The following is a 50225-nucleotide window of genomic DNA, read 5'->3' on the forward strand; positions in this document are numbered from 1 at the left end:
CTGTGGCGACGAGCAACGGCTTTGACTGATGTGGAGGTCTTGCAGGCCTCTTTGGCGACCTGCAGTTTGAAACGAGCGTCGTATCTGTGCATGTATTCCTCGGGGTTGGATCTGGCGTCCAACTCCCGGGGGTCACTTCAACTCCGGGTTCATCCCGGCTGCGCCAGCATCGATTCCTCCCGCCCCAGGCCCCGGATGAAAGCGCTGCCCAAGAAGGATTTCCCGGTCGAGCAGGCGCGCCGCTTCCTCGAACCCGGCCCGATCGTGCTGGTCAGTACCGCGTGGCAGGGCCAGCGCAACCTGATGACGATGGGCTGGCACATGGTGATGGGCTTTTCGCCGTCGCTGGTCGCCACCTACCTGTGGAATGAAAACCACAGCCATGCACTGGCCGTCAGTAGTGGCGAGTGCGTGATCAACGTACCCGGCGTGGAGCTGCTCGATACCGTGGTCGACATCGGCAACTGCAGCGGCCGCGAGGTCGACAAGTTCGCCCGGTTCGGGCTCGACGCGTTGCCCGCACGCGAGGTCGGCGCGCCACTGGTCGGGCAATGCCACTCGAACTTCGAATGCCGCTTGTACGACGACAGCCAGGTGGCATCGAGCAACCTGTTCATCTGGGAAATCGTGCGCGCCCACGTCGCGCCCCGGCCGAAGCTGCCGCGCACGGTGCATTACCGCGGCGATGGGCAGTTCATGGTGTCCGGCGCGGAAGTCTCGCGTCGACGGCGGTTCAAGCCCGACATGCTGTAATGCCCGCACTCCCCCACACGCAGGACCGCCCCGCATGACCGAACACCTCACCGACCTGGACGCCGCCGTCGACTGGTTGTTTGCGCGCGTGGACGGGCCGCTGCGGATCGGGGCACCGCTGGCACTGGGCAAGCCGCACCGGCTGCTCAATGCCCTCTACGCACGCGTCGAGCACGACCCTTCGCGGCCGCTGCAGCTGTATACCGCACTGTCGCTGAACCCGCCGAAGGCGCGCGGCAACGGTCTGGAAGCGCGCTTCCTGGCGCCGTTCGCGCAGCGCCATTTCGGCGACGATTTCCCGCGCCTGGCCTATGCCGATGCGATCGCGCGCGACGCGTTGCCGGCACATGTGCAGGTGGAAGAGTTCTACATGCAGTCCGGCGCCCTGCTCGGGTCGCGGCAGGCACAATCCAGCTATACCAGCCTGAACTACACCCATGCCGCCGACGCGGTGGCGCAGCGCGCACCGCAGGTGATCGTGCAGAAGGTGGCGATGCGCCCGAACGACCGCCGGCTTTCCCTGTCGTGCAACAACGACATTACCCAGGACACCCTGGATGCGATGACCGCGCGCGGCCTGCAGCGCCCATTGATGATCGCCGAGATCGATCCGCAGCTGCCCTATCTGGGCGGCTCGGCCACGGTCGATGTGTCGTTCTTCGATCTGGTGATCACCCCGCCACCGCCGTACCCGGCGCTGTTCGGGCTGCCGCGGCAGCCGGTCGGCGACGCCGACTACGCCATCGGCCTGTATGCCAGCACCCTGGTCCGCGATGGCGGCACCCTGCAGATCGGCATCGGCACGCTGGCCGATGCGCTCAGCCATGCGCTGGTGCTGCGCCACACCGACAACGCGCGCTACCGCCGCGTGCTGCACGCGCTGGATCCGCAGCTGGCCAGCCACCCACTGGTGCAGGAAATCGGCGGGCTGGATCCGTTCGAGGTCGGCCTGTACGGCTGCAGCGAAATGCTCAACGAGGGCTTCCGCCGACTGGTGCAGACCGGGGTGATCAAGCGCAAGGTGCACGACGACTTGGCGCTGATGCAGCGCATCGAGAACGGCAGCACGCTGTCCATCGACCACGCCACCCTGGCCGCCGAGGGCGAGTACCTGCACGGCGCGTTCTACCTGGGCTCGCCGGAGTTCTACGAGTGGTTGCGCACGCTGCCGGAAGATGAATGCCGGGCGATCGGCATGCGCCGCATCAGCGAGATCAACCAGCTGTACGGTGGCAACGAGACGCTGGAACGCCTGCAGCGCCGGCACGCGCGCTTCTTCAACTCCTGCATGATGGCCACCGCGCTGGGCGCGGCGGTATCGGATGCGCTGGACGATGGACGCGTGGTGTCCGGCGTGGGCGGCCAGTACAACTTCGTGGCGATGGCACATGCCCTGCCGGAAGCGCGCAGCGTGCTGATGTTCCGCGCCGCGCGCGATGACAAGGGCCGGCGTGAATCCAACGTGCGCTGGAACTACGGCCACACCACCATCCCGCGCCACCTGCGCGACATCTACCTCAACGAGTACGGCATCGCCGATCTGCGCGGGCTGACCGACGAGGACTGCGTGCATGCGATGACCGCGATCACCGAAGCCCCGTTCCAGGGCGATCTGCTGCAGCAGGCACATGCCGCGCGCAAGCTGCTGGCGACCGCGCAACCGCACCCGGTGCGCCTGCAGCGCAATACGCCGCAGGCATTGGCGGCAGCGCTGGCACCGTTCCGCGCCGATGGCAGCCTGCCGGACTATCCGTTGGGCAGCGACTTCAACGAGATCGAGCAGGTGCTGGTGAAAGCGCTGGGTTGGCTGAAGGCCAACACGCAGACCCGCGGCGACAAGCTGCGTACCGTCTGGGCAGCGTTGCGGCAACCGGCCGGCGACGGCGATGCGGTGTACCTGCAGCGCATGGGTCTACAGGCCCCGACGGATTTCGCAGAGCGCCTGGACGCGCGACTGCTGCGCCTGGCGCTGGCACGCACTGCCTGAGAAAGGGGGACGGAGGGGATCAAGTCGTTCATGCACAGACGACTTGATCCCCTCCGTCCCCTTTTTCATCCATGCATGGCGTGGATCTACCGCTCTATCCTCACTGCATCCTCAAGATACAGGCGGGCAATGGGCGGATGCTCTCGATGCTCGACCTGCCACAGGTCATAGGCCGCCTGCATCGCCAGCCACATACGAGCACTGCCGAGGCCCGCAAGTTCAAGACGGTACGCGAGTTCAGCAGAGATGCCGGCGTGCCCGTTGATGATGGTCGACAGCTGTCCACGGGAATAACCAAGGTGCTGCGCCAGCGCACTGATGGACATGCTGATCGCCGGCAGGATGTCTTCGCGCAGCGATTCTCCTGGATGCGGCGGATCATGCAACGGCATCGAGCAGACTCCTAGTGGTAATCAAGGTAATCGACCAGTTCGACGTCGAGCCCACGAAAGCGGAACACCAATCGCCAACTCGCCGAGACATTCACAGCCCAGTAGCCGCTATAGCTTCCGTGCAGGGGATGCAGGCGATTTCCGGGCAGCCCCATGTCTCCAGGCAGCCGGGCTTGATCCAACTGCAGAAGCAAACGCCGCAACCGAGCCACATGATCGGCACGGACTCCGGAAATGTCGCCCCGCTCATAGAGCGCCTTCAGGCCCTTATGCCTGAAGCTGACGATCATGCAGCACCAGTGTAAGGCCACACCTTACACTCCGCAAATCCAGTATAGGTTTCTGCGCCGCGCTTGTTGACCATTTTTACTATTGAGGTTGTCTCGGCAGACTCTCCTTTTCGCAAGGAACGCAGGCCAGATGAAGAGGCCAACGCGACAGCGGCGCCGTCGGGCGGAACACGCCGTCCCCTTTTCTCGTCCACGCATGGCGTGGATCTACCCAGGAAAACGAGAAAGGCCGGCTTGCGCCGGCCTTTCCTGCATCACGCTGCGATGCTGCTTACAGCGACTTGGCCGCTTCCACCACGTGGGCGGTGGTGATGCCGAAGTGCTTGTACAGCTGGTCGGCCGGCGCCGAGGCACCGAAGGTGTCGATACCGACCACCGCGCCGTCCAGGCCGACGAACTGGCGCCAGAAACCGGTCACGCCGGCTTCCACGGCCACGCGCTTGCGAACGGCATTCGGCAGCACCGATTCACGGTAGGCCGCATCCTGGCGCAGGAACACGTCGGTGGACGGCATCGAGACCACGCGGGTCTTGATACCGGCCGCGTCCAGCTGGGCCTTGGCTTCGGTGGCCAGCGAGACTTCCGAGCCCGTGGCGATCAGGATCACGTCCGGGGTACCGGCAGCATCGGCCAGCACATAACCGCCGCGCTCGATCTGGGCGATCTGCTCGGCGCTGCGCGGCTGGTGCGGCAGGTTCTGGCGGCTGAACACCAGGCAGCTCGGGCCGTCCTGGCGGGTGATCGCGGCCTTCCAGCTCACCGCCGACTCGACCGCATCGCACGGACGCCACACGTCGTTGTTCGGGATGTAGCGCAGCGAAGCCAGGTGCTCCACCGGCTGGTGGGTCGGGCCGTCTTCGCCCAGGCCGATCGAGTCGTGGGTATAGACGTGGATGGCGTGGGCCGGGATCAGCGCGCTCATGCGCACGCCGTTGCGAGCGTAGTCGCTGAACACCAGGAAGGTGGCGTCGAACGGAATGAAGCCACCGTGCAGGGCCAGGCCATTGGCAATGGCGGTCATGCCGAACTCGCGCACGCCGTAGTACACGTAGTTGGCGTTGGCGTCGTCGCTGGCAACGGACTTGCTGCCCTTCCACAGGGTCAGGTTGGAGTGCGCCAGGTCGGCCGAGCCGCCGACGATTTCCGGCAGCAGCGGAGCATAGGCTTCAATGGCCAGCTGCGAGGCCTTGCGCGAGGCGATCGTCGGGCCTTCAGCCGCCACCTGGGCGATGTAGGCATCGGCCTTGGCAACGAAGTCGGCCGGCAGTTCGCCGTGCGAACGACGGGTCAGTTCGGCGGCCTCGCCCGGGTACTGGCTGGCGTACTTGTCGAACAGCTGTTCCCACTCGGCCTGGCGCAGGGTGCCGGCGCCATTGGCGCGCCAGCCGTCGTAGATCGCCTGCGGGATCTCGAACGGACCGTATTCCCAGCCCAGCTGCTTGCGGGTGGCTTCCAGTTCGTCCTTGCCCAGCGGTGCGCCGTGGCTGGATTCCTTGCCCGCCTTGTTCGGCGAACCAAAACCAATGGTGGTGCGGCAGCAGATCAGGGTCGGCTTGTCGCTCTGCGACAGCGCGGCCTCGATGCCGGCCTTGATGCTTTCCGGGTCGTGGCCATCGACGTCACGGACCACGTTCCAGCCATAGGCTTCGAAACGCTCCGGGGTGTTGTCGGTGAACCAGCCCTCGACGTTGCCGTCGATGGAGATGTGGTTGTTGTCCCAGAAGCAGACCAGCTTGTGCAGGCCCCAGGTACCGGCCAGCGACGCCGCTTCATGCGACACGCCTTCCATCAGGCAGCCATCGCCCATGAACACCCAGGTGCGGTGGTCGACCACTTCCAGCTCCGGGCGGTTGAAGCGCTGTGCCAGCAGCTTCTCGGCCAGGGCGAAGCCCACGGCGTTGGCGAAACCCTGGCCCAGCGGGCCGGTGGTGGTTTCCACGCCCGGGGTCTCATGGCGCTCCGGGTGGCCGGCGGTGTGGCTGCCCAGCTGGCGGAACAACTTGAGCTGCTCGATCGGCAGGTCGTAACCGCTCAGGTGCAGCAGCGCGTACTGCAGCATCGAACCATGGCCGTTGGACAGCACGAAACGGTCGCGGTTGAACCAGTGCGGGTTGCTCGGGTTATGGCGGAGGTAGTCGTTCCAGAGGACTTCGGCGATGTCGGCCATGCCCATGGGCATGCCGGGGTGGCCGGACTTTGCGGTTTCAACCGCATCGGCGGCAAGGAAGCGGATGGCGTTGGCCAACTGGCGACGGGTAGGCTGCGTCATGGTTCTGTCGGAATCGGGAGGCGGCCGCGGACGTGCGGGCGGCCTATTGTCCCATAGTCGCCGGGCGGGGGGTCGGTTCACCTTGTCCGGTCGTGCCGGCCGCTGGCCGCCAAGTGCGCAGAATTCAATGAAGATCATGAAGTTGCCGGCCAGCGGCCGGCACTACCGCCCCCGGAGTCCGGGGGCTGCGCCCTAGGCGCGGGGGTGTGGAGGCCGGTAAGGTGGGCCTACGATTCGCATCGCGAAACGTGGGAGCAGCAGCGCGCATGCGATGACGCGTACCCGGCCAGCGGCCGGCACTACCCGCCCCCGGAGTCCGGGGGCGGGAATCCGGACTCAGTCCTGCTGCGGGCCCAGCGCCGGGCCATCGTGGCCTTCGCCCTTGGCCACCAGGGTGGTCAGGGCCAGGTCGCCGGTCACGTTCAGTGCGGTACGGCACATGTCCAGGAAGTGGTTCACGCCCAGGATCAGGCCGATGCCCAGCGGGTTCACGCCCACCATGGCGCAGATCATCGCCACCACCGGCAGCGAGCCCGAGGGCACGCCGGCCGTACCGATGCCACCGAGGATGCAGACCGCCATCACCATGATCTGCTGGCCGATGCTCAGGTCCACGCCAAAGAACTGGGCCAGGAAGATCACCGTCACGCCCTCGAACAGCGCAGTGCCGTTCTGGTTGGCGGTGGCGCCCACGGTCAGCACGAAGCGCGACACGCGCTGCGGCAGGCCCATCTGGTCGGCCACGCGCAGCGCGGTCGGCAGGGTGGCGTTGCTGGAGGCGGTGGAGAACGCCATCACCGTCGCTTCCTGGGTATCGCGGAAGAACGACAGCGGCGAACGGCCGGACAGCCACACGGCGGTGCCGTAGGTCACGATCATGTGCAGGCCCAGCGCCAGCACCACCACGCCCACGTAGGCACCGAGGCGGATGATCAGCTCGAAGCCGAACAGTGCGGCCAGGTTGAACATGAAGCAGGCCACCGCGTACGGGGCCAGGCGGATGACCAGGTTGATCAGGGTCATCGAGATTTCAAACACGCCTTCGATGGCACGGCGCAGCGGGGCGACCTTCTCGTCGTCGGTCAACACCATGCCGATGCCGAACATCAGCGCGAAGAACATCAGCGACAGGATCGCGCCGTTGTCGGACGCGGCCTGCAGCACGTTGCTCGGCACGATCGACAACAGCATGTCCATGCCCTTCGGCGTGCCATGGATGCCGGCAACGATTTCCTTGCTGCGCTCGGCGTTCTCCGAAAGCATCATGGCGGCGACCTGCGGATCGACGCCGGCGCCCGGCTTGAGCAGGTTGACCAGCACCAGGCCGATGCCCACGGCAATGCCGGACAACAGCACGGTATAGGCCAGGGTCTTCCAGCCGATGCGGCCAAGGGCGCGGATGTCGCCCATCTCCGACACGCCCATGATCAGCGCCGAGAAGATCAGCGGCACGATCAGCATGAAGATCAGGTTGAGGAACAGGCCCGAAGCCGGGGTGGTGACGTAGTCCATTACCCACTTGGCACCGGCCTGCAGACCTTCGACGCTGCCGCCCAGGGCGTGCACGATCAATCCCAGGATCAGGCCGATCGCAAAGCCGATGCCCATCTTCCAATGCAGGGGCAACTTCTTCTTGTCGGCAGCAGCTGCTGTCATGCGCGGGTTTCCTCGAAAAATGAATGCACTCTAACAAAGCGCGCAAGCGGCGCCGGTTCAGGTTCGCCGCGGCGGATACAGCGGCGCCAGGCCAGTGTCAGCGGTGATCGCCGCCGCCGACCAGTGCGGTCCGTCACGGAAGACCCCGCGCAGGCGCGTGCGCAGCGGCGCCAGATCACCCTGCCCGCCCCAGCGGGCCTGTTGCAGGTCCTGCAGCACCTGGCGCTGGGCCGGGTCATCCAACCGGGCGATGACCTGCTCGATGCGTTCAACGCCGGCCATCGCGCATAGCTGAGCTTCTACCTGATCGAAGCCTTCGCCATCCAGCGCGCGGCGCAGTTCGGCCAGGCCGGCACGTCCAGTCGCCACAGCCGGCACAGCCCCCCTGCCCGCCTCAGGCGGCGCCACGCGCGGGCGACGGCCACGCTGCCAGCCCCACAGCAGGGTCAGCAGCCACAGCAGCGCCAGGCCGATAGCGGCGCCCATCCATGGCCACGGACGCTCGGCCAGGCCGCTGGCGCGCGGATCGGTGGCCGCGATACGGCTGTCCTGGCCATCGCCCCCCGGCAGCGCAGCATCTGTGTCGATCGGCGGCAGCGGCGCAGGTGAAGCACTGCCACCGCCATTACCGGCTGCGACGGCGAGTGTCAGGTCCGGCAGCTTCGCTTCCTGTGGCTTGCCCGCACGAACATCCCACCACGGCAGGCGCGGCCCCGGCACCACCAGCGAACCCGGCTGGCGCGGCACGATCGAATAACGGCGGGTGATCTTCAGGCGCGGCGTGCTGCCGTTGAAGGTCTCTTCGTACTGCGCCGGTTCGGCGAACACCTGTGCGGCGCTGCCGACGTCGGGCACCGGCAGGTCGGTGAACTGCGCGCGGGTGGCACCGTCGGCAATCGCCTCGACCACCACGTTGGCCGCCTCACCGGTACGTGCGCTGGTCGGTGCACTGGTGTAGCGCAGCTGCAGGCCCTGCAGCGGCAGCCACGGCTGCGGCGCCTGTGCCGGCTGTGCCTGAACCTGCAACGTGCGGTCGGCGCCGGTGGCATTCATCCGCCCGTCGCCGCCGCCAAAGAAATCGTCGAAGAAGCCACCGGCACTGCGCCCACTGAAACGCGCACCGGCCAGCCGAAGTGCACCGCTGCGCTCAGGAATCAGCAGGAAGCGCCGCTCGACCACGTTGTAGCGGCGGCCATTGACCTGCCGCACATCGGTGCGGTCATCGCCCACCCGCTGCAACGACGCACCGGCCGGGGTATCCAGCACCAGTTCGCCGGAGGCCAGCTGCGAAGCGAAATACAACCGCACCACCACGCCTACGCTCTGCTGCACATACGGCGTCTCGTCATCGACGACGGTTTCGATGAAGGCCACTGCGTTGCTGTCGGGGCCGGCCACGGCAGCGGCATCCACCTGCAGGGTCAACGGCGCAGTACGTACGCTGCCCACCTGCAGGCCCGGCACCACCAGCGCACCGCTACGCCGCGGCGTGAGTGCCACGCCATACAGAGTGCGCTGCTGCATGCTGCCATTGCTCCACTCCACCTGACGGCTGCTGGTCTGGCCGCTGAGATTGAAGTCGGTACGCAACGACGTGAAGTCCGGCGCGCCCTGGTCGCTCTCGACATTGAGCATGACCGTGTCACCCAACGCGATGCGGTCGCGGTCCAGCCACGCGCGCGGCTGCGCCCAGGCCAGCAGCGGCAGCCACAGCAGCAACGCCGCCAGTACCTGTCGGAGCCAGTGCCTGTGCATGTTGATCGCCCGCGTCATCGCCCCTCCCTCTTCCTGCGTTCGTTTTCCAGCTGGAACTTGGCCCGCAGCAATGCACCCGGATCATCCGGCACGCGTCGCATCCACGCCTCCACCGCCTGTTGCTCCTCGCGCTGGCGCGCAGTGCTGCCGTCGCTTCCGGGCACCGGCTTGCCGTCCTGCTCGCCCTTGCCCTCACGTGCCTGCTGCATTGCCCGCTGCATGCGCTGGCGCTGCTGCTCATCGGCCCGGGCCTGTGCCTTGGCATCCTCCACCTGTGGTGGCGCCTGCTGTCCATCGCGGCCGCGCTCGCCGGGCTGCGGGCTCGACGGGTTCTTGTCGTCACCGGGCTTGGGCTGCCCCTGCTGGCCCGGTTGCGGCTGGCCCTGGCCAGGATCCTGCTGGCCCTGCTGCGGCTGCTGGCCCTGCGGATTCTGCTGCCCCTGGCCGTTCTGCGGTGGCTTCTGCTGCCCGTTCTGCGGTGGCTTCTGCTGATCCTGGCCTTTGCCACCGGACTGCTTGCGCTTGCGCGCGGCATCGACCACGGCGCGGTTGGCGACCGCATCGGCCATGCCGGGATGCAGTGCCAGCGCGCGGTCGTAGGCGGCAATGGCTTCGTCGTAGTGGCCTTGGCGGGCCAGTGCATTGGCCAGGTTGTACCAGCCCGCATCGCTGTCGATGCCCTCGAACTGCTTGCGGGCACTGGCGAAATCGCCATTGCGGTACGCCTGCGCACCTTCGGCCAAGCGCTGGTGCTGCACCTGGTCGGCGCGTTTCCACAGCGTGCCCTGCGCTGGCGGTGCGGCGGGCGCGGCAGGCGCCTGCGCCTGCACGTCGCTCATCCATGGCAGCAGACCCACCGCCAGCACTGCCACCAGCAGCGCGCGGCGGCGGAAGGCCAGCAGCGCCAGCAGCATCACCGGTGGCAGCAGCCAGAACCCTTCATCACGCCATTGCTTGCCCTCCCCGGGCCGCTGCGCCGCAGTACCTTCGCGTGCATCCAGTACACCCAGTGCGCGCAGATCACTGGCATCGGCGGCGATGCGGGCATAGCGGCCACCTCCCGCGGTGGCCACGGCACGCAGGCTGCCTTCGTCCAGCGCAGCCTGGCGGATCTGCCCACTGCCATCCCGGTACGCCGCCCCGGCGGGGGTGCCCAGGCCCAGTACCGACACCTGCAGGCCCAGGCTGCGCGCCTGCGCGGCGGCCAGTGCCGCTTCATCATCCGCCTGATCGCTGACCAGCAGGATCTGCCCCCGCAATGCCCCGATCTGGCGCATCAACCGCGTCGCCCAGTCGATACCGCGGTCGGCACGCTGGCCGTCGCGTGGCATCACATCCGGCGACAACGCGTCCAGATACAGCGCAACGTTGCTGCCGTCGTCGGTCAGTGGCGCCACGGTGTAGGCATCCTCGGCGTAGACCACCAGGCCCACCTGTCCGCCCTGGCGGGCACGCAGCAGCTCACCCACTTTCGCCCGGGCCTGCAGCAGGCGCGACGGCGGCAGGTCGGTGGCATTGATCCGGCTGGACAGATCCAGCACGACCAGCAGCGGTGCGCTGGCCTGGAACATCGGCTGTGCCTGCTGGCGCCAGCTCGGCCCGGCCATGGCCAGCGAGGCCAGCGTCCAGCCCAGCAGCACGGCCCAGGGCAGGCGTACGCGGCGGCGCGTGCCCGCGGCCAGCAGATGCGGCAACAGGTGGGCATCCACCGCTGTTCGCCACACATCGCTGCGCCGCTGCCGGTACAGCGCCAGTGCAAGAATGACCGGCAAAGCCAGCAAGGCCCACAGCCATTCCGGGCGCAGGAAGTGCAGCGCATTCCAATCGGGAAGATTCGAAGCAAGCGCGATCATCGGCGACGCTCCGGCCACAGCCACGCCAGCACGCCCAGCAGCAACGCCACCCCCAATGGCCAGGCATAACGTTCTTCGCGCGGGCGCAGGCTCGGCCCCTTCGCGGCGATCGGCTCCAGCCGGTCCAGTTCAGCGTAGATCCCGGCCAGCTGCGCGGTGTCACGCGCGCGGAAGAACTGGCCACCGGTCATGCTGGCAATCTTCTTCAACGTGGCCTCGTCGACCGGGTCCTGATCGGCGGAGATGGGAATACCGAACAGGCGCATGCTGCCATCGCCACCAAATGCGACGGTGTGGATGCGCACGCCCTCGGCGCGGGCCACCTCCGCCGCGCGCAGCGGTTCCAGCACGCCGGCGTTGCTGACGCCGTCGGTCAGCAGGATCAATACGCGCTGGCCTTCGGGTTGGCTGCGCAGGCGCTTCACCGCCAGGCCGATGGCATCACCGATGGCCGTCTCGCGACCCGCCAGGCCAACCACGCTGTCGCGCAGCTGGTCGCGCACGCTGGCCAGATCGGCCGTCAGCGGCGTAAGCGTGTAGGCGCGGTCGCCGAAGATCAGCAGGCCGATGCGGTCGCCGGCACGACGATCGAGGAAATCGGCCAACACGGCCTTGGCTGCGGTCAGGCGATCCACCGCCTGTCCACCCAGCACCATGTCGCCCTCGCCCATGCTGCCGGACACGTCCATCGCCAGCATCATCTGCCGGCCCTGCTGCGGCGGGGTGACTGCTTCGCCCAGCTGTTGCGGGCGTGCCAGTGCGACGCACAGCGCGCACCAGCCCAGCCACAACAGCAGCGTGCGCAGCCACGACACATCAACGCGGCCGCCACCGGCCAGCGCTTCCAGTTCCGTCGCCGCATAGGGCACACGCAGTGCTGCGCCGGGATCGGCACGACGCTTCCACCAGTGCACCAGCAACGGCAACGGCAGCGCCAGCAGGGCCAGCGGCCATGCCAGCTGCAGGTCCGGCCATGGCCAGTAACTTGCCAGCAGGTTCATCGGCGCCGCTCCAGCAGCATGGCCAGATAGCGCTCGCGCGCCCAGCTGCGCAGCGCCGCCACATCGTTGGCGTCCACGCGTGGGCGATAGGCACCTTCGGCCAGCAGGCTGCGACGCGCCGCGGGCAGCGTGCCTTCCGGATCCACGCGCTGCCACCAGGCATCATCGCGCAGGGATTCACTGCCGGGCTGTGCCTGGCGCGCGGCGCGACGCAGCAGTCCTGCAATCGCCGCCAGTTCTGCAGCCGCATCGGCGGTGGTTGCCAGCTCCTGATCGAACAGCTGCAACCAGCGTTGGCAGCGTCGGCGGCGCTGCCACCACACGAAGGCCATCGCCGCCAGCAACAGCAGCACCCCACCGCCGATCATCAGATAGCCCGGTGCCGGTGGCCACCACGACGGAGGCGGTGGCACTTGGACGTCGCGCAGCGGCAGGTTGGCACTCATGCCGGCACCTCGGTGGGCGATGGTGCCAGCCAGGCATCGCTGGGCGCATCGGTGGACAGCACCTGCACATCGACACGGCGCGCCCCCAGCTGGCGCCGCAGTTCCTGCAATGGTTCGACGAAGTGGGCCTGCCAATGCGCCTGCACCTCGCTGCGCCGCAGGTCCAGGCCGATGCGCTGCTGCAGGGTCTGGAACTGCAGCGCAGCCGATGGAGGCTGCAGTTCCAATGGATCGACCAGCAGCACCAGGCTGAGGTCATGGTGCTGGGCCAGCGCACTCCAGCGCGCAGGCGGAATACGGATGGCCTGCTGCGGGTCGGCCAGCACCAGCACGCGTGCACCCGGGCGCAGGACGCGACCGGCATGGTCCAGCGCGCGCTCCAGGCCAAGGTCATCGGCCGGTGGCTGCGCATACCACCGGGTGAGCGCATCCAGCACGCGCAGCACGCCGCGCGGGCCACCTGCCGGTGCGATCGGTGGTTCACGGTCGCTGCCACGCAGGGCGCCGATGCGATCACCACGACGCTGTGCCGACCACGCGGCGACAGCACCGGCACGTGCGGCCTGCACCGATTTGAAGCGCACGCGGGTGCCGAAGTACAGCGCCGGCGACGTATCGGCCACGATCAGGCTGACCCGCTCGCGTTCGGCCTGGAACAGTTTGGTGTGGGCACGACCGGTGCGTGCGGTCACCCGCCAGTCGATATGGCGCGCATCATCACCGGCCACGTACTCGCGTGACTCGGCATACTCCATGCCACGCCCACGCAGCGGCGACGGCGCCTGCCCCGCGTTGCCGGCGCGGCCACGGCGTGGCGGCGGCGGTCGCTGTGCAAGGCGGCGCAGCGCTACCAGTTCGGCCAGCTGCGGGTGCAGCCCGTCACCGTCGCTGACGGAAGAGGCGTGGTGCAGGGATGGATCGGCCATGCGCAGGCTCAGGGTGCCGGCACCCGGGCCAGCAGCTCCTGCACCAGGCGTTCGCCATCCCAGCCTTCGGCAGTAGCTTCGTAGCTGGGCAGCACGCGATGGCGCAACACGTCAGCAGCGACCGCACGCACATCATCAGGGGTGACGAAATCGCGGCCGGCCAGCCAGGCGCGCGCACGCGCGCAGCGTTCCAGTGCGATGGAACCGCGCGGGCTGGCGCCCCAGGCAATGCGGCGGCCCAGGCCAGCGTCATAGCGCGACGGATCACGCGAGGCCAGCACCAGCTCGATCAGGTAGCGTTCCAGCGCCGGCGCCATGTGCAGGTCCAGCACTTCGCGGCGGGCATCGAACACATCCTGCATCGGCAGCTTTTCCGCCGCCGGTGCGGCTTCGCCCAGCGCGCCACGGGCGCGGTCGCGGGCCAGCCGAAGGATCTCCGATTCGGCGGCCTGGTCCGGGTAGCCGATGCGTACATGCATCAGGAACCGGTCCAGCTGTGCTTCGGGCAGCGGGAAGGTGCCTTCCTGCTCGATCGGGTTCTGCGTGGCCATCACCAGGAACAGCGGCGGCAGCGCGTAGGTGTGGCGGCCAACGGTGACCTGGCGCTCGCCCATCGCTTCCAGCAGCGCCGACTGCACCTTGGCCGGCGCGCGGTTGATTTCATCGGCCAGCAGGATCGGGTGGAAGATCGGGCCGGGTACGAATTCGAAGCGGCCCTCCTGCGGGCGCCAGATCTCGGTGCCGGTCAGGTCGGCCGGCAACAGGTCCGGGGTGAACTGCACGCGGGCGAAATCCGCCTCCAGGCGCGAGGCCAGCGCACGGATCGCCGTGGTCTTGGCCAGGCCCGGAGCGCCTTCCACCAACAGGTGGCCATCGGCCAGCAGCGCGATCAGCAGGCGTTCGACCAGTGCCGCCTGGCCGACGATCTCGGCCGACAGGGCATCGCGCAGCTGGGTGAAGGCGCCATGCAGGCGGGAGGCGGCCGGCGCGGGCGGCGGCGAGACGGTTTCGGGCATCGGCGGTGGCAGGTTCATGGGGGCCTTTGACCGGCGCGGGACGGCACGGGTTCCCGACATCATCGCAGGGTGCCCTGCGATTGGCATCAAGAACGGCTGAACGGCCCATCCACGCATGGCGTGGATCTACTGGGCTATCCACGCATGGCGTGGATCTACGGGTGGAAACGCAGAAGGGCCGCGCATGGCGGCCCTTCTGCGTTGCGCGGGTGGCGCGGGCTCAGTTCTGCTTGGCCACGCGCAGCACCTTCGGCGTGACGAACACCAGCAGCTCGGCCTTGTCCTTGTTGCGGCCGCGCTTCTTGAACAGGTTGCCCAGGAACGGCACGTCGCCCAGGAACGGCACTTTGCTGATGCTGCTGCGGTCGGTGAACTCGTACACGCCACCGATGACCACGGTCTGCCCATCCTCGACCAGTACCGCGGTGTTGACCTCGCGGCGGTTGATCGACGGCACCGTGCCGTAGCCCTGCAGTTCGATCAGGCGGTCGACCTCATCCTTCTTCACCTGCATGTTGAGGAACACGCGGTTGTCGTTGGTGATGGTCGGGGTCACCCGCAGTTCCAGCACCACTTCCTTGAACTGCACGTTCGGGGTGGAGCCGGCGCCACCGGCAGCACCGGTGCCGCTGATGGTGACGTAGCCGATTTCCTTGCCTTGCTTGATCATCGCCTCGCGCTGGTTGGTGGTAACCACGCGCGGGTTGGAGATCACCTCGCCTCGCGACTCTTCCTGCATGGCCGACAGCTCCACGTCCAGCAGGTAGCCTGCGTTGAGGATCGACAGCGCCAGCGAGCCAGGGTTGTTGGCTGCGGCCACCGGCAGGTTCCAGTTCAGGCCGCGCTTGATGGTCGGGCCGCTGGGAATCGGCGCCGGGCCGACGCTGCCGCCGGCCTGCCACTCGCGAATCGCCTTGGCGTTGGCCTGCGCCGTATCGACCTGCGACTTGCGGGTTTCGGCATTGGCATCCAGGCTGCCGCTGAAGTACACGTTGTCGCGGCTGCCGCTGATGCCGAACTTCGCACCCAGCTCGCGGGCGAAGGTATCGGTAGCGATGACGATACGGCTTTCGATCAGCACCTGGTCAACCGGACGGTCGATCACGCCGATCAGCTCACGCATGCGCGCGATCTTCTTCGGGATGTCGCTGATCATCAGCGTGTTGGTGCGCTCGTCGGCCACGATACGGCCGCGCGAGGACAGGAAACCACTGTCTTCCTGCGACGAACCGCCGCCACCGCCATTGCCGCCGCCACCACCGCCGCCGATGCCCTTGGCATCGGTCAGCGCTTTGAAGATCTGCGTGGCGCTGTGGTAGTTGATCTGGACGTAATCGGTGACCAGGTCTTCGCGGTTCTCGATGGCGATGCGCGCGTCTTCCTTCTCCTGCTCGAACTTGGCCAGCTCAGCCTGCGGAGCGACCCAGATCACGCTGCCATCGCGACGCTTGTCCAGGCCCTTGGCGCGCAGCACGATGTCCAGCGCCTGGTCCCACGGCACGTTGACCAGGCGCAGGGTCACATTGCCCTGTACCGAATCGGACGCCACCACGTTGAGATTGGATTCTTCGGCGATCAACTGCAGCACGGTGCGCACCGGCACGTCCTGGAAGTTGAAGGTCACCGGCTTGCCGGTGAAGCCACGCTGCCCCACCGCCTTGGCGGCCTGGGTGACGCTGCCGGCGGTGACCGCGCCCACCGCGGCGGGCGCCTGCCGCGGGCTGATCTCCACCACGTACTCGTTGCCGCTCTGGTAGGCCAGCGACTCCACCGCGCCACCGGTACTGAGCACCAGCTGGGTACCGGCACCGGACGGCTTGGCGTCGATGCGCTGCACCGGCGTGGCGAAGTCGGTGACGTTCATCGGCTTCTGCAGGTTGGCCGGCAGCCGGGCGTTACCGACATCGACCACCACGCTGTTGCCCTGCGTCCGCAGGTCCGGGACCGCGCCCTGGCCGTCGAACTGGACGATCAGGCGCCCGGCGCCATCATCGCCGCGCTTGAAATCGATCTTGGCCACCGACAGGCCCGCCGGCGCTGCCGCCGGTGCCACGGTGGCGCCCACCGGCTTCTCGGCCGGTGCGGCGGCCAGCGCCGGAGCGCAGGCCAGCATCAGCGCGACTCCCAACGCGCTGACACGGTTCAAGGTAGAGCGCCGGATGGGACGCAGCCCCTTGGCTTGGTGAAAGGTCATCGTGCTATCCCCAGTAAACGATCATTGATCTTCAAGCGAGAGCGTTGCCGGCCGTTCCAGCCAGCCGCCCGCGCCATCCGGCACCAGTTCGATCAGCTCCACGTGGTCTTCGAAGACCGCCGTGACCCGCCCGTCGCTCTGCCCCAGGTACCCACCCGGGCGTACCCGGTAGGTCACCTTGTCCGGCCCCATCACCAGCGCCACGGTAGCGGCGCCGGTGCCGATGGTACCGACCATGTCCAGTGCATCCAGCGGGAAGCCTTCCAACGGCTCCTTGCGCCGGTTCGGATCCGGACGCAATCCGCCATTCCCCTGCTGCGGATTGGTCCAGGCATCGGTGAACGGATCGCGCAGGCCCTGTGCGGAGTATTCGAAGGTTTCGAACTGCTGCATCACCGGCAGCGGCTCCAGCGGCTGCGCCGGTCGTGCACGCTCGCCTTCCACCCACTTTTCAAGATTCGGCGCATCACCCGGCGTGCTGGTCACGCCGCGGCCACAGGCGGCCAGCAACAGGACCGCCAACGCCACTGCACTGCGTGCGATGTACGTGCGCATCACTTCTTGCCCCCCTTGCCGTTCTTCTTTTTCGCTTCGGCATCGGCGACAGCCTGCTGCGCCTGCACTTCCGTCTCATCCAGATAGCGATAGGTCTTGACCGTGCCGGACAGCTCCAGCGCACCGCTGCGGGCGTTGCCGCTGGCCTTGTCCTTGGGCTTGAGGTTGATGTCGTGCATGGTCAGGATCACCACCCGCGGCAGCGAGGCCACGCCGCTGACGAACGCACCGAACTGATGGTAACTGCCCACCATGCGCAGCTTGATCGGCTTTTCGGCGTAGAACTCCTTGACCTGCTCCTGCTCCGGCTCGAACAGCTCGTTGGTCAGGCCGCTGGACAACGCGGTCTGCGAAATGTCGATGATCAGGTCCGGCATTTCGGTCTTGCTGGGCAGCTGCCGCAGCATCTGCTGCAGCACCTGTTCCATCTGTGCCAGCTGCTGCTTCAGCGGCGCCAGGTTCACCGCGCGTTCCTGCTGCTTGGTGAACTCGGCACGCAGGTCGACTTCCTTCGATTCCAGGCCGGCCAGTTCCTCGCGCTTGCCACTGATCAGCAGCATCCACGCAACGAACATGATCACCAGCGCCAACAGCGAGCAGAAGACGATCTTGGCCTTCTGCGGCCAGTTGCCGATGTCGTTGAAATCCAGGTTCTTCAGATCGATTTTCTGGCTCATGCGCGATCCCCCTGCAGCGGGGCGTTGAAGGCCTGCGGCGGCTGCGCCAGGCGGCTGCCCTCGGGCTTCGGCGCAGGCTTGGCAGCCGGGGCTGCCGGCGGGTTCGGCGCGGCCGGGGTGGCAGCAGGTGCGTTGGCCGGAGCGGCGGCGGGGGCGGGTGCAGCCGGAGCAGCAGCGGGCTGGCCTGCGGCCGGCGCGGCGGGCGCCGCTGCATCCGGGCCGGCGGCAAGCGGGGCCACTGCGGGCGGCGCCGGCGTTGCCACCGAACCATCGGCGTTGAGGCCTGGCGTAGCGGCCACTTCCTCACTCTGCGCCGGCAGCTTCACCTTGACCACGAACACGTAGGGCAGCGCCTTGATGTCCGCAACCGGGCCGGTCTTGCCGTCCTTGTCCTTCTCGGGGTCACGCGCTTCGATGATCGACAGTTCCGGGTTGGTCATCCAGCCGGACGTTTCCAGGTTGCGCATGTACGCCGAAACACGGGCGTTGGACTGGGTGCGCCCTTCCAGGGTCAGCACGTCGCCTTCCTGCTTCAGCGCGGTCAGCACCAGGCCATCGGGAATCGTGCGCACCAGCGCATCGAACAGGTGCACCATCTGCGAGCGCTTGGCCTGCAGTTCCTCAATGACCTTCTTGCGGGCCAGCAGGCGTTCCTTCTGCGCGTCAAGGCGGTCGATCTCCTTGTTCTGTTCCTTGACCTTCTCGATCTCGGCTTCCAGATAGGCGTTGCGGTCCATCTGGCCGCTCACCTGGCGGTCGTAATAGAACCAGATCACCAGCGACAGCAGCAGGCCACCGATCGCGGCCATGCCCAGCATTGCGTAGAACTCGCGCTGGCGTTGCTTGCGCCGCTCGGCGCGCCAGGGCAATAGATTGATGCGTGCCATCAGTCGAAGCTCCTCAGCGCCAGACCGGTGGCGATCATCAGCGCGGGGGCATCCTGGGCCAGCACATGTGCGTTCACCTTCGGCCCCAGGGTCATCTGCGCCAGCGGGTTGGCGACCACGGTCGGCACGCCCAGCTGTTCCTCGACCATTTCCGGCAGGCCACCGAGCACGGCGCAGCCGCCGGCCAGCACGATGTGATCGACGCGGTTGAACTCGCTGCCTGCGTAGAAGAACTGCAGCAGGCGGCTGATCTGCTGGACCGTGGCTTCCTTGAACGGCTCCAGCACTTCCATCTCGTAGCTTTCCGGCAGCCCACCCTGGCGCTTGGCCAGGCCGGCCTCCTCGTAGCTCAGGCCGTAACGGCGCATGATCTCGTCGGTCAGCTGCTTGCCACCGAACACCTGTTCGCGGCTGTACAGGCTGCGGCCGCCGCGCAGAACGTTGAGGGTGGTCATGGTGGCGCCGATGTCCACCAGCGCGACCACGCCGTCGATGGACACCGGCAGCTCGCTGGCGACCAGGGCGTAGGCGTTCTCGACCGCGAAGGCCTCCACGTCCATCACCTTGGCCTGCAGCCCCCCCAGTTCCAGGGCCGACTGGCGCAGTTCCACGTTCTCCGAACGCGACGCGGCCAGCAGCACCTGGACCATCTCCGGGTTGTTCGGGATCGCCCCGATCACCTCGAAGTCCAGGTTCACTTCCTCGATCGGGTACGGAATGTAGTTGACCGCTTCCAGCTCGATCTGGGCTTCCATGTCGTTCTCGTCGAGCTCGGCCGGCATCGGGATCACCTTGGTGATCACCGCCGAACCGGCAACGGCGGCAGCGGCCAGCTTGGCCTTGCTCCCCGAGCGGTTCATCGCGCGGCGGATGGCCTCACCTACGGCCTCCACTTCGACGATGTTCTTTTCCACCACCGCATTCGGCGGAAGAGGTTCCACAGCGTAATGTTCCACGCGAAAACGGTTGCCACTGCGGGACAGCTGCAAAAGCTTTACCGCAGTCGAACTGATGTCGACGCCTACAAGCGGCGACTGACTTTTTGGGATGAGCCCCACGGTTTCTCCCCTGCCGACGGGCACTTGGACGCAAGACCTGCGCCCGAGCATTAATAACGTATTCTTAGCAAATGGCAACGGCCCTGCTGTGAAGTTCCTCACGGATTCACGATGCAGCCCCTGACTGTTCCCCTTGCGCTCCCCGGTGCCGACCCCAGCCGCCACCTTGCGTAATCTATACTCTGCGACCACGAAATTCGCAATCGGAATCTGAACCCGATGACTCGACTCCGCCGCTGGCTGCGCTGGATCTTCCTGATTGTCCTGGTCCTGGCGCTGATCGGCGCGGCCGCCGTGGGCGGTCTGTACTACGCCGTGTCCTCCAAGCTTCCCGACGTGCAGACCCTGCGCGACGTGGAAATGCAGGAGCCGATGTACGTCTATGCCGCCGACGGCAAGCTGATGGCGGTGTTCGGCGAGACCCGGCGTACCCCGATCACCATGAAGGACGTGCCGGAGAAGCTGAAGCAGGCCTTCCTGGCAACCGAGGACGCCCGCTTCTACGAGCATGGCGGTGTGGACTACAAGGGCATCGGCCGCGCGGTCTGGCTGCTGGCCACCACCAACGACAAGCGCGTGCCCGGTGGTTCCACCATCACCCAGCAGGTGGCCCGCCAGTTCTTCCTCAGCTCCGAGTACAGCTATACCCGCAAGCTGGCCGAGATCCTGCTGGCGCGGAAGATCGAGTCCGAACTGAGCAAGGACGAGATCTTCGAGCTGTACCTGAACAAGAGTTTCTTCGGCAACCGCGCCTACGGCGTGGCCGCCGCCGCCGAGTTCTACTACGGCAAGAAGCTCAACGAGCTGGACCTGGACGAGATGGCCTCGCTGGCCGGCATCCCCAAGTTCCCGTCCTCGGGCAACCCGATCTCCAACCCGGAGCGCGCCCGCCAGCGTCGTGACAACTATGTGCTGCAGCGCATGGCCGACCTGAAGTTCGTCAGCCAGGCCGAAGCCGACGCGGCCAAGGCCGTGCCGATGCACGCCACCGCGCATGAGCCGCCGGTGCAGGTCGACGCGCCCTACGTGGCCGAGCTGGTGCGCCAGGAGATGATCGCCCGCTTCGGCGGCGATGTGGTCAACAAGGGTTACCACGTCACCACCACCATCGACTCCACCCTGCAGACCGCCGCCAACCTGGCCGTCCGTGATGGCCTGCTGCTCTACGACCACCGCCACGGCTGGCACGGCGTGGAGAAGCAGGTGCAGGTGGGTGCCGGTGAAGACGCCGCCGCCCTGGCCGAACACCTGCGTGGCCTGTACGGCCAGGCCGGCCTGCTGCCGGCCATCGTTGCCAGCACCGGTGCCGATGGCAGCGCCACGGTGGTGCTGGCCAACCGGACCGAGATCGTGCTGCCGGCCGGTGCCGCCAAGTGGACCAACAAGACCCCGGGCAAGCTGGTGCAGCGCGGTGACATCGTGCGCGTGCGTGCCGGTGCCAAGGAAGGGGAGTGGCTGCTGGATCAGCTCCCGCGCGGCCAGTCCGCGCTGGTCTCGCTGGATGCCCACAGCGGTGCACTGAAGGCGCTGGTTGGCGGTTTCAGCTTCTCCGGCAACAAGTTCAACCGTGCCACCCAGGCCCGCCGCCAGCCGGGTTCGAGCTTCAAGCCCTTCATCTACGCCGCGGCCTTCGACAAGGGCTACAACCCGGCCTCGATCGTGCTCGACGCCCCGGTCGTGTTCCGCGACCGCCGCGGCAAGACCTGGGCCCCGCAGAACGACGGCGGCGGTTTCCGCGGCCCGATGCGCCTGCGCGAAGCGCTGGTGCAGTCGCGCAACCTGGTCTCGGTGCGCCTGCTCGATGGCATGGGCGTGGACTATGCGCGCAAGTACATCAGCGAATTTGGCTTCGCCGAATCGGAGCTTCCGCCGAACCTGTCGATGTCGCTGGGTACTGCCTCGCTCACCCCGCTGTCGGTGGCGCGTGGCTACGCGGTGTTCGCCAACGGCGGCTCGCGCGTGGATACCTGGCTGATCGACCAGGTGAACGACCGCGACGGCAACCTGGTGTTCAAGGAAAACCCGGCGATGGCCTGCCGCGACTGCGCCGGCAGCAGCGACCAGCCGGTCAACCAGGTGGTGGACGGCTTCAACTTCGGCGCCCCGGCCCCGAAGGTGGACCCGGCTGCTGCGGCCAAGGCCGAAGCCAAGGCCGAGACCCCGGCCGCGCCGGTCAACCCCGATGCCCGCACCGCCCCGCGCGCGATCGACGCCCGCACCGCCTACCAGCTGGTGTCGATGATGCGCGACGTGGTCCAGCGCGGTACCGGCGTGCAGGCCAAGGTGCTCGGCCGCGAGGACGTGGGCGGCAAGACCGGCTCCACCAACGACCACCGCGACGCCTGGTTCTCCGGCTTCGGTGGCCCGTACGTGACTACCGTGTGGGTGGGCCGCGACGACTTCCGCTCGCTGGGCTACCGCGAATACGGTGGCAAGGCCGCGCTGCCGATCTGGATCGACTACATGCGCACCGCGCTGAAGGACACCCCGATTGCGCAGAACGAGCCGCCCAGCGGCATGGTCCAGGCCACCCTCAACGGCGCGACCGAGTGGGTGAAGGTGGAAGACATGGACCGCCTGACCGACTACGACCTGAACCTCAATACGCCGCAGGCCGACGCCGCCGCGTTCGATATCTTCTGAGGAAGCATTCGGTGGGTGCCAACCGTTGGTTGGCACCGCCTCTGTAGAGCCGAGCCCATGCTCGGCTCCATGCGCCGGCGGTAGAGCAGCCGAGCATGGGCTCGGCTCTACAGGATCAACGGCACCCGCTTGCTCGCCTCCGTGAAATACCCACGCGGATGTCACATCCGTGCGCTACTCTGTAGCCAGGTCGCAACAGGGAGTCATCGCATGCATCGCGCCCGTCAGCATGCTGCCAGCCAGACCCGCGAGCGGCGTCACCGCCTCGCCCACGAAGCCGCCCGCCTGATGGCCGAAGGCGGCATCCGCGACTATCACCAGGCCAAGTTGAAGGCCGCCAGCCGGCTCGGCATCCACGACGATGCCTCCCTGCCCCGCAACACCGAGATCGAAGACGCCCTGCGCGAATACCAGCGGCTGTTCGCTGGCCCCCAGCACGGCAGCGAGCTTCAGCGCCGCCGCGAGGCTGCCATGCGTGCGCTGGAGTTCCTGCACGGCTTCTCCCCGCGCCTGGCTGGCCCAGTGTTGGAGGGCACCGCCGACGCCAACAGTCCCGTGCAGCTGCACCTGCACAGCGACGACCCGGAAGCCGTGCACCGCTTCCTGGAGGAGCACGGCATTCCCGCCGAATCGCGGACGCGCCGCCTGCGCATGGACCGCGAACGCTGCCTGGACGTGCCGGTGTGGGTGTTCAGTGCCGAGGAGCTGACCTTCGACCTGGCCGTGCTGCCGTACGACGCCCTGCGCCAGGCCCCACTGTCACCGGTGGATGAGAAGCCGATGCGACGTGCGTCCGTGGCGCAGTTGCGGCAGGTGCTGGCCGAAGCGGAGATCAGCGCGTACATCGGCGGATGACGGTAGCGCCGGCCCATGGCCGGCGAGCGCAGCGGTACCTGCCAGTGATGGGTGCGGACCGTTGGTCCGCACCGTGCTTCAGGCATTTCGATTGCTGGCCGGAGAGCAGTCGAGCACGGCTCGACTCTACAAAAGCTGCGCTACCTGCGCTGGCAGATGATGCCCATCATGCTCCCGCTACCAGACGAAACGGGTATCGCGCAGCGGGTCGCTGAGCAACCGCGGCAACCACGGCGCGGCGGCTCGCTGCGGATACTCCCGCATCATCTGTGCATGCATGACCTGCAGGCCCCGCAGCAACCAGATCTGATCATAGATGTCGTTGAACCCATCCGACCACCCACTCTTCACCCGCTCATGCTCGACCGCCTCCAACGACGGCATCTGGTCCAGCGACACCTCCAGGATCGTCAACAGTGCTGTGTTGATCTGCGCATTCTCAACACCCGCCCTGCGCACATCCTCCAATCGAGCGCGAATCCGTCGGCAGTCGTACGGGACGCACCCACCCGTGGCGGTGATGTAGTCGGCGATGTCCGCCAGCATGTCGGCTTTCAGCCGCCACACCACTTCGCTGTCCATCACCTGCCGCACCCGCATCGTGCGCAACGTGCTCGCCCTTATCTCCTCCGGCGTGGTGAACGGTGCACCCGGCGTGCGGCCCGCGTGGCGCACCAGCACGATGCGATGGATCGCCTCGCTGGTGACGCCCTCGATCCGCAGCGCCGCTGCCTGAGGACGCACGCGCGGCGGCGGCACGCCCAGCATCTGCCACAGATACCACAGCACCAGCAGCAGACCGGCGATGCATAGCCCGCTCATCAGCGTCCACAGGTCCAGGTTCCGGGTGTAGTAGCGAAAGCGCGCCCGCCAGATATAGAACGTGCGATAGCTGACGATTCCACTTACCCATCTGTACATTGCCTTCTCCTCGGCAAGGACCCCGGCGCGACGGGGTTCATTACGCGCACCACGCCGGGGCCGCATGGCTTACCAGCCGATGCCCACGCCGACACCCATGCTGCGTTCGCCGCTGTTGGTGAACGCGCCATTGAGGCTGAAGGTGGCCGAGCCCTTCTCGTTGAGCACACGCTGGTAGCCCACTGCCATCGCCGACTCACCCTCGGCGTAGCCCACGCCCGCACCGAGGCGGTTGTAGGTGGCCAGGCCGGCGGTGTTCATCGCCATCGCGGTCTGTGCGCTGCTCATTGCCGCCATGCGGTTGAAACGCTTGTCCATCTTGTCCAGGCGACGCTCGAAGTTGCTGATCGCGCCATCGGTATACTCGTTGGCGCGGGCCAGCATCTTCTCCAGTTCAGCGGTATCGACCTGGGGCTTCGGGGAGTCCTCCTTCTTCGTCTTCGGCTGCGGTGCAGGTTTCTCACCCTCGCCTGCCGACGCCACCTGCTGGCCGCCTTCGGCCTGCGGCACCGGCGCTTCCGGCTCCGGCACCGAAGCAACCGCCATTGCCTGCGGCTGCGGCGCATCGATGCGCTGCTCCAGCCCGTCCATGCGGCCGTTGAGCTGCTGTTGCATCGAGTGCAGCTGGCCGCCATTGACGGCATCACGACTGCCGGCCGCGATCAGGCCGTTGGCCACGTTGGAAATGACCATGCCGTGGGTTCCGGCCAGGGTGAGCTGGTTGAGACCGTCGGCGCGGACGGAGGGCGTGTCCTGGAACACGCTGCGCAGCTGCGACTCGACCTGGTTCACGCGCGAGCGGTTGCTGACCACTGCGCCGTCGAGTGCTTCCAATGCACCATTGAGCGTGGACTGGGACTGGCCCTGCACGGTGAAGCTGGGGCCGACGATGTTGCCGTTGGCATCGACTTCACCGCCGAGCGCGGACAGCGCACCGCGCAACTGGCCGACGGTGGCGGCGTTGTGGTTGGCGGTGCCGTTGGCGATGTTTACGAGGCGGCGATAAGCAGTTGCACTTCCAAATGAAGCTACTCCGGCCTCATTCGCCTGAGAGCCTTCGCCTATCGCCAACGAACTATCCGCTCCTTTATCCACTTTTGCTCCAGCGCCGATAGCAATGCCTCCTCGCGCACCGCCTCCGGCAATGCCCACCTCTGCTCCAGTACCTAGTGCAAATCCACCATCCGAATCCTCGTGCACGACCGAAGCGCGACCAAGCGCTATGGAATTTCTGCCTAGTGCCTTCGCATGGGTCCCCACTGCAGTTCCTCCCTCGTTGCCGGCCTTGGCGAAGTTCCCAACTGCGAGACCAACCGGACCAGCCTGAGCAGGGCCATATCCAGGCGCTGTGCCCACGCTGACATACTGGCTGATGCCTTCCATGGCCAACACACGGCTATTGGTCTCATAGAGCTGGCTACCCCGTACAACATCCGAGCTGTCAGCCGACAACTTCGCCTCGGCCACGCCAGTCAAACGCGCACCACCGAAATCAATCGGACCGCTCGCATCCAATCCACGCATCGTCTGCTGCCCCATCTCCCTCTCCTTGCGCATCGCCTCCAGATCATTCCGATTCTGCGAGATCTTCTGCTCTGCGGCGTACAACTGGCTACCGGTCACAGCATCACGGCTTCCTGGCGCCACTCGTCCGTCAGCCAAGTTGGTCAGCACCATGCCGTTCACGCCACTGAGCGCGATCTGGTTCATGCCATCGGCACGGGCCGACGGCGAGTCCTGGAAGATGGAGCTGAGCTGATCTTCCACCTTGCCCGCTCGACGACCTGCAGAGATGACGGCGCCATCAAGCGCCATCAATGCGTCTTCGACCGAGTTCTGCGTTCCGGCCTGCACCGAGTAGGTTGGGGCGATGATATTTCCGCTGGCGTCCACCCCTGCTCCGCCGCCAAGGGTAGCGAGGGAGTCTTTGAGCTGGGAGACGGTAGTGGCATTGTGATCGACAGTACCTCGAGCAATGTTCACGAGGCGACGCTGCATACCGCTGTTGCCGAAGGATACAACTCCAGCTTCATTTGCCTGTGCGTCTCTTCCAAGTGCCAGCGAACCATGGGCTCCGCTTCCGATCTTTGCACCCGCACCAATAGCGACACCGTCATTTGCTCCGCCACCTGCAGCCCCCACCTCCGCACCAGCCCCCATTGCAAAGCCATTCTCGGAGTCCTCGAAAACGGTAGCTCCTCGTCCAATCGCAGTTGAATTCCTACCCATTGCTCTGGCTCGCGTCCCAACAGCTGTGCCACTTTCAGCACCGGTTTTGGCCGAGTTGCCGATAGCGACCCCTCCCGCTCCAGCTTCAGCAGGTTCACTAATGGGGGCCACGCCGATACTCAGATATTGACTCACGCCTTCTAAAGCTGAGATCCGTGAGTTACTTGAATACAGTTGCTTCCCAGATACAGCCTCAGTACTGCCGGCACTCAGCAAGCCATCCGCCACACCACTGATCTTCCGGTTGGCATTGGCGCTGTTGCGGACGTCCAACGTTGTACCGCTGTTCTTCTCACCCAGACGGACATTGCCGGTTGCAGACACCTGCCCGACAAGGCCGCCCAGCGTCACCACCTGAGTCAGCGCCTTGCTCGCATCAGCTTTGGCCTCTCCCGCAGCGGTCTGTGCCTTGGCAACATTCTCATTGGTCGTGTTCAACTGCCTGCCGGTCACCGCTTCCGTGCTGGAGGTGCTCAGCGTGGCATCGGCCACACCGGTCACCTTGCGGTTGGCATTGGCACTGTTGCGGACATCCAGCGAGGTACCGCTGTTCTTCTCGCCCAAGCGGACACTGCTGGTGGACGAAGTCTGGCCGATCAGGCCGGTCACCGTGGTGACCTGGGCCAGCGCCTTGCTGGCATCAGCCTTGGCCGCATCCGCAGCGGTCTGCGCCTTGGTGACATTACCATTGGTCGTGTTGAGCTGGCGTCGGTTCACAGCGTCGGTGCTGGTCGTCGTCAGCGCGCCATCGGACACGCCGCTCACCTTGCGCGTGGCCAGCACCGCGTTGCGCATGCTGACTTCCGAGCCGGTGTTGCTGTTGGCGATGCGTACGATGCCGCCTGCGGAATCCTGCTTGATCATGCCGTCAACCCGCTCGTTCATGGCATGCAGCTGCTTACCGGTGACCGCATCGGTGCTGGAGGCGGTGACACGACCATCGGCCACGTTCACGATGCGACGGCGCACCGAGGCGCTGCCTACCGACACCGTATTGGCTTCCGTGGCCACCGAGCGGACACCCAGGGCTACGGCGCCCTGTGCGGACGCAGACGCCGCATAGCCCAGCGCAACGCCGTCGATGTACGCGCGCGTATCGCCGCCGATGGCGATGGCACCGGTGTAGCCCAGGCTTCCCGCACGGGCACCGCCACCGATGGCGACACCACCCGTGCCTGCACCGGTCTCAACCTGTGCCCTGCTTCCAAGCGCCACTCCATCCACACCGTTGGACCACGCGTTGGCACCCAGCGCCACTGCGTTCTCCTTCTCCGCGCTGGAGCCGCTGCCAACGGCCACCGCGTTCTGCCGGGTGGCCGCAGCATCGTTGCCCACGGCCGTAGCCCCAAGTGCTCCGGTGTATGCGTTCGCACCCATTGCCAGGGCGTGGCCGCCATTGGCACTGGCGTTGTACCCAAAGGCAACACTATCGACGCCACTGGTCCGCGCCTTGAAGCCAAACGCAGCGCTGTTCTGCTTTTCAATCCGGGTTCCGTGGCCAAACGCGAAGGAGTTGTCTCCATACACCCGTGAGCCTGCTCCCAAGGCGAGAGCGTTGTATGCGGCACCACCAGCGCCTGCCGTGAACATCTTTTCGTCATAGCTGCCAAACAGCGGGGTACACTTTGCTGCCCACCCCTCATGCTCATTGCATCCGAGGTAGTACTGCGTTGCTCCAGCGTTGCTTGACGCAAAGCCGAGCACCAGTAAGGCAAGGATGCACCTCGATTCCGCGATAATGCCTGAGTGCGAGGCCTTTCCACGCCTCATCGCAAATTCACTGGCAACCTCCCAGCAGCCTTTGGCGTGATTCCAGATACGACGATAGATTCGATTCATGTGTTTCTCCTTAACAGGACAAGGAAAGTGAGGCCCCGTTCCGGGCACGGGGCGGGCAAAGTGCGGGCTCAGGTCGCCGTCGGTTCGATCGTCCGCACGTGTTCGCGATAGCCATCGCGGGTGAGCCGGTAACGCAGTTGCAGCGAGTTGCCCGGCTGAAGCTGGAACGGCAGCGTCAGTGCGGCATCGGGATAGAGGCTGTGCGACACGGGGTGTGGCGTGCAGGTGCCCGCGGCCGTGCACTCCTCGGCACCGATGATTCCCACGCGCAGCGTGCCGGTGTTGTGCAGCGTGTTGTCCTGGAGGCGTAGGTCCACCACACCGTCGTCGGGGGTGACGTTGACCAGCGCCCCCCAGACCAGGCTGACGCCGATGTTTGCCTGTGCGCCTTCGCCGTCTTCGAGGGGAGCGTCATCCGGCCCGCGCACGCCTTCGAAGTAGAGGCGGTAGGCCGTTTCCTTCTGGACCTGCTGCAGCGGAATCACCCGGATCAGCCGGTTGCCGCCGCCGGAAAGTGCGAACTTGCCGGGGGTGATGGCAATCGCCGCATCCGAGGCTTCCATCTCCTGTTCTTCTTCGGCAGGCGTGGCAGGATTGACGATGCGCCGCAGGCGGGTCTGCACGTACTGCGGAATGGTCGACTGCGAGTACACGCGGATATGGGTGCCGCGCTTGGCATCCACCGCTGCGCGCATCGGGTGAATGGAAAGGTTGGCGTGTGCCGGCACGGCAAGCAGGGCGCTCACCGGCAGCAGGCAGAACAGCAGCTTCTTCATGGCAGGCTCCTCGGGATCAGGGTTTGGCAGTGGGGACATCGAGCACCACGGTCAGCTCGCCCTCGTACAGGCCGGGGCGCTGGCTGGCGATAGGGGTAGGCGGTGTTTCCAGGGTCAGCGGCGTGGGCACGCAGTACACCGGCTGGCTGATGCCCGGCAGCATCACCAGCCGCAGCTGTGCGCTGTCGATGCCGCGCAGCTGCTGCTTGACGTTGTGCTTCATCGCCAGGCGGTGGCCGCCGTAGTCCAGGTGGACGCGGTAGTCCAGGCGCTGGCTGGCATCGCTGCCGCCATCGCGGTGCCAGAGCGAGAAGTCCGATCCCGCAGGTGGGCGTGGACCGCTGTCGCGAACCGTGACGTCGAGGTATTCGCTCTGCGAACCCAGGCCGTCGTACAGGCACATGTCCAGTTGTTTCCTGCCACCCACCACCTTCTGGATGGGGTCGTAGCGCAGATCGAGATTGACCAGCGGCGCGACGGTGTCGAAGGTCGGGAAGTAGATCGAGATCGCGTCGTAGTCGGTGACGGTGAAATCGAAGTTGAAGGTGGCTGTGGCGACGGGTGCTGCGGCGGGGTCGGCCTTGATGTTCAGGCGCATCGTGGCTTTCCAGTGACCTGCTACGAGGCGCGCCAGTTCTGATGGTGGAAGCGCAAGCCTCGCACCCGTACCGATTGGCTGATCGATACCACAGGTGTAATAGAACGCTTCATAGAGCGCACGCTGACTGCTATCCCAGTAGTCCGGGCTGCAAGTCCAGTCGTTCAGTATTCTCTGAAGGCTTCCGAGCAGCCGAAGCTCTGCCTGCAGGCCGGTCCGGATCTCTACAAGCCGCAAGGCGACTTCGGACGGCCCGCTAACTATCGATGAATCTCCTTCCGTCGGGCACCGACCGAATTCACTATCTGAAGCAGACTCACAAACCACATGGATCTGCCCATACTTCAGCGCCAGGTCGTGACTGAATCCCAGCACCGTCCGCGGCGCCCACAACTCCACATCACCGGGTACCGCCGAGCGATCCCAGCTCATCACGATGTCCCGGCTCTGGTCGGCCGGATGCGTTTCCGGCGGCCACTGCGCCCACGCCCGCGGCATCACCAGCACGAGCGCACACACCAGCATCAACACGAACATCCAACGCCGGTTCATGGCGTACCTCCTGCAGCAGCGGTCCGGGGCGTGGCGGCAATCAACGCGCGTTCCTGCAGCAGCCGGGTCACGCGGGCCTGCTGGCGGATCTCGGCCGGCAGCTGGGCCACGGCCAGCGGCTCGCAGTGCACGGCGCCGACCAGCAGCACCACCTGGCGGCGCTCGCGCACCTGCAGCGGGCAGTGCAGCAGGCGGTCGTCCTGCAACAGGTACAGCGTCGTTTCGCGACGCGGGAAATCGGCGACGAAGCCGCCGTTGGCGCTGGTGCCGGGCACCGGCGCGTTGAGAATGCGGGCGCCGCCCAGCGGCGCACCAGCCAGGTCGCGGGCATGGCCGATGAAGGTGTAGGTCACTTCGATCGGCACCGGCATGCGCATCAGCTTGCCGGGCGTGAGGAACATCGGCCGTGCACCGCCCACGCCGGTCACGCGGATGGCGGCGATGCTGTCCAGCGTGCTGGCGTCCTGCACTTCGGCACGTTGCGATTGATAGGCCGGCAGCGGCAGCAGCCGGCGTTCGCCGATCTGCAGGCGTTGCCTGCGCAGCCCGCCCACCTGCAGTTCGGCGGCCACGCCGCGCAGGTCGGCGTCGTCGGTATCGGCCACCTGCACGGCAAGGCCGGCATCGGCGCCGTTGGCACCGCTCCAGTAGAAGCCGCGACGGCCGAGCGCGAAGCCGGAACTGTGTGCGCCGCTGTAGCCGGTTTCGCTGCGGCCACGCTGCTGGTAGCGCGCCACGCTGGCGCTGGTGTGGCCGACGCCATTCTGCAGCTGGCCACCCAGTGAAGCGCTGTAGCGCTCGTTGTTGTTGGCGCGCAGCTCGCCGGACAGCTCGCGGTACTGTGTATCCAGTTCCTGGCGCAGGCTCTGGCCGACGCTGTAGTCGATCGCCGGGCGCTGATGCTGCGGCTGGCGCACATCCACGGCATAGCGGCGCTGCCCATCACCGGCAGCGCTGCGGTGCCGGCGGCTCAGGCTGAGGTTGACGTAGATGCCACGGTCGCGCTCGGTGCTGCCACGCACGCTGTCGGTGCTGTTCTGCCGCCACACGCCCACGCGCGTGGAGACGCTGAAATCCTGCCAGCGATGGCTGCGGCTGAAGCTGGCCTGCCAGGTGCGGCTGAGCAGCGGCTCGCGGCGCGGTTCCAACGGCCCCGGCGGCAACAGCGGCTCAAGCCCGAACAACGGATCCTGCTCGAACTCTGGCCGGTGCCAGCCGGTGCGCCAGGTCTGGCGCCGGGTGTAGCCCACGTAAACATTGCCGCCCGCCAGCGGCAGCGACATCGAACCACTGAGCGCGTTGGTGCAGCCCAGCTGGTCGCGCGCCTCGGCCTCGAACTGGCAGGCCTTGCCACGCATGCGCTGCTGGTAGAGATTCCACGACGCCGTGCGCCGGTACGACAGCTGGTGCTGCTGCCCGTTGCTGCCGTCGCTGCCGCGCATGCCGCTGAAGGTGGCGCGTACTTCCTGCGTGGCCATCACCCGGCGCAGGTCCAGGCGCAGCTCGCCGTAGCGGTGCCCGCCGAACGTGGCGGCACCGGCGGTCATGGCCGCGTCGCGGCCCAGCGGCACGCGCACGCCGGCCATCGCGATGCGCTCGCCATCGAACGCATCGCTGCGGCGCTCATTGCGGTGGCCACCCTGCACGAACCATTGCCACTGGCTGTTGGTCCAGTCGCCGCCCTTGTCGAAGGGCGCCTCCTCGGTGCGCACCAGCACACCGTCCTCGTAGATGCGCATGCGGACCAGGTAGTTGCCGAACGGGAAATTGCGGGTGTCGATCTGGTTGATGCCGGCCTGCAGGTAGAAGGTCTGCAGCAGGCGCTCGCCATCGAACACGTCCACCCGCGCATCGCGCGCCAGCAGCACGGTCAGTGGGCTGGCCTGCACCGCCGCGTCGGTGTCCACATAGGCCTGGGTGGTACCCAGGCGTGCGCCCTGGAAGCGGTCCAGCGGCAGCATGCTGAAGCTGAAGGTGCCGCCCTGCGGGCTGGACAGGTTGCGGCGGTCCATGCGCCCGGCCTGCAGGTAGTGCGCCGGCCCCAGGTCGTGGCGGTAATAGACGTTGTCGAACTGGAAATCGTCGTCGCTGTGGCTGCGATAGCGCTGCTGGTTGTAGTACCACTCGGCCGACAGGTGGCCGCGTTCGAACAGGCCCAGCGTGCCGACGCCGCGTGCCGACAGCGACTGGTAGTCACGGCCACCACTGAGGTTGAGCGTCTGCTGATGCAGGAACGCGTTCTCGGCATTGGCGGTGACCGTGTGGAAACGCTCGGCGGCAGGCTTGCCGGGAATCCACCGGCGCGCCACGAACAAGCGCACCGCGCCCTCGCCTTCGTCATACAGCGCGCGCACCTCGTCGGGAGCTTCCGGCGGATCGATGTAGCCGCAGCCGGCGCTGGCACCACCGAAGCGGCATGCCAGATGGCTGTTGCGCGGCAGCGGCTGCGACAGCGCAGGCAGCAGGGCGGCCTGCGCCTCGGCAGTCAGGTCCAGTGCCTGCAGCACGCGCGCGGGATCTTCCAGCTGCACGTGCTCCAGGGTCACGCGCACCGGCGACAGCCCGGCCGAGCGGCCGAACAGCTGGATGTCGAGTTGTTCGGTCTGGCCTTCGACCAGATCTTCAAAACCGGGCGGGACGCCGCGCGCGGCCGCCAGCGGAGTGGACAACGCCAGGGCGAGCGCGACCGCCAGCCGGGTGACGGCGGGGGCGTGTAGGGTCATGGGGGCACCGCTGCAAGCGGCCGGCCCGGGATGCGGGCCGGCGCGGGGGATTACGGCGTAGCCGCCTTCTGGTTCAGCACGACGTTGACCAGGCCGCTGTACGCGCCCTTGGTGAGGATCGGCGCCGGCGTGGTCTGTGCGATGGTCAGCGGCATCGAGATCGAGGCGCCCGGGGTCGAGCCCGCACCGTTGAACAGGTCAGTTGCCTTGTACTCGATGGCGGCTGCACCCAGCGCGCGGTTGTTCAGGCTGATGGTCATCGGCACGGTCACGGCGCCGGTCTCGTTGGCCAGGAAGAAGCTGCCATCGATGCGGGCTTCGATGTCCGCGGTTTCATCGTTGGAGTGGATGCGCACGCGCTGCGTGTTCGGAATCAGGCCGCGCAGCGGGTCGTGGGTGAGGGTGACCATGTCCGGCAGCGGCGTGCCGTCGTCGCGCAGCAGCGCCAGGGTCGGGTCGACGTCGGCGTAGACGGAGATCTTGGTTTCCACGGCGTGCGCGGACAGCGAAGCAGTGGCCAGCGCTGCAGCGAGCGCGGCCTTCTTGATAATGGCGTGCATGGGTGTCTCTCTCGGACAGGGGGAATATGAAAGCCCCCCTCCCCTAAGGAGAAAGGGAGGGAGGCGCCGCCCGCAGAGGTGGGTGCGGGCGACGGAGAGAATGTTAGGAATCCATTGCCATGCAGACTATTCAAGCATTCCTAAAACGTGGAACGTTAAGGAGAATTCTTGAAGGTGTTCAATGTTTGAGGGCTATGCAATTCCCCTCACTGCTTGAATGCAATAAACCTCATTGCTTCGCATTTGTAGAGTCGAGCATGGCTCGACTCTACAGACAGCTTTTCCGGTCGTTTTGACGTCATCCACGCATGGCGTGGATCTACTGTGGCGCCGGGCCCATGCGCGGCTGCCGTTCGCTTCAACCTGCGGGCACCACGGTGACGTGATCGACATCGATGTCGGTCGGCTTGAATCGATGCGTGTCGACCTTGCCACGCAGCTCGACCACGGTGTCGGCGCCAATGGCCTGCGGCGGCAGGTCTTCGTCATCGATCTCGACCTCGATCTGGCCGCTGGCATCACGGAACTGGTAGCGTTCGTCCCCGATCTTGGAGATGAGGGTGCCACGCAGCACCACCGGATGGTCATCGCGCTGCGCGCGTGCGTCGGCGACGGTGCTGGCAGCCGTTCCCGCGCCTGGTCCGGTGTACTGCGCAAAGGCCTGCGGGCTCAGCAGGGCAAGCGGCGTGGCGATGAGGGCGATGGCAAGCAGTCGGTTCATGGTGTTCTCCGTGGAGGGATGAGTACCCTCAGGTTCTATCGCCCTCCATGTGATGCCCATGCAATAGATCCGAAAAGATGTGAACGCGACATCCATTGTCAGAATGCATTCAGATCCTGAAGCGAGTCCCTGTGGAACCGCGCCCGGGCGCGGCTGCTGTCCGCGCTGCGCGCGGGAGTCGAGCGTGGCTCGACTCTACAGATATCAGGCCGCCTTTCGGCGGCCCGATAAGACATCGCGTTGGCGCGCGATCAGAAGAAGATCGCGTACAGGATCAGCAGCGGGATCGGCACGCCCAACAGCCAGAGCAGAATCATTTTCATGGCAGGTCTCCTTGCACGGTAGGCGGGTTACAGGTCGCGGCGGCGGCCGCCCCAGGTGGCGCTGAGGCTGGCGAAGAACGCGCCGATCAGCAAGGTGATGAACAGCCACAGCGCGGCATACGCTGCTGCCTTGCGGGCATCGTCGGCCGCCTGCTTGGCGGTGCTCTTCGCCTTCTCCAGCGCTGCACGCATGCGCGTCTGCACATCGATCACACGGGCCTGCGCTTCGGCCTGGCTCATGCCGGTTTCGCGCGCGATCAGCTGCGACAGGTACTGGGTGTCGGCCGGATCCAAGCCATCGCCCTGCAGGCTGTTGACGATGATGCGGTTCACTTCGGCGCGGACTTCGCGGCGGTCGCCCATCGGGCCGTTGCCCTGCATCGGGCGCGGCGGCGGGCCCATGCGCGCGTCGCGTGGGCCGACGCTTGCGGCCGGCGGCGGCGGGGGGGCATTCGGATCCATCGGTGCACCCGGCGGCGGCGCTGCAGGAGCAGACGGCCCTGCGCTGGTGGTGCTGCGGAACAGCGAATCGACCCAGTAGTTGAGGTCGCCTTCCGGAGCCGCGGCGGCAGTGCTGGCGGCGCCCGCAGCGGCAACACCGGCCGTGGATGCGGCAGCGCCTGCGGTGGCGCCCGCCACCTTTGCACCGGCGCCCAGCACGCCACCGATGGCGGAGGTGAGCAGGCCCGCAGTCAGCAGCGTGGCCACCGCCCACGATACGAAGCCGTGTGCGGTGTCGCGGAAATAGGTTTCATCGCCATGGATCTGCGTCCACTTGGTGCGCAGGCGGCCGGCGAGGTAGCCACCCAGGCCCGAGGCGGCCAGTGCGGTGAAGGTGAGCCAGGCGATGCTGGACCAGCCGAAGGTTTCCTTGCTGACGCCTTCGAATGACCACGGCGACACCGAGGAGAGGCCGAGGCCAACGCCCAGGATCAGCAGGATGAGGGAGAGCGCAGCGGCAGCGGCGGCACCGGCGAAGATCGCGCCCCAGGACACGGCGCTTTCGCTGGGAGGGGTAACGATGGGGGCGGTGACGACAGTGGCGACGTCGGGACCAAGCGGGTCGCGCTCGGGTGGGTCGAATCGGGTGCTCATCGGGATGGACGCTCCATTTCAGGTGCTGCGGATGCAGCTGGCGTCCTGAGGCTGCGCGAGCGCTTGTGAAGCTGGTGAGACCCTTGAATCACGCGGTCTTGGCGCGGTGAAGCGCGTGCCAACCAAGGTTGGCACCTACCGAAGGCGGATGCGGTGGTAGATCCACGCCATGCGTGGATGATTTTTCGCGGGCGCCGAAATCGTGCGGACCAACGGTCCGCACCTACCAGGTCCGCGCAAAAAAAACGCCCCGCGGATGCGGGGCGTTCTCGGCACAACCTTCGCGGGCGATCAGCCCTGGTAGTCGCGCACGTCGCTGCCGGTGTAGACCTGGCGCGGACGGCCGATCTTCATTTCCGGGTCGACCTGCTGTTCCAGCCAATGCGACACCCAGCCGGAGGTACGGCCCAGGGCGAACATGACGGTGAACATCTCGGTCGGGATCTGCAGCGCCTTGTAGATGATGCCGCTGTAGAAATCGACGTTCGGGTACAGCTTGCGGGCGACGAAGTACTCGTCCTGCAGCGCGGCCTGCTCCAGCTTCACGGCCACGTCCAGCAGCGGATCCTGCACGCCCAGCTGCTTGAGCACCTTGCTGGTCATCTCGCCGATGACCTTGGCGCGCGGGTCGAAGTTCTTGTAGACGCGGTGGCCGAAGCCCATCAGGCGGAAGCCGGAGGTCTTGTCCTTGGCCTTGACCACGGCAGACTCGACGTTGTCGGCAGTGCCGATTTCTTCCAGCATCTTCAGCACGGCTTCGTTGGCACCGCCGTGGGCCGGACCCCACAGCGCGGTGACGCCCGCAGCGACCGACGCGTACGGGTTGGCACCGGTCGAACCGACCAGGCGCACGGTCGAGGTCGAGGCGTTCTGCTCGTGGTCGGCGTGCAGGATGAACAGCAGGTCCAGCGCCTTGACCACGTCCGGGTTCAGATCGTACTGGCCGTCAGCCGACTCGAAGGTCTGCTTCAGGAAACGGCTGACGTAGTCCAGCGAGGTGTCCGGCTTGTTGGCCGGCAGGCCCTTGCCGTGGCGGTAGATCAGCGCCGACAGGGTCGGCACCTTGGCGATCAGGCGCACGGCGGCCTGGCGGCGCTGTTCGGCGTCGGACAGGTCCAGCGAGTCGTGATAGATGGCCGACAGCTGCGCGATCGCAGCGGCCAGGATGGCCATCGGGTGGGCATCCTTGGCGAAGCTGCCGATCAGGGTGTTGATCGACTCATCGACGTTGGCTTCGGCGGTCAGCTCATCGGTGAAGGCCTTCAGCTGCTCGGCGCTCGGGCGCTCGCCGTTGATCAGCAGGTAGGCCACTTCGACGTAGCTCGACTTTTCCGACAGCTGTTCGATCGGGTAGCCGCGGTACAGCAGCACGCCCTTGTCGCCGTCGATGTAGGTGATGGCGGACTTGCAGCTGGCCGTCGCGGTGAAGCCGGAATCGTAGGTGAAATACCCCGTTTCCTTGGTCAGCTTCGCGATGTCGACGCAGTCGTTGCCAAGGGTGGGTTTGATGACGGGCAGAACGACCGACTTGTCGCCGGCGTTGAGCGTGACCTGATCAAGATCGGACACTGTGTGCGCTCCTTCATGGGAAGGCGCCTGCCCAAGCGCATTGGTCAGGCACGTGAATGACGTCCTCGGCCTGTGCCGGGGATCAGGTCATTATCGCACAGCAGCATTTGCCCGGCGCTAGACAGAAGTCGTATACGACAGGCAGCCAGACGCCGGCCGTTGAGCGGCCCGGATCGGCAAAAGCGTTGTCACGCGAACGCAGTGTTCCGTCCATCCAAACGCCCGTTGGGTTGGCGTTGGGGAAAAACAAACGGCCGCGCAGAGCGCGGCCGTTGGTTCGAAGCTGGATCGACAGATCAGCGCGCGTAGCGCTTCTGGAACTTGTCGATACGGCCCGAGGTGTCGATGACCTTGTGCTTGCCCGTGTAGAACGGGTGCGAAGCCGAGGAAATTTCAACCTTGACCAGCGGGTATTCGTTGCCGTCTTCCCACTGGATGGTTTCCTTCGTCGCCATGGTCGAGCGGGTCAGGATCTTGAAATCGGAGGTGACGTCATGGAAGACGACGTCGCGGTAGTTCGGATGGATATCGGCCTTCATGGGCTCACACCGTAAATGGGCTGGTGGTCAAGAGCGGCATTATAAGCACCGGTTGCCGCCCGGGGCAACCGGTGCCGGGTAATGGACGTCAGTCCGCGCCCAGGGCCTGGCGCACCAGGGCCTCGAAACGCTGCTGGTCGTAGGCCATCAGCAGATCGCAGTTGTCCGGCTGGCCGGTCTGGCGGTTCCAGTCGACGATGGTGGCGCCGCGACTGAACGTGCCGTTCAGCTCCACGTTCAGCGGGCGCGACTCGACCCGCAGCTGCCCTTCGGGGTTCAGCGCCCAGGCCATGGCCACCGCATCGGCGGTGTACCAGCGGCCGCCCTTGCTGTCTTCGGACAGGCCCCGGGTCTTGCGCGAGATCAACTCGTAGAAGCGGGCGCGATCGGAATCGGCCTGCAGCCACTTCTCGGCGTCCTGCAGCGGCAGGCCATGGGCGACGGTGGCCTCCCAGTCCGACACCAGCAGGTGCTTGAACGAGGTGAACACCACGTGCGCCGCTTCCGGGTCGAACGCAATGTTGAATTCGGCCGCCGGGGTGATGTTGCCGTGGCAGGTGACCGCGCCGCCCATCACCACGATGCGCTTGATGCGCTCGGGCAGGGTCGGGTCCAGCTTCAGTGCCAGGGCAAGGTTGGTCAGCGGGCCCAGCATCACCAGCATCAGTTCGCCGGCGTGCTCGTGCGACAGGCGCAGGATGGCCAGTGCGGCGTGCTCGGCTTCGGCCTGGCGGCTGGGCGGCGGCAGGTCCACGTCGCCGTAGCCGTCACGGCCATGCACGTGGGCAGCGTCGACGGAGGGATGCAGCAGCGGATCCGGGCTGCCGGCAAACACCGGCACGTCGGCGCGGCCGACGATGTCGCAGAGCTTGAGGGCGTTGCGAACGGTGTACTCGAGGCCGACATTGCCGGCGGCGATGGTCAGGGCGACCACGTCGTGCCGTTCATCGGCGAAGGCCATCAGCAGGGCCAGGGCGTCGTCCACACCGGGGTCGGTGTCGATCAACAGCGGGATCTTGTGGGTCATCGTTGCCGTCTTCAGATCGGCAACGAAGTGTGGACCGGGATGATGACCGTTGCAAGTACGGGGTGTTGGGGTTCTGGCAGGGCTGCGCCCTGCACCCGCCGAAGCGGTAGTGCCGGCCGCTGGCCGGCAACTTCAACAGCAACGTCAAAAGCGGGTTTCCCGCGGATGGCGGGGAAGAGCTCTCTGTAGAGTCGGGCCATGCTCAACTCCCGCGCGCAGCGCCCACAGCAGCCGAGCGTGGGCTCGGCTCTACAGTGGATCCACGCCGTGCGTGGATGTGCGTCCCCGAAATGGGGTTAGAGCCCTTTGCTGTGCAAAGGGATCCGCCCCCCGGCACTTACGCCGAGGCGTAACGCACGGCGGTGCCGATCCAGCGCTGCACCACACGATCAGCCAGCGCGGGTTGCTGGTCCAGCAGGCGCTCCGCCAGGTCATGCACGCCGGGCAGCAGGCCGGCGTCGCGGGCCAGATCCGCGATGCGGAAGCCGGCCAGGCCGGTCTGCCGCGTACCCAGCAGTTCGCCGGGGCCACGCAGCTCCAGATCTTTTTCGGCGATGACGAAACCATCGTTGGTTTCGCGCATGGTCTGCAGGCGCTCGCGTGCCATCTGCGAGAGCGGTGCCTGGTACAACAGCACGCAGCGCGACACCGCCGAACCGCGGCCAACACGGCCGCGCAGCTGGTGCAGCTGGGCCAGGCCGAGGCGTTCGGCGTTCTCGATCACCATCAACGAGGCGTTCGGTACGTCCACGCCCACTTCGATCACGGTGGTGGCCACCAGCAGGTCGATGTCGCCCGCCTTGAACGCCACCATCGTCGCCAGCTTTTCGGCGGCTTTCAGGCGGCCATGCACCAGCCCGACGCGTACGCCGGGCAGCAGTGCCTGCAGTGATTCGTAAGTGGCCTGCGCGGGGGTTGCATCCAGCTCTTCGCTTTCCTCGATGAGCGTGCACACCCAATACACCTGCCGCCCTTCCTGGCAGGCCAGCGCAATGCGCTCGATCAGCTCCGGGCGACGGTCATTGTTCAGTGCGACGGTCTGCACCGGCGTGCGGCCCGGTGGCAGTTCGTCGATGGCCGAGACATCCAGGTCCGCGTATTCGGACATCGCCAGCGTGCGCGGAATCGGTGTTGCGGTCATCACCAGCTGGTGCGGCACGCTGTTGCCTCCCGCGCCCTTGTCACGCAGCGCCAGTCGCTGATGCACGCCGAAGCGATGCTGCTCGTCGACGATGGCCAGTGCCAGATCCTGGAACACCACGGCCTCCTGCATCAGTGCGTGGGTGCCGACCACCACCTGCGCTTCACCGCTGGCGACCTGCTCCATCACCTTGGCGCGCGCCTTGCCGGTGACCTTGCCGGCCAGCCAGGCGATGCGCACACCGAGCGGTTCCAGCCAGCCGCGCAGGTTGTTGAGATGCTGTTCGGCCAGCAGCTCGGTGGGCGCAGCCAATGCAACCTGCTTGCCCTGCTCCACCGCCAGCATCGCCGCCAGCGCGGCGACCACGGTCTTGCCGGAGCCGACATCGCCCTGCACCAGCCGCAGCATCGGGCTGGGGCGCGCGAGGTCCTCGCGGATCTGCTTGAACACCCGCGCCTGCGCGCCGGTCAGCGCGAACGGCAATTGCTTCAGCAGCGCCTTGGCCAGCTTGCCGGGGCCGGCCAGCGGCGGTGCATGGTGCGCCTGCAGCGCGATACGCTGGCGACGCAGGCTGAGGTGGTGGGCCAGCAGCTCTTCCATTGCCAGGCGACGCTGCGCTGGATGAGTGCCGGCCGCCAGCGCGGCCAGGTCGGCATCGGGCGGCGGCCGGTGCACGGTCAGCAGCGCGCTGCGCAGCGACGGCAGGCCGAGGCCATCGAGCCAGCCGCTGGGCAGCAGTTCCAGCGTGCTTTCCTCCGGCAGGCGGTCCAGCGCCTGGCCGATCAGCTTGCGCATCGTCATCGGGCCCACGCCTTCGACGGAGGGATACACCGGGTCGAGGCGGTCGCCGAGTTCGGGATCGTCGTTGCGGCCCAGCACCTGGTAGCTGGGATGGACGATTTCCAGGCCGAGGTGGCCCGGCTTGGGCGTGCCGAAGCAGCGCAGCCGGTTGCCGACCGCGAACTGGCCGACCTGCTGCTGGCGGAAATGGAAGAAGCGCAGCACCAGGGTGCCCTGCCCTTCGTCTTCCACCGCTACTTTCAGCATCGGCCGGTAGCGCATGCCGCGCTCGACCGCGACCACCCGCCCTTCCACCTGCGCCGGCACGCCGTTGCGCAGGTCTTCGATGCGGGTCAGCCGGGTCCGGTCTTCATAGCGCAGCGGCAGATGAAGCCAGAGATCCTGCAGGGTGGCCAGGCCACGCGCCTGCAGTTTGGCGGCCACGGCCGGACCGACGCCCGCGAGCATCGCCAGGGATGCTTCGCCGGACGGTGACAGGACCGGGGTGACCGCCGCCTTGCGTGCCACGTGGCGGTCAGTCGATGACCATCACCGCGTCGACCTCGAAGTTGGCGCCCTTCGGCAGGCCGGAGACTTCGATGGTGGAACGGGCCGGGTACGGGGCCTGGAAGTAGTCCTGCATGACCGCGTTGACCTTGGCGAACTCGCCCAGGTCGGTCAGGTACAGGCCCAGGCGCACGACCTTGTCCAGCGAGCCGCCGGCGGCTTCGGCCACGGCCTTGAGGTTGTCGAAGGCGCGGCGGGCCTGTGCTTCGACGTCACCGGCGCCGACGATGTCGCCGGTGGCCGGGTCGAGCGGGATCTGGCCGGAGAAGTACACGGTGTTGCCGGCGCGCACGGCCTGCGAGTACGGGCCGATGGCAGCGGGGGCCTTTTCGGTGTTGATGATCTGGCGGGACATGGGTCGCTCCGGTGCTTGGGGGAAAACAGAGCGGTGATTGTACCGGGTGGGGGTGCATCCACGCATGGCGTGGATCTACCGCGCCGCTCCGGTAGTGCCGGCCGCTGGCCGGCAACCTCATGAACGTCGGAAGCACCGCGAAATTGCCGGCCAGCGGCCGGCACTACCGGGTTCGCGTTACTGGCGGCGTACCGACTGCACGACCGACAGACGGCGCAGACGGCGCATCACTTCGGCCAGATGGTTGCGGTCGCGTACCTGGATGTTGAACGCCAGCACGGCGGCGTTGAAGTCGCGGTCCAGGTAGTCCACGCGCTCGATGTTGGAATGGCTCTGCGCGATGGCAGCAGCCAGCTGCGCCAGCACACCGGTGCCGTTCTCTACTTCCACCACCAGCGAAGTGTCGTAGTCGCCGGAAACGGTGGTGTCCCAGCCGATCGGCACCCAGCGCTCGGGCGACTTGCGCAGCTCGGCCAGGTTCGGGCAGTCCATGCGGTGCACCACGATGCCCTTGCCGGCGGTGTGGTAGCCCATGATCTCGTCGCCGGGAATCGGCTGGCAGCAGCCGGCGAAGGTGACCACGCCGCGCTCGCTGCCGTTGATCAGGATCTTTTCCTGCGAGTGGTGGCGCGAATGCGGGCCGCCACGCAGTTCGGCGTAGGCCATCAGCGCCTGCGCGGCCTGGGTCGGCATCCAGTTGCCCAGTGCGACCTCGGCCAGCAGCGCCTCCAGGCGTGGGAAACGATGCTCGGCCAGGAACGCATCCAGGCGCCCCTTCGGCAACCGTTCCAGCGACGAATCCATCGCCTCCAGCGCACGGTCGAGCATGCGGTGGCCGAGCTGCACGGCGTCCTCGTGCTCCAGCTGCTTGAGCTGGTGGCGGATGGCAGTGCGCGCCTTGCTGGTGACCACGAATTCCAGCCACTGCGGTTTCGGCGTGGCCGAGCGTGCGGTGATGATCTCCACCGACTGCCCCGACACCAGCTTGGTGCGCAGCGGCACCAGTTTCTTGTCCACGCGGGAGGCCACCGCCATGTTGCCGACGTCGGTATGCACGGCGTAGGCGAAATCGAGCGCGGTGGAATTGCGCGGCAGGGCCAGGATCTTGCCCTTCGGCGTGAACAGGTAGACCTCGTCCGGGAACAGGTCGACCTTGACGTTGTCGAGGAACTCCAGCGAGGACCCGGCGGCACGCTGCGAGTCGATCAGCTCGACGATCCACGCGTGGGCACGGCTCTGTGCGCTGTTGGGCGAATCGCCGCCGAACTTGTAGGTCCAGTGCGCGGCCACGCCGCGTTCGGCGATCAGGTCCATTTCCTCGGTGCGGATCTGCACTTCGATCGGCGAGCCATACGGCCCGAACAGCACGGTGTGCAGCGACTGGTACCCGTTGGCCTTGGGAATGGCGATGAAATCGCGGAAGCGGCCATCCAGCGGCTTGAAGGTGGCATGCACCGAACCCAGCGCGTGGTAGCAGCTGGGCACGCTGCGCACCACCAGGCGGAAGCCGAACACGTCCATCACCTGGTCGAACGATTTGTTCTCGTCGCGCATCTTGTTGTAGATGCTCCACGGCGTCTTGATGCGGCTGACCAGGCGATGCTCGATGCCTTCCTTCGCCAGCCGCTGCGACAGCTGCACCTCCACCTGTGCCAGCGCCTCACGGCGCACCACCGGCTGGCTGCGGATGTGCTTTTCCAGGATCGCGTGGCGCCACGGATACAGCGCCTTGAAGCCCAGGTTCTGCAGTTCGCTCTTGACCAGGCTCATGCCCAGGCGCTGGGCGATGGGCGCGTAGATCTCCAGCGTCTCGCGGGCGATGCGGCCGCGCGCTTCGCGGCTCTGCGCGCCCAGCGTGCGCATGTTGTGCAGGCGATCGGCCAGCTTGATCATGATCACGCGCAGGTCGCGCGACATTGCCAGCAGCATCTTGCGGAAGCTCTCGGCGGCCGCTTCCTGGCGGTCGCGGAACTTCAGCTTGTCCAGCTTGGTCACGCCGTCGACCAGCTCGGCCACGGCTTCGCCGAACTCGGCGGCCAGCGCCTCACGGGTCAGCGGTGTGTCTTCGATGGTGTCGTGCAGGATCGCCGCGATCAACGCTTCCACGTCCAGGCCAAGCTCGGCCAGCACCTGGGCCACGGCCACCGGATGGGTGATATAGGGCTCGCCCGACTTGCGCGTCTGCCCGGCGTGCGCGGCGGCTCCGACTTCCCAGGCGCGGCGCAGCAGCGGCAGCTGTTCCGGCGGCAGGTAATGGGCGGCGCGTTCAAGCTGGAGGACGTAGTCGGGTACGGCGGCAGCGGGGGCTGCGGCGACCTTGGCAGTGGGGCCTGGGTTCATGCCCGAAGCCTATTCCAGCGCGACGTTTACGGCAAATCCTGAATGCGAAACAGCCCGCACGGGGCGGGCTGTTCGGCGATCCAGCAACGACGTTGATCGATGCGATCAATCGTCGTTCTTGGACATGTCTTCGTCGGCGACCACTTCGGCGGCGGCCCACTCCAGCGCTTCGCGCTCGGCGCGCTCACGCTCGGCCTTCTCGACTTCGTCGATCAGCGCGTTGTCGATCTTGCGGGCGGCGATTTCGCGCAGCGCCAGCACGGTCGGCTTGTCTTCGGTCTCGCTGTTGTCCAGCGTGGCCTGCACGCCGTTGGCGAGCTGGCGGGCACGCTTGGATGCCATCATGACCAGTTCGAAACGGTTGTTAACGACTTCCAGGCAATCTTCTACGGTGATGCGGGCCATACGGGCTCCCGGCGACCGGTCGGCCGCTCAGTCGAATGAGGGAAAGGGGACGGAGTGTACTGGCAGGAGCTGGACAAAATCAAGCCAACCCCCACCCGATTCTTTTGGAATCAGTCAGTTGCACCCGGATCGGGGGTCAGCAACGCCTGGATCAGGCTGGCGTGGCGGACCTTCTGGGCCTCCCGTCGCAGGCGGCTGGCGGTGAAGATGGCGCACAGCTCGTCCACGGCAGTGTCGAACACCTCGTTGACGATGACGTAGTCGAACTCGTTGAAGTGCAGCATCTCGTCCCGGGCCGCGCCCAGGCGCTGGGCGATGACGGCTTCGCTGTCCTGGCCGCGCTTGCGCATGCGGTCCTGCAGGGCCTGCTTGGACGGCGGCAGGATGAACACGGTGACCGTGCCCGGCACCAGCTGGCGCACCTGCTGCGCGCCCTGCCAGTCGATCTCCAGCAGCACGTCCTGGCCGGCGGCCAGCTGCGGCTCCACCGACTGCCGGGCCGTGCCCTTCCAGTCGCCGTGCACCCAGGCGTGCTCGAAGAAGTCGCCGGCGGCGATCATCTGCTCGAACTTCTCGGCACTGACGAAGTGGTAGTGCTGGCCATTCACTTCACCGGGGCGCATTGCGCGCGAGGTGAAGGAAATCGACAGGGCGATCTGCGGGTCACGCGCCAGGGTGGCATTGACGATGCTGCTCTTGCCGGCGCCAGACGGGGCGGCCACGATGTACAGCGTGCCGCGCGCAACGGTGTCCGACGGCTTCGACGGGGCGCTCATGCGGGGGATCCAACGGTTTGATTTCGCAAACTTTTTTCCTCGGTGTTCCAGGTCCGGCGCGGCGGATCGCGCCAGGACGGCGGGGGCTGCGCGGAACATCCTGGAACCAGGCCCGGCAGACGCTTCCCCGGGGTGGGGCACGCAACTTTACCAGAGGCGCCCGTTTGCGCGCCTGCCCGGCAGGCGCCGGGCCTTGTGCCACATGGGTATGCGGGAGCCTGTGCTATAACCGGGCCGTACCCAACGACAGCCCGGAGGCCCGTGCCTCCCCGCCATCCCAGGAGAACGGCATGCCATCGATGAGCCGCCGCCAGTTCCTGAAAGTGACCGGGACAACCCTGGTCGGCTCCAGCCTGGCATTGATGGGCTTCGCGCCCGGCATCGCGCTCGCGGAGGTCAGGCAGTACAAGCTGACCCGCGCGACCGAGACCCGCAACACCTGTACCTACTGTTCGGTGGCCTGCGGCATCCTGATGTACAGCCTCGGCGATGGCGCCAAGAACGCCGAGCCGAGCATCTTCCATATCGAAGGCGACCCGGACCATCCGGTGAACCGCGGCACGCTGTGCCCGAAGGGGGCCGGCCTGGCCGACATCATCCACAGCAAGTCGCGGCTGCTCTACCCCGAGTACCGCGCGCCGGGCTCGAACGAGTGGAAGCGGCTGAGCTGGGACGATGCGCTGGACCGTATCGCGCGGCTGATGAAGGAAGACCGCGACGCCAACTTCGTGCAGAAGAACGAGGCCGGGCAGACGGTCAACCGCTGGCTGACCACCGGCATGCTGGCGGCCTCGGCCACCAGCAATGAAACCGCGGTGCCGACCCACAAAGTCGTCCGCTCCCTTGGCATGTTGGCATTCGACAACCAGGCACGTGTCTGACACGGCCCGACGGTGGCAGGTCTTGCCCCGACGCTAGGCCGTGGTGCGATGACGAATCACTGGGTCGACATCAAGAATGCCGACCTGATCCTGATCATGGGTGGCAATGCCGCCGAGGCACACCCGTGCGGGTTCAAATGGGTGACCGAGGCCAAGGCGCACAACAAGGCCCGGCTGATCGTGGTCGATCCGCGCTTCAACCGCTCGGCCGCGGTGGCCGACGTGTACGCGCCGATCCGCACCGGTACCGATATCGTGTTCCTGGGGGGCCTGATCAACTACCTGTTGACCGAGGACCGCATCCAGCACGAGTACGTGCTGAACTACACCGACATGTCGTTCCTGGTGAAGGACGAGTTCGCCTTCAAGGACGGCCTGTATTCGGGCTACAACGAAGAGAAGCGCAGCTACGACCGCTCCAGCTGGGACTACGCCTACGGTGACGATGGCTTCGTGCGCAGCGACCCGACGCTGAAGGACCCGCGTTGCGTCTACAACCTGCTCAAGCAGCACTACGCGCGCTACACCGTGGAGATGGTCGAACGCATCTGCGGCACGCCGGCCGACAGCATCCGCCAGATCTGGGACATGATCGCGTCCACCGCCGTCAAGGACAAGGCGATGACCATCCTGTACGCGCTGGGCTGGACGCAGCACTCGATCGGCGCACAGAACGTGCGTGCCGGCACCATGGTGCAGCTGCTGCTGGGCAACATCGGCGTGGCCGGTGGTGGCATGAACGCGCTGCGCGGGCACTCCAACATCCAGGGCCTGACCGACATCGGCCTGATGTCCGACCTGCTGCCCGGCTACCTGACGCTGCCGAAACAGGACGAACAGGACTACGACGCCTACATCGCCAAGCGCACGCAGAAGCCGCTGCGCGCCAACCAGATGTCGTTCTGGCAGAACTACCCGAAGTTCCACGTCAGCCTGATGAAGTCGTGGTGGGGCGACGCCGCCACCGCCGACAACAACTGGTGCTTTGATTACCTGCCCAAGCTGGACAAGCCGTACGACATGCTGCAGGCGTACGAGCTGATGAACGAGGGCAAGATCCATGGCTACATCTGCCAGGGCTTCAACCCCCTGGCCTCGGCGCCGAACAAGGGCAAGCTGATCAGTGCGTTCTCCAAGCTGAAGTTCATGGTCAGCATGGACCCGCTGGAAACCGAGACCATCGCCTTCTGGCAGAACCACGGCGCACTGAACGACGTCGACCCGAGCACGATCCAGACCGAAGTGTTCCGCCTGCCCACCACTTCCTTCGCCGAGGAGAACGGCGCGGTGGTGAATTCCTCGCGCTGGCTGCAGTGGCACTGGAAGGGGGCCAACCCACCGGGCGAAGCACGCAGTGACATCGAGATCATGTCCGAGCTGTTCCATCGCATCAAAGCGTTGTACGAGAAGGACGGCGGTGCGTGGTGGGAGCCGGTGCGCGACCTGGCCTGGAACTACGCCAACCCTGAGGTACCCACGCCCGAAGAACTGGCGATGGAATACAACGGCAAGGCGCTGGCCGACGTGTTCGATCCGAAGGACCCGACCAGGCTGGTGCGCAAGGCCGGCGAGCAGCTGGCCGCATTCGGCGACCTGCGCGACGACGGCAGCACCGCCTGCGGCTGCTGGATCTACATCGGTGCCTGGGGCCCGACCGGCAACATGATGGCGCGGCGTGACAACAGCGACCCCACCGGCATCGGCAACACGCTGGGCTGGGCCTGGGCGTGGCCGGCCAACCGCCGCGTGATGTACAACCGCGCCTCGTGCGACGTGGCCGGCCAACCGTTCGATCCGCGCCGCACGCTGCTGGCCTGGAACGGGAAGAACTGGGGCAACGTGGACGTGCCGGACTTCAAGGCCGACGAAGATCCTGCCGGTGGCATGGGCCCGTTCATCATGAACCCGGAAGGCATCGCCCGCTTCTTCGCCAAGGCCGGCATGGCCGAAGGCCCGTTCCCGGAGCACTACGAACCGTTCGATACCCCGCTGCGCAGCAACCCGCTCAGCCCCGGCCAGGCACTGACGCTGAACAACCCGGCAGCGCGCGTATTCGCCAGCGATCGTGCACAGATCGGTTCGCCGGACGAGTTCCCGCATGTGGCCACCACCTACCGCCTGACCGAGCATTTCCACTTCTGGACCAAGCACGGCAAGCTCAACGCCATCATCCAGCCCGAGCAGTTCGTCGAGATCGGCGCGGCGTTGGCCGACGAGCTGGGCATCAACAACGGCAGCCGCGTGCGGGTCAGTTCCAAGCGCGGCCACATCGAAGCGGTCGCCATGGTGACCAAGCGCATCAAGGCCCTGCAGATCGATGGCCGGACCGTGCACCAGGTGGGCGTGCCGATCCACTGGGGTTTCCTCGGTGCGGCCAAGCCCGGCTACATCGCCAATACGCTGACCAACGCCATCGGTGACGGCAACTCGCAGACGCCCGAATCGAAGTGCATCCTGGTCAAGGTCGAGAAGGTGTAGGAGACACGCCATGTCACTGCAATCGCTGGACATCATCCGCCGCTCGGCCACCACCACGCCCTCGCCGGAGGCGCGTGGTGCGCACACCGGCCAGGTCGCCAAGCTGATCGATGTGAGCAAGTGCATCGGCTGCAAGGCCTGCCAGGTCGCCTGCATGGAGTGGAACGATCTGCGCGACGAGGTCGGTAGCTGCGTTGGCAGCTACGACAACCCACCCGACCTGAGCGAACAGTCGTGGACGGTGATGAAATTCCGCGAGTACGAGGACGAGAAGGGCAAGCTGGAGTGGCTGATCCGCAAGGAAGGCTGCATGCACTGCAGCGATCCGGGCTGCCTGAAGGCCTGCCCGTCGCCCGGTGCCATCATCCAGTACGCCAACGGCATCGTCGACTTCCAGGAAGAGAACTGCATCGGCTGCGGCTACTGCGTGACCGGTTGTCCGTTCGACGTGCCGCGCATCTCCAAGAAGGACCACAAGGCCTACAAGTGCACGCTGTGTTCGGACCGGGTGGCGGTGGGCCAGGAACCGGCCTGCGTGAAGACCTGCCCGACCGGCGCGATCACCTTCGGCAGCAAGCAGGCGATGACCGAGCACGCGGCCGGACGCGTGGAAGACCTGAAATCGCGCGGCTACGAGAATGCTGGCCTGTACGATCCGCAGGGCGTCGGCGGCACCCACGTGATGTACGTGCTGCAGCATGTGGACAAGCCCGAGCTGTACGCCGATCTGCCCAAGGACCCACGCATCAGCCCGATGGTGGAGGTCTGGAAGGGCGTGGCCAAGCCGCTGGGCGTGCTGGCGATCGCCGCCACCGCCTTCGCCGGCTTCCTGCATTACATCGGCATCGGCCGCAATACGGTCAATGACGAGGAAGAAGAGGAAGCCGAGCACGAGGCGAAGAAGATCGAAGAGGAGCAGCGGCCATGAAGTACGCCCCGCACCCGCGCCAGATCATCCGCTACCGCGCGCCGACCCGCATCAACCACTGGATCGTGGCGATCTGCTTCGTGCTGACCGCCTTGTCAGGGTTGGCCCTGTTCCACCCTGCCCTGTTTCCGCTGACCCAGCTGTTCGGCGGTGGACCGTGGACGCGCATCCTGCATCCGTTCATCGGCTTGGCCATGGTGGTGGGCTTTGCAATGCTGGCGTTCCGCATGTGGCGCGACAATCTGCCGACCGCTGACGATCGCGCGTGGATGCGCGGCATGCGCGATGTGCTGCGCAACGAAGATGAGAAGCTGCCGCCGGTGGGCCGTTTCAATGCGGGCCAGAAGCTGCTGTTCTGGGCCATCATCGGCTGCCTGTCGGCGCTGCTGCTGACCGGCTTCGTGATCTGGCGGCAGTATTTCAGCCACTTCTTCCCGATCGGGGTGATCCGCTTCTCGGTGCTGGCCCATGCGCTGTTCGGCTGGGTGCTGATCTGCGCGATCGTGGTGCACATCTATGCGGCGATCTGGATCAAGGGGTCGGTGCGGGCGATGACCCAGGGCAAGGTGACCTATGGGTGGGCGTACAAGCATCACCGGCAGTGGTTCCGGGACATCCTGCGCGGACGTCGGGAAGAGGGGTAGCGGCAGGGCCTGCGGCCCTGCACCCACTTCAAGCCAAGGCAACAGCAACAGCGGCTATCCGTGGGATGGCGGGGTGGATCCGGTTGCGGGGGACGCTGCAAGTACCCCTCCGGGGCCCGGCCCAGCCGCTGGCGGCTGTGCGTTCGGGCGCTTGCGAAGCAGTGCTTCGCAAGCAAAGCGCCCTCACCCATGTAAGCTCGGTCGCCGCTTGCTCGTGTGCGCTGTCCTGCGCACACGGCAAGACC

At 66.5% G+C, this 50225-nt stretch carries 39 protein-coding genes; 7 read left to right on the forward strand and 32 right to left on the reverse strand.

The features are described from left to right. Window positions 1-92, reverse strand: a 92-nt coding sequence (locus AC5P65_RS19705) for a transposase (RefSeq protein WP_288037469.1), incomplete at its 3' end; no start/stop codon positions are given. A 103-nt stretch (window positions 93-195) separates the two neighbouring features. On the opposite strand from AC5P65_RS19705, the gene AC5P65_RS19710 reads away from it, so the two are divergent. Both AC5P65_RS19710 and AC5P65_RS19715 read left to right on the forward strand, forming a co-directional pair. Next, window positions 196-753, forward strand: coding sequence for a flavin reductase family protein (locus AC5P65_RS19710; protein ID WP_111098868.1), 558 nt, complete (start codon window positions 196-198; stop codon window positions 751-753). A 34-nt stretch (window positions 754-787) separates the two neighbouring features. Continuing rightward, complete coding sequence (locus tag AC5P65_RS19715; protein WP_021203686.1) at window positions 788-2740, forward strand: acetyl-CoA hydrolase/transferase C-terminal domain-containing protein; 1953 nt, start codon at window positions 788-790, stop codon at window positions 2738-2740. 86 nt (window positions 2741-2826) lie between these two features. On the opposite strand, the gene AC5P65_RS19720 is transcribed toward AC5P65_RS19715, so the two are convergent. From AC5P65_RS19720 to AC5P65_RS19790, 15 genes are all read right to left on the reverse strand, one after another. Then, complete coding sequence (locus AC5P65_RS19720; protein WP_021203687.1) at window positions 2827-3132, reverse strand: HigA family addiction module antitoxin; 306 nt, start codon at window positions 3130-3132, stop codon at window positions 2827-2829. Window positions 3133-3143: 11 nt separating this feature from the next. Further along, window positions 3144-3422 (reverse strand): type II toxin-antitoxin system RelE/ParE family toxin, encoded by a 279-nt coding sequence (locus AC5P65_RS19725; protein WP_010484073.1) that lies wholly within the window; start codon window positions 3420-3422, stop codon window positions 3144-3146. A gap of 271 nt (window positions 3423-3693) precedes the next feature. Further along, on the reverse strand, window positions 3694-5691 hold the full coding sequence (gene tkt, locus AC5P65_RS19730; RefSeq protein ID WP_058980496.1) for a transketolase: 1998 nt from the start codon (window positions 5689-5691) through the stop codon (window positions 3694-3696). A gap of 336 nt (window positions 5692-6027) precedes the next feature. Continuing rightward, window positions 6028-7347, reverse strand: a complete 1320-nt coding sequence (locus AC5P65_RS19735) for a dicarboxylate/amino acid:cation symporter (RefSeq protein WP_021203689.1) — start codon at window positions 7345-7347, stop codon at window positions 6028-6030. Window positions 7348-7404: 57 nt separating this feature from the next. Continuing rightward, window positions 7405-9120 carry a BatD family protein gene (locus AC5P65_RS19740; RefSeq protein WP_021203690.1) on the reverse strand — a complete coding sequence of 572 codons (1716 nt, stop codon included), beginning with the start codon at window positions 9118-9120 and terminating at the stop codon, window positions 7405-7407. Then, window positions 9117-10955, reverse strand: coding sequence for a vWA domain-containing protein (locus AC5P65_RS19745; RefSeq protein ID WP_180833030.1), 1839 nt, complete (start codon window positions 10953-10955; stop codon window positions 9117-9119). The genes AC5P65_RS19740 and AC5P65_RS19745 overlap by 4 nt, the downstream gene beginning before the upstream one ends. Beyond that, entirely contained in the window at window positions 10952-11956 is a 1005-nt protein-coding gene (locus AC5P65_RS19750; protein WP_021203692.1) for a vWA domain-containing protein, read from the reverse strand. Before AC5P65_RS19750 ends, AC5P65_RS19745 begins: the two co-directional genes overlap by 4 nt. Then, a complete protein-coding gene (locus AC5P65_RS19755; protein ID WP_019659998.1) occupies window positions 11953-12402 on the reverse strand; it encodes a DUF4381 family protein in 450 nt (149 codons plus the stop codon). The genes AC5P65_RS19750 and AC5P65_RS19755 overlap by 4 nt, the downstream gene beginning before the upstream one ends. Continuing rightward, a complete protein-coding gene (locus AC5P65_RS19760) occupies window positions 12399-13328 on the reverse strand; it encodes a DUF58 domain-containing protein (protein WP_021203693.1) in 930 nt (309 codons plus the stop codon). The genes AC5P65_RS19755 and AC5P65_RS19760 overlap by 4 nt, the downstream gene beginning before the upstream one ends. An 8-nt stretch (window positions 13329-13336) precedes the next feature. Next, entirely contained in the window at window positions 13337-14362 is a 1026-nt protein-coding gene (locus AC5P65_RS19765; RefSeq protein WP_021203694.1) for an AAA family ATPase, read from the reverse strand. A gap of 202 nt (window positions 14363-14564) precedes the next feature. Then, the gene (locus tag AC5P65_RS19770) at window positions 14565-16538 is read right to left on the reverse strand and encodes a type IV pilus secretin PilQ (RefSeq protein ID WP_021203695.1); all 1974 of its coding nucleotides are present in this window, start codon (window positions 16536-16538) and stop codon (window positions 14565-14567) included. A gap of 21 nt (window positions 16539-16559) precedes the next feature. Then, window positions 16560-17093 (reverse strand): pilus assembly protein PilP, encoded by a 534-nt coding sequence (locus AC5P65_RS19775; RefSeq protein ID WP_019659994.1) that lies wholly within the window; start codon window positions 17091-17093, stop codon window positions 16560-16562. Beyond that, a complete protein-coding gene (locus AC5P65_RS19780; protein ID WP_021203696.1) occupies window positions 17093-17770 on the reverse strand; it encodes a type IV pilus inner membrane component PilO in 678 nt (225 codons plus the stop codon). The genes AC5P65_RS19775 and AC5P65_RS19780 overlap by 1 nt, the downstream gene beginning before the upstream one ends. Beyond that, window positions 17767-18657 carry a PilN domain-containing protein gene (locus AC5P65_RS19785; protein WP_021203697.1) on the reverse strand — a complete coding sequence of 297 codons (891 nt, stop codon included), beginning with the start codon at window positions 18655-18657 and terminating at the stop codon, window positions 17767-17769. The genes AC5P65_RS19780 and AC5P65_RS19785 overlap by 4 nt, the downstream gene beginning before the upstream one ends. Next, window positions 18657-19715: a pilus assembly protein PilM gene (locus AC5P65_RS19790; RefSeq protein ID WP_021203698.1), complete on the reverse strand. Its 1059-nt coding sequence runs from the start codon at window positions 19713-19715 to the stop codon at window positions 18657-18659. Before AC5P65_RS19790 ends, AC5P65_RS19785 begins: the two co-directional genes overlap by 1 nt. 219 nt (window positions 19716-19934) lie before the next feature. Between AC5P65_RS19790 and AC5P65_RS19795 the strand changes: the two genes are divergently transcribed. Continuing rightward, window positions 19935-22358 carry a penicillin-binding protein 1A gene (locus AC5P65_RS19795; protein WP_021203699.1) on the forward strand — a complete coding sequence of 808 codons (2424 nt, stop codon included), beginning with the start codon at window positions 19935-19937 and terminating at the stop codon, window positions 22356-22358. 210 nt (window positions 22359-22568) lie between these two features. Beyond that, on the forward strand, window positions 22569-23213 hold the full coding sequence (locus tag AC5P65_RS19800; RefSeq protein ID WP_021203700.1) for a hypothetical protein: 645 nt from the start codon (window positions 22569-22571) through the stop codon (window positions 23211-23213). A gap of 177 nt (window positions 23214-23390) precedes the next feature. Here the strand turns inward: AC5P65_RS19800 and AC5P65_RS19805 are convergent, their stop codons facing one another. The 16 genes from AC5P65_RS19805 to gmk form a co-directional block, all read right to left on the reverse strand. Continuing rightward, window positions 23391-24134, reverse strand: coding sequence for a hypothetical protein (locus tag AC5P65_RS19805; protein ID WP_021203701.1), 744 nt, complete (start codon window positions 24132-24134; stop codon window positions 23391-23393). Between the two features lie 69 nt (window positions 24135-24203). Then, window positions 24204-28202, reverse strand: coding sequence for an ESPR-type extended signal peptide-containing protein (locus tag AC5P65_RS19810; RefSeq protein ID WP_495215808.1), 3999 nt, complete (start codon window positions 28200-28202; stop codon window positions 24204-24206). 68 nt (window positions 28203-28270) lie between these two features. Beyond that, on the reverse strand, window positions 28271-28978 hold the full coding sequence (locus AC5P65_RS19815; protein WP_111098864.1) for a pilus assembly protein: 708 nt from the start codon (window positions 28976-28978) through the stop codon (window positions 28271-28273). Between the two features lie 16 nt (window positions 28979-28994). After that, window positions 28995-30128: a CblD like pilus biogenesis initiator family protein gene (locus tag AC5P65_RS19820; RefSeq protein WP_111098863.1), complete on the reverse strand. Its 1134-nt coding sequence runs from the start codon at window positions 30126-30128 to the stop codon at window positions 28995-28997. Beyond that, complete coding sequence (locus AC5P65_RS19825) at window positions 30125-32851, reverse strand: TcfC E-set like domain-containing protein (RefSeq protein ID WP_111098862.1); 2727 nt, start codon at window positions 32849-32851, stop codon at window positions 30125-30127. The genes AC5P65_RS19820 and AC5P65_RS19825 overlap by 4 nt, the downstream gene beginning before the upstream one ends. A gap of 50 nt (window positions 32852-32901) precedes the next feature. Then, window positions 32902-33411, reverse strand: a complete 510-nt coding sequence (locus tag AC5P65_RS19830; protein ID WP_021203706.1) for a CS1 type fimbrial major subunit — start codon at window positions 33409-33411, stop codon at window positions 32902-32904. A 358-nt stretch (window positions 33412-33769) separates the two neighbouring features. Beyond that, window positions 33770-34132 (reverse strand): NirD/YgiW/YdeI family stress tolerance protein, encoded by a 363-nt coding sequence (locus AC5P65_RS19835; RefSeq protein ID WP_021203707.1) that lies wholly within the window; start codon window positions 34130-34132, stop codon window positions 33770-33772. A gap of 350 nt (window positions 34133-34482) precedes the next feature. Continuing rightward, complete coding sequence (locus AC5P65_RS19840) at window positions 34483-35550, reverse strand: hypothetical protein (protein WP_111098861.1); 1068 nt, start codon at window positions 35548-35550, stop codon at window positions 34483-34485. Window positions 35551-35841: 291 nt separating this feature from the next. Next, window positions 35842-37119 carry a citrate synthase gene (locus tag AC5P65_RS19845; protein ID WP_049453347.1) on the reverse strand — a complete coding sequence of 426 codons (1278 nt, stop codon included), beginning with the start codon at window positions 37117-37119 and terminating at the stop codon, window positions 35842-35844. 296 nt (window positions 37120-37415) lie between these two features. Further along, the gene (locus AC5P65_RS19850; protein WP_005410871.1) at window positions 37416-37658 is read right to left on the reverse strand and encodes a type B 50S ribosomal protein L31; all 243 of its coding nucleotides are present in this window, start codon (window positions 37656-37658) and stop codon (window positions 37416-37418) included. A gap of 88 nt (window positions 37659-37746) precedes the next feature. Beyond that, a complete protein-coding gene (locus AC5P65_RS19855) occupies window positions 37747-38685 on the reverse strand; it encodes a nucleoside hydrolase (RefSeq protein WP_021203710.1) in 939 nt (312 codons plus the stop codon). A gap of 337 nt (window positions 38686-39022) precedes the next feature. Continuing rightward, complete coding sequence (gene recG, locus AC5P65_RS19860) at window positions 39023-41134, reverse strand: ATP-dependent DNA helicase RecG (protein WP_111098860.1); 2112 nt, start codon at window positions 41132-41134, stop codon at window positions 39023-39025. A 7-nt stretch (window positions 41135-41141) separates the two neighbouring features. After that, a complete protein-coding gene (locus AC5P65_RS19865) occupies window positions 41142-41528 on the reverse strand; it encodes a RidA family protein (protein WP_005410875.1) in 387 nt (128 codons plus the stop codon). A gap of 177 nt (window positions 41529-41705) precedes the next feature. Beyond that, complete coding sequence (locus AC5P65_RS19870; protein ID WP_010484045.1) at window positions 41706-43868, reverse strand: RelA/SpoT family protein; 2163 nt, start codon at window positions 43866-43868, stop codon at window positions 41706-41708. Window positions 43869-43973: 105 nt separating this feature from the next. Beyond that, on the reverse strand, window positions 43974-44273 hold the full coding sequence (gene rpoZ, locus AC5P65_RS19875; protein WP_005410877.1) for a DNA-directed RNA polymerase subunit omega: 300 nt from the start codon (window positions 44271-44273) through the stop codon (window positions 43974-43976). Between the two features lie 110 nt (window positions 44274-44383). Next, the gene (gene gmk, locus AC5P65_RS19880; RefSeq protein WP_019661981.1) at window positions 44384-45049 is read right to left on the reverse strand and encodes a guanylate kinase; all 666 of its coding nucleotides are present in this window, start codon (window positions 45047-45049) and stop codon (window positions 44384-44386) included. Between the two features lie 290 nt (window positions 45050-45339). On the opposite strand from gmk, the gene fdnG reads away from it, so the two are divergent. The 3 genes from fdnG to AC5P65_RS19895 are packed head-to-tail and all read left to right on the forward strand — an operon-like array spanning window position 45340 to window position 49980. Next, complete coding sequence (fdnG, locus tag AC5P65_RS19885; RefSeq protein ID WP_495215810.1) at window positions 45340-48408, forward strand: formate dehydrogenase-N subunit alpha; 3069 nt, start codon at window positions 45340-45342, stop codon at window positions 48406-48408. A 10-nt stretch (window positions 48409-48418) separates the two neighbouring features. Next, complete coding sequence (fdxH, locus tag AC5P65_RS19890) at window positions 48419-49336, forward strand: formate dehydrogenase subunit beta (RefSeq protein ID WP_012481154.1); 918 nt, start codon at window positions 48419-48421, stop codon at window positions 49334-49336. Further along, window positions 49333-49980: a formate dehydrogenase subunit gamma gene (locus tag AC5P65_RS19895; RefSeq protein ID WP_021203714.1), complete on the forward strand. Its 648-nt coding sequence runs from the start codon at window positions 49333-49335 to the stop codon at window positions 49978-49980. The genes fdxH and AC5P65_RS19895 overlap by 4 nt, the downstream gene beginning before the upstream one ends. Window positions 49981-50225 lie beyond the last annotated feature (245 nt).

The organism is Stenotrophomonas sp. YJH_SMC_48-3 (assembly GCF_059369375.1).

Bases quoted from the DNA above. Each gene is read 5' to 3' on its own strand.
- AC5P65_RS19710 (WP_111098868.1), top strand. From the start codon at position 196: ATGAAAGCGCTGCCCAAGAAGGATTTCCCGGTCGAGCAGGCGCGCCGC.
- AC5P65_RS19715 (WP_021203686.1), top strand. From the start codon at position 788: ATGACCGAACACCTCACCGACCTGGACGCCGCCGTCGACTGGTTGTTT.
- AC5P65_RS19720 (WP_021203687.1), bottom strand. From the start codon at position 3,132: ATGCCGTTGCATGATCCGCCGCATCCAGGAGAATCGCTGCGCGAAGAC.
- AC5P65_RS19725 (WP_010484073.1), bottom strand. From the start codon at position 3,422: ATGATCGTCAGCTTCAGGCATAAGGGCCTGAAGGCGCTCTATGAGCGG.
- tkt (WP_058980496.1), bottom strand. From the start codon at position 5,691: ATGACGCAGCCTACCCGTCGCCAGTTGGCCAACGCCATCCGCTTCCTT.
- AC5P65_RS19735 (WP_021203689.1), bottom strand. From the start codon at position 7,347: ATGACAGCAGCTGCTGCCGACAAGAAGAAGTTGCCCCTGCATTGGAAG.
- AC5P65_RS19740 (WP_021203690.1), bottom strand. From the start codon at position 9,120: ATGACGCGGGCGATCAACATGCACAGGCACTGGCTCCGACAGGTACTG.
- AC5P65_RS19745 (WP_180833030.1), bottom strand. From the start codon at position 10,955: ATGATCGCGCTTGCTTCGAATCTTCCCGATTGGAATGCGCTGCACTTC.
- AC5P65_RS19750 (WP_021203692.1), bottom strand. From the start codon at position 11,956: ATGAACCTGCTGGCAAGTTACTGGCCATGGCCGGACCTGCAGCTGGCA.
- AC5P65_RS19755 (WP_019659998.1), bottom strand. From the start codon at position 12,402: ATGAGTGCCAACCTGCCGCTGCGCGACGTCCAAGTGCCACCGCCTCCG.
- AC5P65_RS19760 (WP_021203693.1), bottom strand. From the start codon at position 13,328: ATGGCCGATCCATCCCTGCACCACGCCTCTTCCGTCAGCGACGGTGAC.
- AC5P65_RS19765 (WP_021203694.1), bottom strand. From the start codon at position 14,362: ATGAACCTGCCACCGCCGATGCCCGAAACCGTCTCGCCGCCGCCCGCG.
- AC5P65_RS19770 (WP_021203695.1), bottom strand. From the start codon at position 16,538: ATGACCTTTCACCAAGCCAAGGGGCTGCGTCCCATCCGGCGCTCTACC.
- AC5P65_RS19775 (WP_019659994.1), bottom strand. From the start codon at position 17,093: ATGCGCACGTACATCGCACGCAGTGCAGTGGCGTTGGCGGTCCTGTTG.
- AC5P65_RS19780 (WP_021203696.1), bottom strand. From the start codon at position 17,770: ATGAGCCAGAAAATCGATCTGAAGAACCTGGATTTCAACGACATCGGC.
- AC5P65_RS19785 (WP_021203697.1), bottom strand. From the start codon at position 18,657: ATGGCACGCATCAATCTATTGCCCTGGCGCGCCGAGCGGCGCAAGCAA.
- AC5P65_RS19795 (WP_021203699.1), top strand. From the start codon at position 19,935: ATGACTCGACTCCGCCGCTGGCTGCGCTGGATCTTCCTGATTGTCCTG.
- AC5P65_RS19800 (WP_021203700.1), top strand. From the start codon at position 22,569: ATGCATCGCGCCCGTCAGCATGCTGCCAGCCAGACCCGCGAGCGGCGT.
- AC5P65_RS19805 (WP_021203701.1), bottom strand. From the start codon at position 24,134: ATGTACAGATGGGTAAGTGGAATCGTCAGCTATCGCACGTTCTATATC.
- AC5P65_RS19810 (WP_495215808.1), bottom strand. From the start codon at position 28,202: ATGAATCGAATCTATCGTCGTATCTGGAATCACGCCAAAGGCTGCTGG.
- AC5P65_RS19815 (WP_111098864.1), bottom strand. From the start codon at position 28,978: ATGAAGAAGCTGCTGTTCTGCCTGCTGCCGGTGAGCGCCCTGCTTGCC.
- AC5P65_RS19820 (WP_111098863.1), bottom strand. From the start codon at position 30,128: ATGAACCGGCGTTGGATGTTCGTGTTGATGCTGGTGTGTGCGCTCGTG.
- AC5P65_RS19825 (WP_111098862.1), bottom strand. From the start codon at position 32,851: ATGACCCTACACGCCCCCGCCGTCACCCGGCTGGCGGTCGCGCTCGCC.
- AC5P65_RS19830 (WP_021203706.1), bottom strand. From the start codon at position 33,411: ATGCACGCCATTATCAAGAAGGCCGCGCTCGCTGCAGCGCTGGCCACT.
- AC5P65_RS19835 (WP_021203707.1), bottom strand. From the start codon at position 34,132: ATGAACCGACTGCTTGCCATCGCCCTCATCGCCACGCCGCTTGCCCTG.
- AC5P65_RS19840 (WP_111098861.1), bottom strand. From the start codon at position 35,550: ATGAGCACCCGATTCGACCCACCCGAGCGCGACCCGCTTGGTCCCGAC.
- AC5P65_RS19850 (WP_005410871.1), bottom strand. From the start codon at position 37,658: ATGAAGGCCGATATCCATCCGAACTACCGCGACGTCGTCTTCCATGAC.
- AC5P65_RS19855 (WP_021203710.1), bottom strand. From the start codon at position 38,685: ATGACCCACAAGATCCCGCTGTTGATCGACACCGACCCCGGTGTGGAC.
- AC5P65_RS19865 (WP_005410875.1), bottom strand. From the start codon at position 41,528: ATGTCCCGCCAGATCATCAACACCGAAAAGGCCCCCGCTGCCATCGGC.
- AC5P65_RS19870 (WP_010484045.1), bottom strand. From the start codon at position 43,868: ATGAACCCAGGCCCCACTGCCAAGGTCGCCGCAGCCCCCGCTGCCGCC.
- rpoZ (WP_005410877.1), bottom strand. From the start codon at position 44,273: ATGGCCCGCATCACCGTAGAAGATTGCCTGGAAGTCGTTAACAACCGT.
- gmk (WP_019661981.1), bottom strand. From the start codon at position 45,049: ATGAGCGCCCCGTCGAAGCCGTCGGACACCGTTGCGCGCGGCACGCTG.
- fdxH (WP_012481154.1), top strand. From the start codon at position 48,419: ATGTCACTGCAATCGCTGGACATCATCCGCCGCTCGGCCACCACCACG.
- AC5P65_RS19895 (WP_021203714.1), top strand. From the start codon at position 49,333: ATGAAGTACGCCCCGCACCCGCGCCAGATCATCCGCTACCGCGCGCCG.